Source organism: Rhodopirellula baltica SH 1 (assembly GCF_000196115.1).
Lineage (GTDB): Bacteria > Planctomycetota > Planctomycetia > Pirellulales > Pirellulaceae > Rhodopirellula > Rhodopirellula baltica.
This window is the reverse complement of sequence record NC_005027.1, coordinates 3,229,604-3,287,274: the sequence shown is the minus strand read 5'-3', so window position 1 is coordinate 3,287,274 and position 57,671 is coordinate 3,229,604. Positions and strand designations below refer to the sequence as shown.

Below are 57,671 nucleotides of genomic sequence, written 5' to 3'. Positions count from 1 at the left end.
CCCGCAAGTTTGCACATCGAGATGGCTCGTGGGAACTCGCTTTTTTGGGATCGGCACCATGGCTACGGGCTTGCTCAATTAAAGGGCGAGGACGCTACCGGCCAATTGGAAGCGTGCGCGCCGTGTCACAGTCGCAGGAGTGTGATGGATGCGGACTACCAGGCGGGCGATCCGTTCTGCAGTCACTTCAACTTGGAATTGCTTCGCGGTGATACTTACCACGATGACGGGCAGATCAAAGACGAAGTTTATGTCTATGGATCGTTTGTGCAGAGCAAGATGTTTCACAAGGGAATCCGATGCACGGACTGTCATGACCCGCACTCGTTGGAATTGAAGCATCCTGGCAATGAAACTTGTACGTCTTGCCACCAGCACGCCGCAGGAAAGTATGACGTTCCATCTCATCATCATCACGCGGTTGGTTCCGAGGGTGCGAAGTGCGTCAATTGCCACATGCCTCACACGACGTACATGGAAGTTGATCCACGCCGCGACCATAGCTTGCGAGTTCCCCGGCCGGATCTATCCGTTTCCATCGGGACGCCGAACGCATGCAGCAGTTGCCATGTAAAGGATCAGCTCGAAAGCATCTCCGCAGACAAACGAGAATCGCTGACGCTGTACCAGGATTGGCTATTGGCTGCTTCGGAAGGCGATGAAGAAGTCGCCGACGCAATCTCGAAAACCGATCAGTGGTGCGATGAAGCTTGTGAGAAGTGGTATGGCGACAACCGCCAGACTCCGGCACACTATGGCGAGATCCTGGCGGGACTGCGAACGGGCGATTCAGGCATCGTTTCAAAAGCACTGCGGTACGTGACACAACCTCCTGAGATCGCTCCTGTGCTGGCACGTGCGACAACGCTGGATGAGCTTCTGCAGAACGGTCGAGGCCGAGAAGCGATCTCCGCCGCGAAAACAGTTTTGAAGGATCCGAGTGAGCATCCGATTCTTCGGGCGACGGCGGCGCGAGTGATGGGAGCAAGCAGTCCATCGGACGCCGTGAAAATTTTGATGCCACTGTTGAAGGATTCTTCTCAGTTGGTTCGCAGCGAAGCGACGAAGGCGTTGGTGTCGTCAGGTGGCTATCAGACGCTTTCTGGTACGCGGCAAAAGCAAGCCGACTTGGCGATCGATGCGATCGAAGATGAGTTGATGTTGGCGTCGGACCGAGCCGGCGCTCACATGGCATGGGCATCGCTTAGCGAGCAACGCGGCGATTACTTGGAAGCTGCAAAAGCCTACGAGAATGCCATTCGCGTCCAGCCAAGCATGTCCGGGCCGCGGACCAACTACGCCGCGATGCTAGATCAATTGGTCTCCGCCGCGGCTCAATCTCGTGAGGCGCAGTCAGCGATCGTTCAGTTGTTCGGCGGCAGCGGGGCACTGAACGAATTGATGAAGCAAACTTCCGAAAAAGCGGTGCAGCTTCGACGTGATGAGCTGCCGCTGTTGGGACGCGACGCAAAGTTGGCATCCAACAACGCCGACGTTCAATACCGGTATGGATTGGCGTTGTATTTGTCCGGTGATTTGCCAGCAGCGGAAAAGCAATTACAACGGGCGGCAGAACTCGCTCCCGACGTTGAGATCTTCTCCACCGCATTGCAATTGTTGCGTGAGCGGATCAATCAATCGGAAAAGTAGCCGCAGAATTATCTTCTCCATTCGACTCGACTTTCAACACGGACTCGATTCATGCTTCACGCAATCATCATGGCAGGTGGCAGCGGAACTCGCTTTTGGCCCGCTTCTCGGAAAGCCAAGCCCAAACAATTGCTGTCGCTGGCGGGCGATCGCACGATGATTCAGGCCACGCGAGATCGGCTTAGTTCGGTGATTCCGGCTGAGCGAACACACGTGTTGACTTCGGTCGCGTTGGTGGAGCCAATTGCGGAACAACTGCCCGAACTTCGCCGCGAAACGATCGTGGGCGAACCATGCCGTCGCGACACCGCTCCCTGCGTGGGATTAGCAGCCGCCTTGGTGGCTCACGAAGATCCCGATGCGGTGATGTTGGTTTGCCCTTCCGATCACGTGATTTTGCAGCACGACAAATTCGCCGAAGGCGTTCGGCGTGGTGAAGCGATCTTGGCCGAACACCCTGATGCGATTGTGACCTTTGGGATCAAGCCTTCTTATCCCGCGGAATCGTTTGGCTACATCCAACGTGGTGATGTGATCGAAGGGCACGAGGCGTACAAAGTCAAAACGTTCCGCGAAAAACCAGATTCGGCGACCGCGAAGAAGTATTTGGACGAGGGAACGTTTTCGTGGAACAGCGGCATTTTCCTTTGGAAGGCTCAAACGATTTTGGACGCGCTTGAGCAACACGAGCCGGAAATGTATTCGCACATCCAGGCGATCTCGGATGCGATTGGCACCGACGATTACGACGAGGTGCTGCAAAAAGAATTCGCCGCTATTGAAGGCAAGTCGATCGACTACGCCGTGATGGAACGACATTCACCCGTCGTCGTCATTGAGGCTCCATTCGACTGGGATGATGTCGGAAGCTGGCAGGCCGTTTCTCGTCTGCACCCGGCTGATGAATTCGGAAACGCTGTTGTTGGATCGCATGTCAGCGTTGATTCGACGGGTTGCATCATCCATGGGACTCCTGGACACACGATCGCGACGATTGATGTTCACGATCTGATTGTCGTGCAAACCGCGGACGCGACTTTGGTGGCGCCGAAAACTTCCGAGGAACGGGTTCGCGAAGTTGTTGCCGCCCTGCAGGCGAGCGGATCGGAAGACCGGATCTGATGAGGTTTCCAGGACGCGCACGCCGAAGCTCGATTCTTTCCGTCACGCGTGAGTCGCGTTGGTTAGTGGACTGAGTGATAGGGCGAGCCTAGGGAATTGGTACGAGCGTTTGAAATTGACCGCTCGGCGGCGTTCCGCGAGCGATTGATCTTGCCGCGGACGGCGGAATCTAGCTATCGATCGGTGTGATGCCCTGTTTTGATGTGCATCGCCGTCTCGTCAGGCTGGTCTGGAGGCGGCACCTTCCGGTTTTCCGCGCCATACGCAGTGTTTTGATGAACGAACACACCGCCACCCCTTCGCTGCATGCGGGGATGCTTTCATCCTTCGCTCTGAAATTCGTTTTGGGCGGTCTAGCCTTCGTCGCGACCGTCACTGGTTCCGCGAATGGCCAGGACAATGCCGCCAACACGGTTAGCCAGCCCTACCTGGTGTTTGTATCCGATGAAGGAGCCCATCTGCGTTGTGGGCCTTCAGGCGAATATTACAAGACCGAATCGGTGCGACACGGACAAGAGCTTGAGGTCTATGTCGAAACAGGTGATGGATGGCTGGGTGTGCGTCCGGTCGAGCAAAGTTTTTGCTGGGTGGCTGCCGACGCCGTCAAGCTCGGTCAGCAAGCCCAGCCAAAGCGACAAAGCGGTGGTGATGTTCTGGGAACCGCGACCGTGACGGAAGACAAAACCGTTGCGTGGATCGGTACCAATCTTGGTCGTGCTCGCCGCTACCGCTGGCAAGTTCAACTGGCAAAAGGTGAAGAAGTCACAATCGTTGGAAGCAGCGAACGGGAAGGGCCCGATGGGCCACAAACCTGGTACCGAGTGGTACCACCGTCCGGCGAGTTTCGCTGGATTCATCGCGATCAAACCGCAGCAACCGCGGAAGCTTTGGTTGCGAGTTTGAAGCGACCCGAGCCGGCTCAGCATATGTTCTTGCCGGACGGAAACACTGAGCCCACCCCTGCTGCCCCGCAACCTCGCGTGGCGATGTCGCAGTTCGAAGCTGACGTGGCGGACGAAGATTGGGACTTGGACACCGACACGCATCTTGGAGAGACAGATGCCGAACGATCGCACCCACGCCGCGAATTGGCCGAACGTGTTGCTCGTTTGAGTCGCAACGAAGAACAAGCTCATCCCGGAGCGGAGATCGAAGAAAAGAAAGACCACCACCCACGAAGTTTGTCTGATCGAATTGCTCGTGGGCTGGAGTCGTTGGTCGGTGGCGGTTCCAAAGAGGCTGCTGATCTCGAACCTGTCACACGATCAAGTCGTCGCATTCCAGATTTGGTGCCGATTGAAGAACATCGAATCGCTCGTACTGAAACGATCGCCAACGACGTTGCCACAGTAGCGCACGAAGAGACGATGTCTGCTTCACCGAGCGTTGCCGTTCCTGCCAGTGAACCCGTTGTTGGCAGCGGTGTGTTACCAATCGGTACAAGTGTGGCATCGACGACTGCTTCCGCCGCTGCGTTTTCGCCGGTGCAGCCACAGCAAGATTCGACCATGACGATCACGTCGCGTCCACGGATGGTGGACGGGAACGGGATCGTCACGACGGCGGGTGGCTCGATCAATCCGAGTCAGCCTTCGGGCATCCAGCAGGTCTCGGCAGTCTTTCCGCCCGCTACGCCTAAGTTGCGAACCATCGCAGCGGCTCAAATGGAACAAGTGCAACGCGATGTTGCTCAATCCGATGTGGCGACCTTGCCAGTTTTGTTTTCAAAGCTGATGGCTCGTGGAGCATCGGCACCCGAAATCGGTTTGGTTGCGGAAGCCGCTGAACGCTTGCAACTGCACGCCTTGGCGACTCGTTGCCGGGAGTATCAGGTCGTTGCCCAACGAAGAGATGGGGAAACGGTTGTCCAGACGTTGGGATTGCCCACGCCAATCACGCCCGTTCCGACGATTCACTCAAATGTCGCGCCGATTTCGTCGGTTGCCACAACGGGCTCGCAGATCAACTATGGCTCTCAACCATCTTCTATGAATCAGGCTCCGGCGACCCTGCCAGTTCAAAACACCGCGACGGTTGCTCATGAAGTTCCGGCACCCGCACCAGCGGCCTTGCCCGTTCATGAAGGAACTTTGGTAGAGGTTTATTCAGCCGATCCGACACGCCCACCTTATGCGATCACCGATCGCGGCGGACGAACGCTTGCCTACATCACTCCCGCGCCCGGTGTTGATGTGCACTCGCATCTGGGAGCCACCATTCGGGTGACCGGCGAGAGCGGGTATTTGAAAGGTATCGATACGCCGCACGTGATGGCGACATCCGCGGCTCGAATTGTTCGCTGATTAGACAATTGGCTCAATCAGGTCGGCAGGAATGATCGGGTAGAACCTCACGTAGGCGAGTCTCTCTGAGACTCGCAAATGACAGCGTCTCGGAGAGACGCCGCGACGTGATCAAGCCCAATGACTCAGCTCACGTGCTTAGAAGCAGTGATGCGACGATACAATGTCGACTAAAAAGGCTCAGTTCAACAAAAAAGGCTCGGTGATCTCACCGAGCCTTTTTCATTTCTTGCTGTCATGTTTGCTGCGATCGGGCATCATCCGAAAAGGCATCTGACCTTTCGAAAGGCAACGCCTAGCTGAGCCAGCTTGGCAATTGGCCAGCACCGGGCATGTCGATGACTTGGCATTCCGTGATTGCATCAATGGCGAGCAAGTCATCGAGTGCCGCGGTCGGCACTTCGCCGTCCAGGCTGAGAACGCCTATGGCTGCACCGCCGGGAGCGTCGCCTTCTCGTCCGACCGCCATCTGAGCGATGTTGACGCCGTGGCTGCCGAATGTCGTTCCGACACGACCGATGATTCCAGGCACGTCCTTGTGGACAAAGACCAACAGTTTGCCATCCAAGAACGATTCCAGGCGATAGCCGTTGACCAAAATCAAGCGAGGCATTTCATGACCGAGGATTGCGGCACCGGCTTGAACGGTTTTGCCGTTGCCGCTGACCTCAGCGGTGATGCTGCTGGTGAAGGCACCTTTGTCGCCGACGCGTTCGCAGGTCAGTTCAATGCCGCGTTCGCGAAGCAGCATTTCCGAGTTGATCACGTTGGCGTCTTCGACCACACGTTCCAGCAGGCCAGCGCAGAACGCGTTGTTGAGAACTCGGGTGTCTTTGCCGGAGACTTCGCCGCGGAAGGTCAAGCGAGCGTGGTCGATGCCACCGCCGTGCAATTGACTGAGAAACAACCCCAAGCGGTGAGCCACGTTGAGGTGACCACGGAGTTCGGCCAGCGTTTTGGGGTCAAGCGACGCGACGTTGACACTGTGACGAATCTCGCCGGTTCGCAAGTAGTTCAACAGTAGGTGGATGCCTTCGACGGCGACTTGCGTTTGGGCTTCTTCGGTGCTGGCACCCAGGTGAGGTGTGCAGACAACGCCGGGCATGCCGAACAGCGGGCTGTCCGTGCAAGGTTCGTTTTCGTAGACGTCCAGAGCAACGCCGCCGAGTTTGCCTGACTTCAGGCCTTCGACCATCGCTTCGGAGTCGTAGATTCCACCACGAGCGACGTTGATGATTCGCAGGCCAGGTTTGACCTTCTCGAGTTGCTCCATGCCGATCAGACCGCGAGTTTCGGGGGTCAACGGCGTGTGGACGGTCAAGTAATCGATTTGCGGAAGCATGTCGTCGACCGTGGCGACTCGTCGGACCTTCAGCGATTCGGCTTGGTCATCGGTCAGGAACGGATCGAACGCGACCACGTCCATGTCGAAGGCTTGAGCACGTGAGGCAACTTCGCGACCGATTCGGCCCATCCCGACAATGCCCAGAGTCTTGCCGGCGACTTGGGTGCCCATGAATTTCTTCCGGTCCCAGCGGCCTTCGACCAAACTTTGGTTGGCGGCAGCGATGTTGCGGCTCATGGCGAGCAGCATTGCGAAAGTGTGTTCCGCGGTGCTGACGGTGTTGCCGGCGGGCGTGTTCATCACAACGATCCCGCGACGCGTGGCGGCGGGTTTGTCGATGTTGTCGGTTCCCACACCGGCGCGGACCAAAGCTCGCAGACGAGTGTTGCCTTCGAGCGATTCTGGGGTGATGGTCACGCCACTGCGAAGGATCGCCGCGTCGAATTCGTTGAGTGATTGGCGAAGTTCTTCGCCTTTGAGTTTGGTGCGAACTTCGTATTCGATTCCTTCGGAGGCTTCGAGTAGGTCGATGCCTTCTTGGGCGATGTCATCCAGAACGAGAATGCGATGCATGTTGGGGACTGAGATTGGAGGGGGGATGGATGGTTTGTGGGATGCCGTCTAGCTGTTCTTGCTGGCGAAGTTGTTCATGAACGACGCCAATGCGTTGACACCTTCACGAGGCATCGCGTTGTAGATGCTCGCTCGGATACCGCCGACGCTGCGGTGACCCTTGAGTGCGGCAAGTTTGTGCTCAGCAGCTTCCGCAATGAATTTCGCGGTCAGTTCGTCGCTGGGCAGATTGAACGTCACGTTCATCAGGCTTCGGCAATCCGTTTGCGCGTGGCCACGATAGAAACCGTTGCTGGAATCGATCACGGAATACAACTGCTGCGATTTTTCGTGGTTGATGGATTCCATCTTTTCCAGTCCGCCCATGTCATCGCGAAGCCAACGAGCGACTTTGCCGAGCACGTAGATGGCGAACGTCGGTGGAGTGTTCCATTCCGAGTCGTTGTCGTGATGGTTCTTGAAGTGCAAGTAGCCGGGGATGTTCGGATCGGCTTTGTCGAGCAAATCCTTTCGCATGATCACCACTGACACGCCGGCAGGTCCCGCGTTCTTTTGAGCACAGGCGTAGAGCAAGCCGTACTTCTCGATCGGCAAAGGACGGCAGAGGAAATCGCTGGACGCGTCGCTGACCAACGGTACCGAGTCCGGGCAGTTTGGTTCGGTTGGGAACTGAACGCCTTGGATGGTTTCGTTGCTGCAGTAGTACATGTAGGCAGCGTCGTCGGGGCAAGCCAAATCGGACGCTGACGGAATGTGGTCATAGTTCGACTCTGCGGCGTCGAAGAGGACATCGACGTCACCCTCTTTCTTGGCTTCCTTGACCGCTTTTTTGCCCCATGATCCCGTCAGTACGTATTGGGCTCGTTTACCGCTGCCGCGAAGCAGGTTGGCTGGAATCGCGGAGAATTGCAGTGTCGCTCCGCCTTGCATGAACATCACCGAGTAATCGTCGCTGACATTCAGCAATTCGCGAATCGTGGATTCAGCGTCATGAAGCACGTCGACGAACAACTTGTCACGGTGGCTGATTTCCATGATCGACGCGCCCGCGCCGGGGTAACACAGCATCTCATCTTGGACTTCCCGCAGCACCGATTCGGGCATGGTGGCTGGTCCCGCCGAAAAATTGAACACCCGCTCGGGGTGGCTCGCGGAAGATTGGGCGGAAGTGGATTGCACACCTTGGGCTGATGCAGTCATTCGAGGCGGCTCGGTTGCATAGGGGTGATGGGGAGGAGGTTCCGGGGGTGAAAGGCCTGATGCCGGAACAAGTTTTGGCGAATTCTAAACGTCCATGCCCAGATGCGGAAGGCAACCCGAACGCCGGCGGGAGGCCGATTTGACGCAGGTCGATTGCTGAACCGATTGCACGGTTTAGGGCGAGAGTCCATTGAGAACGGAAGTTTTGGAATCACCAAGGACCACGCCTTGTCTTCCCCGTTCGGTAGCCGCGTGCGCGGTCTGGTCCGAAAATCGGGCGGAATTGGCGAGAAAACAGTCCCACCATCGCTCGGAATCAAAACACGCCTTCGAAAAAGTGGCGGGCCAATTAAGCTGGGGGGACGATTGCTGTCTGATCTCCGCTAGCTTTTTCTGAGTCGATTCCACTTCGCCATGCTGCATCTCGCCCAGCAATTTCGAACGGCATGGAAGGAATCCTCGTTGCTGGCGGCCACGACCTGGTGTTTGGTCGCTCTATCGACATTCTTTGGACCGCTGGATATCTCGTCGGATGCCGAAACCATGACGGTTGGGCTGGACGGGCAAGTCGCGTGCAAGTTGCTGATTGCAGGGATGGCTTTCGTCGTCGGCGCATACGGCGCACTAACATCTGCGAGCGTTCGCCAGACGATGACGACTCTTCCGCCGGTCATGTTGCTGACGATCCTGTTTCTGGTGTTGCTGGCCACACCGATTGCGATTAGCGGAGCCTCGCTGGCAGTGGCAATGATCAACGTTGCCTATGTTGCTTTCATCATCGTTGCGTTATTCACGTTGGGTTTGCGGGGCATGGTCAGCGCGATCTTGGTGGGGGTCACCGCAACGATGACGTTGGCATTGTTCTTTTACGTGTTCGTGCCCAAATACGGTTTGTTCCCAGAGTTGTTGGCCGATGGTTTGGTGGTCAACCGGATGTCCGGAACGGCTCACCCCAACGCGGTCGGACGCGCCATGGTTTTGGGAGGGCTTGCAACGTTGTACTTGGTTCGAAAAGGCACATTGCAACTGAACGTCGCGATTCCACTGGCGGCGTGTTTTGCACTGTCGGCATACCTCGCTTGGAGTCGTACCGCTCTGGTCGCGGGTGCGTTTGGAATGTGCATTTTGTTCCTGGACCGATTGACCAGTCGGCTTGGTGTTTCCGCGATCGCGTTGGTGGCGTTGCTGGGTGTGGTTGGCGTCACGTCGATTTACGTCACCGGTCAAGAAGATCATTTCGTCGGTAAAATTCTTGCGAAGGTATCCAAGTCGGGAGACGCGGAAGAAATCACCAGCGGAACGGGGCGATCAGAAATTTGGGCCAAGGGAATCAGCTTGATCGCGAACCGGCCCATCATTGGTCACGGTTTCAACGCGGCACCGATTTTGATGTTGGAGTTTTCGCAAGCGACTCATAACGCGGTTCTTCACGCGACGCTTGCTGGTGGAGTGATCGCAGGTGCGTTGATGGCATGTTTGCTGCTTTGGAACGTGTTTTTGATTTTTGGTAGCGAGCACCTGTTGCTTCGCGCCCTTTCAGCATTCACGGTGCTGTCGTGCATGACCGAAGACACTGTTTTAGAAACGTTTCCCGGACCATGCACGATTGTGTGGTTGATGTGCATCTTCTATCCCGTTTTGGTTGATGCAACGCAAATTGACATGATCGAAGCGGAACGTTCACAACGCGATCAGGAAGAGGCCGCCGAGCCAGGGACGGGCTTTTTCGGTCGACCAGGGATATCGGGCACAACGTGAAACGAGCTTCGTCGGCCACCGTCGTTTATCTGCTGAATTTCTTTGCACCGGATGTGATCGCGATTGCTCAAGCGTGGAATCAGCGTGTTAACAAACTGATCGTCTTGCTGTCCGTTGCAATGGAAGGCAATCGATCATGGAAGGCTGAGGATGGTGGTCTGGATGTCCGTCAGCAAAGAACATGGACTCGCACGCGAACCGACCATCATCCGAGCGGCTACACCGATGTGAACTATGTGCACTTTCCCATCGATACGTTGAAACAGCTCCGGCGGGCTCGCGCCGATGTGGTGGTCTCGGCTGAACTTGGTGCTCGGTCGATGCTGGCGGCGTTGCATTGCGCTCGGTCAGGCTGGTTTGGTCTTCGCCAGCGTCGATGCCAATTGATCATCGCCGTCAGCACTTCGCCTTGGATCGAAGCCAGTCGATCGGGATGGTTGCGAAGAAAACAGCGGTCGTTGTTACTCGCCCGAGCTGATCGGGTGACGTACCACGGTCCCGAGTGCAAGCAATGGTTGCTTGAGCTCGGTGTTCCGAAAAAACGCCTGGCTCCGTTTCATTACTCGGCGGACCCGACCAAGATCTACATGGGCGAACTGAAAACCCAATCAGCCGATCGTGTTCGCGTCTTGACCGTCGGCCAATTGATCGATCGCAAAGGTGTTCGCGAAGGCCTGGCGAACATGATTGATGTGGCGCATCAATCCCCGGAATCGCTCATCGATTGGACACTGATCGGCGGTGGCCCATTGTTGGCTGAACTAGAAACGGTGCCGACGCCGGAGAACTTGAAGATCGATTGGCGAGGCAATTGTGACGCCGAACAAATTCGTGACGCTTATCACGAACATGAGATCATGTTCTTCCCGACCCGTGGTGACGAATGGGGGTTGGTCGTCGACGAGGCTCTTCACAGCGGCTTGGTCGTGATTGGGAATGATCGGGCTCAGGCCGTGACGACCTTGATTCGCGACGGATACAACGGTTGGATCGTCGAGATAGATCAACCGGCCTCGTTGGCGTGTGCTGTCAATGCCTACGCCAAACTGGATGTGCAGAAACGAATGGAAATGCGTCAGCAGGCGCGGCAATCAGTTGTCGATCGAACGCCTGACAACTCAGCTGATCAGATCACAACTCTGATTGACGAGATGTTGGCGGAGCGTCAAAGCGACGATTCCAGCCACCATTGATGTTGATGTTTTGCCCGGTGACAAAGCAGTTTGTTGGAGCGACCAAGTACGCGACCGCTTCGGCGATGTCTTCGGGACGCCCCCATCGGTTCATCAGCGATTGGTGTTTTGCTCGGTCGTCCCAGTAGCCTGACGTCGTTTTACCCCAGGCGGTTTGCGTCCAACCCGGTGAGACCGTGTTGACTCGCACGTGCGGTGCTAGCGTTTGAGCAAGCGAAGCCGAAAATGCCATCACGGCGGCTTTGACGGGGCCAAACATCATCCCCGCATCGCCTTCCATTCCCAGCGGAGCTTGGTCCCAGCCAATGAAGGTCATCGACGGTACGATCGAATCGTTCCGTTTCTGCGAGAAGACTTGTCGCTTCAACTGTTCGCCGACCAATCGCGAAAGGGCGATGGTGCCTTGGACGTCCACGGCCAGCAGTCTCTGAAGTTTTTCGTCGAAGGACCAATCTGCCGCGGCACCGGTCAACACATCCAAGCCAGCATTGTTGACCCAGGTTTGGATGTCGCCGAGAAGTTCGAATGCGTCTTCAGCCAACCGCCGCACATCGTTTGAATCAGCTAGATCAGCGGCGATGATTTCGGCCTCTTGGTTTTGTTCTCGGATCGCGGCGGCGGTCGATTCAGCACCGTCCTGATTTTGACGGTAGTGGATCAGGAATCGAGAACGCCTGCCTGCGGAACGTTCAGATTCCGCCAGTCGAATCGCGATCGCCTGGCCGATGCCGCTGGAGGCGCCCGTGACGACGATGCCGGATGGGATCGGTTGGACAGACATGACAAAGCTCGAGCGGCGAGGAGCGGTTGGCTGGATGCGATTGGTGATTGAACGTTGGGGACGACCTTGTGAAGCTTAGCGATCCCGGCGGAGGGAGGAACCGGTCGCGGCCAAATCGATGGACGCCAGCGTCCGCCCGGTGTGATTTCGATAAAATTAGTGGGCGGTTACACGACTTGCGTGTGCTGTATGATGGCGACGCCCGAGCTCCGGTTCCTTCTCACTGAATTCGACTTACATGCTTCTGCTAGTTTATCTCGTCGCGGCCATCGGCTTCTCTTTTTACTGCAGTGTTGCCGAAGCGGTGTTGCTGTCGATCACACCCTCGTTCGTTGCAACGCTGGAAAAGACCAAGCCGATCGCGGCGAAACGTTTGAGCCGGTTGAAGGCCAACATCGATCGTCCGTTGGCAGCGATTTTGAGTTTGAACACGATTGCCCACACGATTGGTGCGGCGGGAGTGGGGGCCGAGGCATCCAAGTTGTATGGCGACACGGCCTACGGTGGTCATGCGGTGGGGATTGCCAGTGCGTTGATGACGCTTTTGGTATTGGTCTTCAGTGAGATCATTCCGAAGACCATTGGTGCGTTGCACTGGCGAACGCTTGGTCCAATGGTGGCAGCTTCGGTGGGCTATTTGATTGTCTTGTTGTATCCGTTGGTTTGGATGAGCGAGCAGCTGACCAAAGTTTTGTCAGGCGGAAAAAGTCACCACACGCTGACCCGAGATGAGCTTTCCGCGATGGCCGAAATCGGAGCTCAGCAGGGTGTGTTGGATGATCACGAATCGCGCGTGTTTCAATCGTTGATGCGGCTGCCCGATTTGACCGCGCAGGACATCATGACTCCGCGGGTCGTCATCATCGCCTATCCCGAAACGATGACCGTGGGAGAATTGCTTGAAAAAGCATCGCCTGACCAGTCCGGCGACAGCGATTCCAATCGCGATGGCTCGACCGATGCAGAGTCGTCGACGCTCAGCGGCGAGGTGGTGGATCTGCCGGTTTCTCGGATTCCGATTTACGATCAGCAACTCGATCGTATCACCGGATTTGTGCTGAAAGTCGACTTGCTGCTCGCTCACACTCGCGGCCAATCGGACCGTCAGCTAAAAGAATTCCTGCGTCCCGTCGCCGTGGTTCGGCACAATCGCCCGCTGCCCAAGTTGTTGGAAATCCTTCTCGAGGGACGGCACCATTTGGCGATGGTCAGCGACGCCTATGGCAGCATCGTCGGATTGGTAACGCTGGAAGACTTGGTTGAAACATTGCTCGGCCTGGAGATTGTCGACGAATCGGACAAGCAAGTCGATTTGCAACAGTACGCTCGAAAACGTTGGGAAGAACGAGCGGCTCGAATTGGCATTCAACCGCTCGACGAGCCGTCGGTTGAAGACGAAGAAGTCGTTGAAACCGACGACGAACCGCAACACTGAACCAACCAAGGTCGAATCTCGGCGGCGAGAAAGAACGAGCCGCAGATGACCAGGACGTCTCCGGTGTTAAGAGAGTTGACGGCGTTTTGAACTGCCGCAATGGGGTGTTCGAATGAGGTGATGCGATCGGGAGACAGGCCTGCTTGCAGTGCCGTTCGGTTCAAATCGTCGACCGGTACGAATCGCGGGTTGCCTTCGTATCGAGTGAGCGTCCATTGGTCGAAGTGCGGCTGCATTCTTTGCAGCATCGCCAGCACATTCTTGTCGGCGCTGGTGCCGAACAAGCACAATCGCCGCCGCCCCGCCATACGCTGATTCAATACGTTTAGCATCGCTTCGATCGAGTCGGCATTGTGAGCCGTGTCTAGCAACACCACCCGGTCGTCCGATAAATCGAAACGTTCCAGTCGAGCTTCCATTTGCAGTGACGATAGACACTGATGGATGCATTGTTCGGGACGAAGTTTTCGCGTGACGTCGGGCAAGGCATCGACCAACGCCAGCGCGATCGCGGCGTTGCGAATCTGGTGTGCTCCTTCGAGCTTTAGATCGACGACCGTGTCCCCGGGCATCCAATCGCCAAGTCCGCTGATTTGGAAGCTGCTGCCCCAGCATTTCTGGGACTCTGTGTTCGGAGTGATCTGGATCTCGTCACCAAGGTGCATCAGCGGAGCGCCGATTTGGTTGGCGATTCGCACGATTACGTCACGCACTGGACCTGCGGGGACGCCGTTGATGGCTGGCGTGTCTCGTTTGAAAATTCCCGCTTTTTCGGCTGCGATCAGCTCTGCCGTATCACCCAAAACGTGTTGGTGATCCAGCCCAATGCTGGTGATCGCGGTGGCGTGACTTTGAAAAACATTGGTGCTGTCGAGCCGTCCGCCCAAACCGGTTTCCAAAACCCAGATGTCGCACTGTCGTCGGTGAAAGTGTTCAATCGCCATCGCTGTGGTCAGTTCAAAGAACGACGGGCCACCGATGGGAGCGGCCGTCATCGCTTCGACGATCGGTCTCATGGAGTCGATCAGTCCGATCATCTCCTCCGGAGTCGCGATCTCACCATCGACTCGGAAGCGTTCTTCCAGATTCACTAGGTGCGGCGAAGTGTAAAGACCAACACGGTATCCGGCGGAGTGGAGCAGTGCGGCGACCATGGTGGCGGCGCTGCCTTTTCCTTTGGTGCCCGCCAGGTGGACGATTTGAACGCCGGTTGATTTGCTTGGCTGAACGATCGAATCCGGCCTCGCCAATTCAACCACGGAGGATTGATTCTCGCTGGATGGGGGGCTTTGGCCGAGTTCAGTTGAATCGACCGTGAGATGCTGACCATGGCCCAGACGCTGGATCAAATCCCGCATTCGATCCAGTGTAAAACGGTAACGCGAACCGGAGGATGCCAGCTTTTCGTAGTCAATTCGGTCGACCAACCAACCCAGTGCGGCTTGATAGGCATCACTTTTTCGCGAGATCACGGTCGATCTGCTTTCGATCTCTGAATCATCGTGATCGGGGTGAAATGGTCGGTGACGCCGGGACATGGATCGCCCGCGCGGCGTTAGCATGCGGGAATCGAACAGTCGCAGTGATAAAAATAGAAACCATGGCTGACAACCCCGAACCGTCTGGGAGAATGCCTCGTAGCGTAGGGGACTTCTCCGTAGGCTCGGATTTTTGATGAGTCTCCTTCATCCATTTTATTCGTCTTTTCTCTTTGAGTCGGGATCCTTCATCCGTGAGTACCGAACCCAATGCGGCTGTGGCTGACGCGCCGCAAACCGCGACACCGGATTCTGCCGACGCCTCCAGCTCGGTCGTCATCGAGACCCGCAACCTGAGCAAGATTTACCGTGACTTTTGGGGCCGGAAAAAGGTTCACGCGTTGAAGTCCTTGGACATCGAAGTCCGCCCTGGAGAAATCTTCGGCTTGCTGGGGCCCAACGGAAGCGGCAAATCCACCACCATCAAACTGATCCTCGGGCTGTTGTTTCCAACCAGTGGACGTGTTTTGGTGTTCGACCAAGACGCCAGCGAAACCAGCAAGAACGAGCGGATCGGGTATTTGCCCGAAGAATCGTACCTGTACAAATTTCTGACCGCGGACGAAACACTCGACTTCTATGGCCGACTGTTTGACCTGTCCGCCTCCGAGCGACGTGACCGCGTGTCGCAGTTGATCGAAATGGTGGGGCTTCAGGGTGCCAAGCACCGCCAGTTGAAGGAATACAGTAAGGGGATGACCCGCCGAGTCGGTTTGGCTCAGGCATTGATCAACGACCCCGACCTCATCCTGTTGGACGAACCGACCACCGGTTTGGACCCAATCGGTACTCGCGAAATGAAGGACTTGATCCTTGGCCTTCGAGACCAAGGCAAAACCGTCCTGCTGTGCAGCCACCAGCTTGCCGACGTTCAAGACGTTTGCGATCGCGTCGCGATTCTGCACCAGGGTGAGCTGAAAGAGCTCGGCCGAGTCAGTGACCTGTTGAAGGTTCAAGATGTGACCGAAGTCCATGCGACGGGATTGTCCGACGCGGCCAAGACCGAAATCGCAGACGTTATCGCACGACACGGTGGAACGGTTCAATCGATCGACAACCCAACGGCGACGATGGAAGACTTGTTCCTCAACATCGTTCGTGAGAGCGAGGCTCGACCAGGGGCTCGCCGAGTTTCCCAAGGTTCCGACGCGGCTTCCGCCAATGATGGCAGCAGCGACAGCGACGGAGGACAGGCATGAACCTACAACCGGAAGATTTCTGGTCGTATTCAGAATGGTTCTTTCGAGACGGTGCGTTTCTAGAAAGTGCCGCGTTGAAGGGGATCGTGTTGTTGGTCCTGGCCATCGTGCTGGGATTGATCGCGGGATACGTGATCTCGTCGTCCCGATACGGTTCTGGAGAAGGCTTCTTTGCCGTCGCCCGTGCTGTTCGAGACTTCTTTCGATTCGACCTGCCCGGCACCAGCCTGCGACGCATCTTTGCTCTCGCGAGGCTCTCGTTTAAAGAAGCACTTCGACGAAAGGTGCTCTACATCGTCGGATTGTTTGTTGTGTTGTTGTTACTTGCAGGTTGGTATCTCAACCCGCAAAGCGACGACCCGGCCCGACTTTATGTCAGCTTTGTGCTGACGATGACCAACTACTTGGTCTTGGCATTGGCATTGTTCATCAGTGCATTCTCGCTGCCTGAAGACATCAAGAACAAAACGATCTACACGATCGTCACCAAACCCGTTCGAGCGACTGAAATCATCGCCGGTCGAATGCTTGGGTTTGTTGGCGTCGGCACGATGATCCTCGTCCCAATGGGTTTGCTCAGTTGGGTATTTGTGGTTCGCGGTTTGGATCACACCCATCAAGAAGTCGTCGAAGTTCGTGAATTGCCTGGTGGCGGATACGAAGGTGAGACCGACTACGTCCAGTTCCACTCCCACACGTTCAAGTTGGACGAAACCGGCGAAGGGCTCACGAATATTGTTCGTGGTCACCGTCACGTCGTCCGTCGCAGCGAAGATGGAACGTTTCAGATCGGGCCACCCCAGGGTGCTTTGCGAGCTCGGATCCCATCCTATGGTTCGATCCGTTTCCGTGACCGATCGGGCAATTTGCAAGAGGAAGGCATCGACGTTGGAAACGAACGTTTGGCCGGTGGCTACAGCAGCACGGGCATCGCTCGTCTGATTGGTGTCGCCAAGGGTAACCGCAAGATCGAGCACGGCTACGTCGAAGGCGGGTCGCTCGGTACCGCCGAGTTCACGTTTGATAACGTGACGCAAGAACGCTATCCCGATGGCATTCCGGTTGATCTCTCGTTGCGAGCCTACCGTTCATACAAGGGTGACATCGAAACCGGCATTCGCGGTTCGGTCACCATGAAGCACCCCGACAAAGCGATCGAAAGCAATCCGGTTGCTTTCATCGTGGATGAGTATGAAGTCGACGAAAAGATTTTGCCGCTCGAGATTGAGGGCACTGACGGCAGCGAAACTCGCATGCTCAGCGTGTTTGAAGATTTGGTTAACGAAGAAGGCCAAATCATGATCATCGTTCGCTGCCTCGACCGCGCTCAGTATTTGGGTGTGACGAAGAGCGGCGTGTATCTGCACCCCGCCGACAACTCGTTTGGTTGGAACCTCACCAAAGCCTACGGGTCGATTTGGTTGCAGATGACGATGGTGATCGCCTTCGGCGTGATGTTCAGTACGTTTTTGACTGGACCCGTCGCGATGATTTCGACTTTCGTCTGCGTGCTCCTCGGTTTCTCTGCGGAACAAGTGTTCGATACGCGTCACTACATCGACAGCGGTATCGAGCGTGGAGGCGGGCCAATCGAATCGATGGTTCGTTTGCTTCGCCAAGACGCCATGACGACTCAGTTGGATGTCGACACGGTCGCGGCAAAGGTGATCAAAACGGTCGACGCGGCCATTGTTTACGGCCTTGATGCGATCGCCACGGCACTGCCCAACCTTCCCAAAATGGTCGAGACGGCGGAGTACGCCGCATCGGGCTTCGATATTTTCGGTGCGTTGCTCGCGCGGCACGCCACGGCAACGTTCGGGTACGTCCTGCTTGCCTTCATTGTCAGTTATTTTATCCTGAAATCGCGTGAGATCGCGGCATGAATCGCACTACTGTTCTGCGACGTAAATTGGTCTATCTGATGATCCTCGTGGTCATGCTGATTCCCTTGTACCTGTTGGGGCAACCCAGCGGAGGTGGCGGGGAAGGCGGCGGCCGCTTGGCTCAGTTGCGAGGCAAGTATGACATTGCCGAGAGCGATCTCGGTGAAATCAGTCCTGCTAGTGAAACGATGAAGCTCGCTTCATTGGGACTTCGTGGGGTGGCGGCATCGCTGCTCTGGAAGAAGTCGCACGATTATCGTGTTTTGCATGAATGGGACCGCTTGAAAGCAACGCTCAACAACATCGCATTGTTGCAGCCTCACTTTGACAAGGTCTGGGAATTCCAGGCTCACAACTTGGCGTACAACGTTTCGACTGAGTTCGACGATTATCGTCAACGATACGAAATGGTCCGCGAAGGAACCGAGTTTCTTACCAAAGGCGTGAACCAAAACCGCAAGGCACCACGATTGGTTTGGTACACCGGTTGGTTCTATGGCCAAAAGATGGGCATGTCAGATGAGAAGGAACAGTTTCGCCGGCTCTTCTCCGAAGACGACAAGCTTCACGAGGATCTTCTTGAAGAAGACATCGCCGTCGACAGCCCGGAAGCTCGTGGTCCAACAAACAAACCTGACAACTGGTTGGTCGGTCGTTTGTGGCTGAACCGAGGTTATGACTTGGTCGAATCCGGTGTTCAAATTCGTCGTCAGACACCATTGAACTTCTATGAAACCGGGCCGAAGTGGCGTCTGAAACACGCCGAAGCGATCGAGTCAGAAGGCATCTTGGACGAGCGTGCTCAGAACGCGTGGCAGTTGGCCTCAACTGATTGGAAAGCCTTCGGCAATCGATCGGTTCCAACTACCGCCGCTTTCACAATCAAGCTTGGCCAGTTGGATGAATTGATCCGGCAAAGAGAAGACAAGATCAATCTGTTGGAAGAAGTCGCTGGTGATGCTTACCTCGACGCCCGAGCAAAGGCGATTGAGAAGCTTCCCCCGATTCAACAAGATGCCTTGTCGACTCCCGAAGAGGAGCGAACGAAGTCTCAACAGTCGATTGCAAACGCCGCTCAGGAATCCGTCAAAGTTGACTACGATGCCGTTGCTCGCGCAACTCAGCAGTCCAAACAGCTTCAGGCTCTTCAGTTGGTCGAAGACATCAAGGATCTCGATGAACGGATTCTGAAGACCGAAGGCTATCGTAAACAGATCAACTATCCTTATTGGGATACGTTGGCACTGGCGGAACAAGAGGAGCGAACCGTTCGAGCTCGTCGATTGATTTACGAAGCCGAAAAGGCGAACGCGGACGCTGAGCTCGAAAAAGCAATCGGTCTGTATGAGGAAGCCTTCGAGGTTTGGGCTAAAATCTTCGACGATTATCCGATCCTCGTGATCGACGACACGGCCCAGGATTTGTATGAGTCGTTGCGTCGTTATCGTATCGCGATCGATTCCGATGAAATGCCGGACGACTTCCCGTTGAAAGCATTCGTTGAATTGATGGGTGAGTACGGACAGGTCGATCAAGACATGTACGAACAAGTTCGCCAAACTCAGAAGGACTTGGCAGAGAAACGGCAGGCTGAATTGGAAGCTGAAGAGCGTCGTTTGGAAGAAGAAGCCGCCAAAGAGGAAGCGGAGAAGAAGGCCGCCGCTGAGGAAGAAGCCGAAACAGGCGAAGAGACCCCAGCGGAGTCAGAAGGCGAAATGAAAGCTGATCAGGCGGACGAGGAAGAAGTTGCCGAGACAGAGCCGACTGAAACAGAAGCCGAAGAAGCTGACGCAGAAAATGTCGATGATGCGGAGATGAAAGAATCCGGCGAAGCGGACTCCACCGAGGCCGATTCGACAGGCGACGGTGAAAGTGAAGCATCCGACGCAGAGACTACGGTCGAGGAAGAGACACCAGCCGATGATGTCGTGGAAGAAGCTTCCCCTGAAACGGAAGACTGATCACAGCGGCTTCACAGAAACGAAATTTGACGAAGCCCGTCGTGTCTGAATGGACGCGGCGGGCTTCTCAATTTGAGCGAAAGGTTCTATGTCGGTGAAATGCAAATCTAGCTAAACTGCGGGCCTGCTTGCCGGTTTTGGCAGACTCACGTCTCGGCCCTTCGCTCGCTAGTTGCCATGATCGACACCATCGGAACCCTTTTGTTAGGTGCTGCTGACGCAGGCGCCGTCGCGAGTGAATCGCACTCAAGTTCCGTCGAGATGGTGCACATCGCGACCACCTTGGGGATGCTTTTGACCGCCAGTTTGTTGGCGGGGCTCGCCAGCGAATTCTTGCGATTGCCAAAGGTTACCGCGTACCTGATCGCGGGCCTGCTGCTTGGTCCCAGCTTTGGCGATGTGATTCCGCACGAGCATCATTTGGTACTGGAACCGCTAACAAAACTCGCGATGGCCTTGGTGTTGTTTTACCTCGGCACCTTGTTTCCATTTGATCAGATCCGGCGAATTTCGCGTCGAGCAATTCCGCTGTCGTTTGGCGAATTGGTATTCACTGTCATCCTGGTGACAGTTGGTACCTATGTGTTGGGCATGTCGGCGGCACAAGCTGCATTGCTTGGAACTTTGGCCATTGCGACCGCTCCGGCCACGACGATGTTTGTGCTGCGGGAAACCAATGCGGAAGGTCCCGTCACCAGTCTCACTGGGACTTTGGTGACATTGAACAATCTGGTCGCGGTGATCGCCTTTGAGTTGGTTTGGTTGGCGATTGAGGTAGCTGGTGGCGACGCGTCGGGCTCAATCAGCCAAACGGTGTTGTTGTTGGTGCGGTCACTCGGCGGAGCTTTCCTGCTTGGGTTGGTCGGCGGGTTGGTAATTAGTTACGCCTGCGAAATCATGCACACGCGGCGGTGGCTGGTGCTGCTGGTTGGTGCTTCGGCATTGATGCTCGGCCTCAGCGAATCGTGGGAGCTGCCGTACATGTTGGTATTCCTGGTCGTCGGTTTGGTCGTGGTGAACTCTTCCAGTGGAACGCAAAAGATCACCGCCCAAATGGACTCGATCGGTGGTCTTCTCACGGTCGTTTTCTTTTCGGTCCACGGAAGCGAGTTGGATCTGAATCTGCTGATGGATGTCGGCATGATCGGGGCTGGCTATGTGGTGCTGCGAAGTGTCGGCAAAGTCGCGGGCATTTGGTTCATGGCTTCGCGAACAGGTGCACCGGTGGAAGTTCGAACCTGGTTGGGTCCCGCGATGTTGGCCCAGGCGGGCGTCGCCATCTCGTTGGCAGCGACTGCAACCTCGCGAAATCCTGAGATGGCTGGCGAAGTGCAGACAATCATCCTCGGAACCGTGGTTGTCTTCGAGATTTTGGGGCCATTGCTGACTCGGGCGGCCGTACTGAAAAGCGGTGAGATGCCGATTGCGAACTCCATTCACCACACATTCGGGACGCCTCTTGGTGCACTGCGGAACGTGTTCACTCGTTTAGCCGGTTCGGCCGGTTTGCTGAGCAAGAAACAAGCGTTGTCAGAACGGATGCGAGTTGAACAAGTGATGCGTCGCAGTGTCGTGGGCATTGCCGAGAGCGCGGACTTCAACGAAGTCGTTCACTTCGTCGAGCATTCGCACGACAACACTTTCCCAGTTCTGGATGAAGACCGATGCGTTGTGGGCTTGATTCGATTTGATTTGCTCAATCAAGCTTTTTTTGATCCGCATTCAGATCACTTGGTTCGCGCAGGTGATCTCGCGACTCCTCCCGAGGTTTTGTTGCATCCGGCTCAGCCCGTACGAGATGCGGTGGAGTTGTTCCGGCATACGACGGATGACTGCGTGCCAGTTGTGACCGATGAGCCACCACATCGTTTGGTTGCTACCGTTCGTCGAAGCGATCTGACGTCGCTTCTTATTCGTGATCGAAAAGCCGGTTTGTCGTGAACGATTTGGTTGAGCAGATCCGCGAGACTGCTCTGTCAGAAGGTTTCGCAGCAATGGGAATCGCGCCAGCGGTCACCAGCGAAGGGTTCCATCAACTGGTCGATTGGATTGAAGCTGGTTACGCCGGTTCAATGGACTACTTGGAACGTCGACTGGATGCTTACCGTCATCCCACCGGAGTGCTCGAAGGCACCAAGTCGATCATCGTCTTGGCGATGAACTACGACGCATCGAACCGCGGGCCGGCACCGTCAGTTGAAGGCTCGGCCTACGGAAAAACCGCTCGCTACACATGGTCGGGTGTCGACTATCACGATGTGATTCATCCCAAGCTGAAACGGATCGTTCGACTGATTCGTGAGCAAGTTCCGGAAGCGAACGCTCGTGGGATCGTCGACACCGCGCCTCTGATGGAACGCGAAGTTGCGGTGCTCGCAGGCTTGGGATGGAGAGGGAAAAATACTTTGCTGCTGAACAAGCAATTGGGCAGCTACTTTTTCCTCGCTTGCGTTTTGGTCGACATCGATTTGCCGATCGATCAACCACATGATTCTAGCCACTGCGGGACCTGTTCCGCTTGTTTGGATGCCTGTCCGACGGATGCGTTTCCCAGTGCCGGGGTGCTGGATGCGTCCAAGTGCATTAGCTATCTGACAATCGAAAACCCTGGTTTGCCCGAATTATCGCTCCGCAGCGGCATTGATGAGTGGGCGTTTGGTTGCGATGTTTGCCAAGAAGTCTGTCCTTGGAACCGGCGCCCTTCGCGGCAGCAAAACGCGGCAAATGGTTTGCGAGGACATCGCGAGCCGGCGGACGACTCTCAAGGCCATGATGGTTGGTTGGAGCTGACTTCGCTTTTCTCGATGACGGAAGATCAGTTTCGAAGTCAGTTCCGTCGGACGCCGTATTGGAGAACGAAGCGGCGTGGCATGTTGCGAAATGCGATCATTGTTTTGGGGAACCAAAAGCGTCGCGACGCGATCGAACTTTTGTTCACAACCTTGAATGATCCCGATCCCGAATTGCGAGCCATTGCGGTTTGGGCGATTTGTCAGATGCAAGATTCTGAGTCGTTGGATCGGCTGCGGGGATACCGACAATCGGAAAATGACCCGATCGTTTTGGCTGAATTCCCAGGATAATTCCTGCGAGGGGCCGCTATCGGGTGGCTGTTTCTAATGGCGTCGCAATTTCACTTATTGGTCGCTGTGTGGTCGCGAACTCAGCTCAGCGAGCGTTTGTATCAATTGGTCCGGCGAATTGTTTGGTTTGAGCCGACTTTATCGGATAAAACAGTGAAGAGACAATGAACGAAACCCGCCGAGACTGCTTATTTTAACGTAGTCTTGACTCTCCCTCCCTTTTTCGAACGAACCATTGGAAGCATTGGGTATGAATCGAATCTGCCGTGTCGTGGCCACGATTGCCGCCGTAGCGGTGACAACTGTTGGAAGCGCGTTGACCAGTTCCGCCGCCGACTTGCCACCATTCTCGAAAATTTCTGAAGGCTACAAGCAGCTTCCAGTTTCTGATCAGCAAGCCAAAAAAGGCTTGTTCAACGTTTGGCAACACGAAAAAGAAGCCTCGGTGATTGCCGAGTTGCCCAAGAATTTCGCGGGCAAAAAGTTCTTTGTTGCTTTGACGCTCAGCAGCGGTGACCGCTATGCCGGATTGCAATCCGGTGACTGGGTCGTTCAGTGGCGTCGCTACAACGATCGCCTTGCGTTGATCGCTCCAAACTTGGATATCCGCGCCACCGGTGATGCAGAATCCAAGGCCTCGGTCAAACGATTGTTCACCGACCGTGTTTTGCTTGACGTGCCAATTTTGGCGATGGGCCCCAACGGTGGTCCTGTCGTTGACATGGATAGCTTGTTGATTGGCAATGCAACCACCTTTTTCGGTTCGTCGGTTCGATTGGCCAACAGCCGATTGTTCACCGTCGAAGCAGCCAAGGTATTTCCCGAAAATGTCGAGCTTGCATTTGAAGTCGTCGGCCGTGGCGGTCGCTTGCAAACGCTCCACTATTCATTCAGTGAGGTGCCGAGCAGTTCGAGTGGATTCAAACCGCGGGAAGCGGATGAACGAGTGGGGTTCTTTGTGACCTCGTTCTCGGATTTGAGCCAATACCAAGACGATGAAACGAAGGTTCGCTACATCAATCGATGGCAGCTGGAGAAACGTGATCCAAAGCTGAAGTTGAGCCCACCCAAAGAGCCAATTCGCTTTTATGTGGAGCACACCGCTCCCGTTCGTTACCGTCGTTGGATCAAACAGGGCGTCGACTATTGGAACAAAGCGTTCGAGAAAGTTGGAATCGTTGACGCAATCGTGATCGAGTATCAAGACGCGGTCAGCAAGATCCACATGGAAAAAGATCCTGAAGACGTTCGATACAACTTCATCCGATGGTTGAACAACGACGTTGGAACCGCGATCGGTCCAAGTCGAGTGCACCCCGAAACCGGGCAAATTCTGGATGCTGACATCATTCTGACCGATGGTTGGATTCGTCACTTCAATTTCAACTACAACGATTTGATGCCTCAGTTGGCAATGGAAGGCGTCAGTGCCGAGACTTTGGCATGGCTCGGAAGTCATCCCAACTGGGACCCTCGCGTCCGCATGGGAGCCAAGGAATCAGCCAACTCGCTGCGAGCAAAGTATGCCATGGAAGCACAGCAACCGATGGCAGGTTTCGCGATGGCACAGGCTGATCCGGCGTTGTTGGGCGACGATGAATACGACGGACTGATGGGACAAGTCAGTCAGAAGAACGGTCTGTGCATGGCTGCTTCTGGACGCAGCATGGATCTGGCGTTCGCTCGTATGAACTGGGGTCTGGCTCTGATGGCCGACGAAGAAGCTGAAAAGAAGAAAGATGAAGACGCCAAAGAGAAGGCGGAAGCCGACAAGGCTGACAAAGATGAGAAGAAGGACGACTCGGAGTCCAAGGACGGGGACAAAGAAGAGAAGGATGAAGAGGCCAAAGACGACGAGAAGTCTGACGATGACAAGAAAGAAGTCGCCAAGAAGGACGATGAAAAAGAGAAGGATGAATTGCTGGACGGAATTCCAGAATGGTTCGTCGGTCCATTGCTGGCAGATTTGGTCGCACACGAAGTCGGCCACACTCTTGGGTTGCGTCACAACTTCAAAGCTTCGGCGCTTTACACAATCGACGAGATCAATAGCGATGAATTGAAAGGCAAGAAAACCTTCACCGCATCGGTGATGGACTACTGCCCAATCAACTACCGCTACGAAGCCGGCGATGTCCAAGGCGACTACGGAATGATCGACATCGGTCCTTATGATTTTTGGGCTATCGAATATGGTTACACGTTCGAAGACTCGAAGTTGAAGGAAATCCTGAAACGATGCTCCGAGCCTGAACTGCAGTTTGCCACTGATGAAGACACGAGTGGTCCAGACCCATACGCTCGTCGTTACGACTTTGGCAAAGATCCTCTGACCTACGCCGAAGAGCAAATGCGTTTGGCTCAGCTTTATCGAGATCGTTTGCTTGAGAAGTTTGTCAAAGACGGTGACAGCTGGGCAAAAGCCCGACGCGGATACGAATTGACTTTGGCGATTCAAACCAAAGCGGTCAGCATGATGTCCAATTGGATTGGCGGCGCGTTCGTCAATCGAGACAAGAAAGGCGATCCAGGAAATCGTGTTCCGGTCGAAGTGGTTCCTGCTAAAGACCAGCGTGCTGCGTTGCAGTTTGTGATCGATACCAGTTTCCGAGACAAGTCCTACGGTTTGACCACCGAAATCTTAGAACGACTCGGCATCGACAAATGGCTCGACAACGGCCGTGGCGGAATGTCAAACGAAGCGACCTGGCCGATTCACGATCGAGTGTTGGGGATGCAAGCCAGCACGTTGACGCTGATCATGAACCCAACCACATTGCGTCGGGTTTATGACAACGAACTTCGTCTTCCTGCCGAAACGGATGCTCTAACTCTGCCCGAGTTGTTGAACACGGTTAGCGATGCAGTTTGGGAAGAGTTGGATCAACCTTGTCCGGACGACCGAAACGACCGCAAGCCAATGATCACTTCTCTGCGTCGAAATTTGCAACGCGAACACATCCAGCGTTTGGTGGATTTGGTCCTGGAAGAAGGTCAGGACACTGCCGCATACCATCCGATCAGCAACTTGGCTCGCATGCAATTGCGTACCTTGTCCAGTCGCATGGGGTCGACCATCGAGAAATGTGGCAACAAGATGGACGCCTACAGCCTGGCACACCTAACCGAGTGTAAAGAACGCGTCGAACGTGCATTGGAAGCTGGTTACACCTACGGAGGTGGAAACCCTGGTGCTCCTATGTTGATGATGCTGATGGGTAACGAAGCCAAATCGCCTTCGAACGAAGACTGATCTTCTTCAGCTATCAAAAAATCAAACAGCCTTCTCGCTATTGTGAGAAGGCTGTTTTCGTTGGATAGCGACGGTTTCTCCGTTGCTCACTTCCCGAGATAATGCACATCCAATCGAGCAGCGATTTCTCGATCGAATGAACCCAGACTTGGTGAATGGGTGATGGTGGTCATCAGAGCCGTGAAACGTTCGACAATCGGCAGCAGATGCTCTTTCAAGATAGGAGAAATGGACTGGTTCAGTTGGCTAGCGGGACTGCCGGAATAAATTGACGGCTCCGGGATATGGTCAATTTCGGCGAAGACTTCTTCCATCCAGGCATCAATCGCGATCGCTGAAACCCCCAGCGACACAAGTTTGATGCAGTCATCAACGGTTGCCACGCGTTGCTGGGCCCATCGAGGTGGAGAAAGCCAGAGTGGTGGAACATCCGGCTGGCGGATCAACTGGTTCAGCAGTTCGGCGAACTGAAGTCCCGACACGGAAATTTGACCGGACCGGATCAGCAACGCATCCGCCGGAGTCGCAGCGAGTGTCTCCCGATTTTCCCAGAGCCATTCTGGGGTGACGCTCACCAAAACCACTGCTTGAGGTGATAGGCGTCTCAGCTGGTGAATCTTGTTTGGCAGGTATTCTAGATCCGCGATGTCCGGCGGGAGCGTGAATGCGGACACCCAACCACCGCCCGATAATGGTTGTTCTTTCGGCGTGGCTTCCCAGCGACGAATTTGCTCGGCGCTGTAAGCGAAACGTCCCGATGCATCTCGGAGCGGTGACAAACGAATGTCAATCGCGGTGGCGGTATCAAAGTCGTCCGCATTCAAACCATATCGCTCACTCCGGTAAGGGAGCATCTGGAGCGGATGGTTGGCGGCGTTCGATTCGGTTTGTTCCTGTTCCCCATCAGAGTCGTCTCGGACTCCAAGTTCGCTATGCAAGTACGACGTCAGAATTCCGTGCTTCTGTAGTTGTTCCGCGAGAGCTTGTGCAACCTTTGGCGACCAGCGATGCCAAGGCGCATCGTCGAGGAACAGCCGCGTGGGAAGTTCGACCGTGGTTCCGCCGGATCGCTGGACCTGAAATGAAGGCGGCGTCGGTGGGACACCTCGCCGTCCAGAACCAAATCGAGGTGGCAACAAGCACAACGCATCAAGCGAACTGTCAAACATGTCGGCCTAGGGGACGATGGATCGGGAACCGAGTCACGATCACGCGAATTCTAGGGCGTCGGTAGTTTCGCTCGGCTGAATCGCAATGGATTCGGGGCAAGAGAAAAGCGAACGACTGACGCATTGAATCGACGTGACGCGCATACTTCGTGACCGATTGTATCCGCTGGAGCCCACGAGAGCGGGGGCTCCTCAATTTGATCAGCGTTCTTCCATCTCTTGGATGTAGAGCCGCAGACGCGAAAGCTCATCGGTCGTGCCTTTGAGCTTCAGCATGTTTTCAACCCGCTTGGTCAACTCAATTCGGTTGACGGGTTTGCTCAAGAAATCATCCGTTCCAGCTTGCACACCACGCTCGATGTCACCCAGTTCACTCAGAGCGGTGACCATCAGAATCATGATGTTGCTGGTTGCGGAGTCCGCTTTCAGTTTTTCGCAAACTTCGAATCCGCTTAGCTTCGGCATCATCACATCCAACAGGATCAAATCCGGTTGGAACGATTCGACTTTGGCAAGCGTGTCTTCCCCGTCCACCGCGGTTTCCAATTCGCAATCGATGTTGACCAAATAGGCCTCCAGCAGTTCGCGGTTGGCAGTGTTGTCGTCAGCAATCAGGATCCGATGCATCCGAGGCGGCTTTCAAGGAAGAAGGACAGGAAGTTTTCGAAGGAGACCAGACCAGCGGAGCCGGATCAGGCAACGGTGGCGGGAGATTCAGCGGCGGCAGGGACAGGGAATGCCTGCACCATTTCGCGAATTTCGGTGCGGATGGATTCGTGAAGCGCCGCGTTGTCGGAATCGGACAACGCATTGTAAATCCATTGGCCGATTCGTTTCATCTCGTCGCCACCCATTCCACGGGTGGTCAGTGCCGGCGTCCCGATTCGGATACCAGATGGATCCATCGGTTTACGTTGGTCAAATGGGATCATATTCATGTTCACCGTGATGCCGCAAGCATCGAGGACCGCTTCGGCTTTCTTGCCACCCAGATCCACAGCGGTGACATCGACCAGCATCAGGTGGTTGTCGGTTCCGCCGCTGACCAGTCGCAGTCCACAGCTCAGCAAGGTGTCGGCCAACGTTTTCGCGTTGTCGACCACAGCTTGCCCGTAATGGGCGTATTCCTCGGTCATCGCCTCGGCGAAGCAGATCGCCTTGCCCGCAACGACGTGCATCAACGGGCCACCCTGAGTGCCGGGGAACACGTTGCGGTTGACGAGTTTCAGGTGCTCTTCTTTGCACATGATCAGGCCACTGCGAGGCCCACGAAGCGTTTTGTGGGTCGTCGTGGTTACGTAGTCCGCATACGGCACTGGGCTGTTGTGAATTTTTGCGGCGACCAAACCGGCGTAGTGGGCCATGTCGACCATCAGCTTCGCGCCGACCTCATCCGCGATTTCTTTGAATCGATCGTGAGGAATTTCGCGAGGGTAAGCACTTGCACCAGCGACGATCAGCTTGGGTTTGTGCTCACGAGCCAATTTGACGATTTGGTCGAAGTCCAAGCGATGATTGACTTTGTCCACGCCGTAGTTGACGAAGTTGTAGAGTCGGCCGCTCATGTTCAGCTTCATGCCGTGAGTCAGGTGGCCGCCTTGGGCCAAATCCAATCCCAGCACGGTGTCACCGACTTCGAGGCAGCTCAGATACACCGCCGCGTTGGCTTGCGAACCACTGTGAGGCTGGACGTTGGCGGCTTCGGCACCGAACAACTCCTTGGCTCGATCAATCGCAATCGTCTCCACGACGTCGACGTGCTCGCAACCGCCGTAGTAACGACGGCCGGGATAACCCTCCGCGTATTTGTTGGTCAGGATGCTCCCAACGGCTTCCATGATCGCTGGGCTGGTGTAGTTTTCGCTGGCGATCATTTCCAAACCGTCTTGCTGACGAGTCGTTTCGGCTTGGATCGCGTCCCAAATGGCGGGGTCTTGTGACTGAATGAAGCTCATGGCAGGTCAATTCGAAGCGTATGGGGAAGAGGGCTCGTCGAAGCATTGTCGATTCCGATTAAAAAACCGTCAATGACTGAAAAAAGTCACCGGACGCGGTGAATTGACCGGTTTTCGCATCTCGGCGTCAGATCGCGAAACAATCCCCTGCAGTCCGATGATTTACAATCGTCATCGGTGATTCACCACGCAAAGGTCTGCTGTCCAGTCGTATGCCCCCGTCAGCTCACTTTCGTGTTTCAACGCAAATCGATTCGTACTAGGACTATCTTGCAATCAATGCCGGCTTATCGGACGACCCTGCTTTGCGGGCTGATGCTCGGCCTTGCGTCGGCCGGATGCACGGGAAAATCGCCCCCGGCCGAAATCGCTGCTCCCGCGGAACAAGCGTCTGATCCATCGGAAACGATCCAGCAAAATTCCGATTCGGTGGTTTCAGCGGCGGAAGCTGGATCCGCAGAAGAAGAAACGGAGACTGTTGAGAAGTCTCTGTCGGCGATGGCACCGATGGATGATCGCGGCACCCCGATGTTGCAGGATGCGGTCGGGTCGCAGTCCTGTGTCGCTTGTCATCCCAATCGCGCCGAATCATTTTTCGAAACCACTCACGCGGATTCCTTGCGGTTGGTCGACGCGAAGGACGAGCTTGAGTTGGAGTCATTTTTTCATCAGCCAAGTTCCCAGCGGATGAAGATTGTTCGTGAGGGAGAACTGATTCGTCATCAATCGTGGCAAGAATTGCCGCAAACCGACTATGCAATGCCACTGGGTGATTATCCAGTCGAACTGGTGATGGGAAGCGGCACGTTTGCAAAGTCCTATCTGATTCATGATGGCGATGCTCTCTTGCAGGCTCCACTGTCTCACTACACCGAGCAGGGTGAATACGACATGTCACCGGGCTATGACACTCCCACGCACTTCGGGTTCTCGCGTCAAGTCACTGACGATTGCCTGTTCTGCCATGCCGGTTCGTTGTCGCGGGTGGACGGCAATCGAAACGTCACCGTTCTGCATGAATTGGCGATTGGCTGCGAGCGTTGTCATGGAGGCGGCCAACAACATGTTGATCTTGCCAACCATTTGTCAGCCAATTCAACCGACGCGACTGATTTGGATGTGGCCCATGATTGGGCGATCGTTCATCCAGATGAACTGGGGCGTGACGCGATGGAGTCGCTCTGTGCTCAATGTCACTTGCAGGGCGACATTCAGATGTTTGTTCGCGATGCCGACTCATGGTCGTTCCAACCAGGACAGGATTTGGCGGCAACGCGATTGGTTTACAACGTGGGGCCGCCTGAAAAGGAAACGGGGGCGACCAAGTTTGTGGGCCACTTTGGCCAAATGCACGCCAGCGAGTGCTACCTGGGATCCGATCGTCTCACCTGTGTCACCTGCCATGACCCGCACCAGCGAGTCGATGATGCAAACCGCGAATCGGTGCACCGCGAGCATTGTTTGTCTTGCCATGCAAACGAAGATTGCGGTGAGGATTTGGGCATTCGAATGGACACGAACGAGAACTCGTGTCACCAATGTCACATGCCTCGATCTGAGACCGAAGTGCCTCATGTATCAATCACCGATCACCGGATCGCAATACCGAGCGAACTCACGGATACCGAAGCGGCGACTGAGAAGGTGACCGAAGCACAGATCACTCAGTTGCCGGACGCGATCGCGTTGCTCGACCGAGCCCCCGTTGGCAGTTGGCAACGAGAACTGAATGAAGCGACCGCGATTGCCCAGTGGCTTTGGATGGGATCCGATCCAAATTATGACAACGAGACCGTCTTTGATTTGGCTGCCCAACGATTGCGTTCGGCGATTCAGGTTGCAGAAGAGTCCAGCTCGGATGTCAGTGTCGCGCACGTGTCTCTGGTTGAAGCGAAGACTCGGCTGGCAGGTTTGCTGGATCAAATCTTGTTGTATCCAGTGAAGACTCGTTCCGAATCCGATGCAACACGGCTACGCAAAGAAAGCCAATCGCTGATGCAATGGGTTCTCGAAGCGGACAAACGGCCCACGCCGGAACATCAGGTGGCATTGGATAGTTTGGCAAACGCGGCGGCCGCTGAGGGACAGCATCTCAAGGCATATCAGCTTTACCAGCGTTTGGTGAAGCTGCGCCGCAATCCAGCGGACCATTACAATTTGGGGCTCGCGTGCGGGAAGTTGCGGCGGTTTGGAGAAGCCGAGCAGGCATTCATAGAATCCATTCGCATTCAACCCACCTATCCCCTGCCCTACGCTTCGCTGGCCCGTCTGTACCAAACCATTGATCCGCGAACGGCATCGAATTACATGCAACTGTCACAACGTTTGCGGTTGGTGCAACAAGGGCGTGCGAGCGACGAAAGTGGCAAGCCGTAGCGAGGACAAGCGTTGGGACATTCACGACGTTGCTTGAACCGGTAACTGCTCCACACGCAGCTTTCTTTCCAGCGAAGCCAAGACCTCACAAGCTGGATCCACGACCCCATTCGCGATCCATGCTCGCAGATCATCGTTGGGTGAAACGGTGCAGGATTTTAGCAACACCACTTCATCTGCATCGCACAACAACCCAATCCACATGGCAATCGAGTCTGTTGTGGTGGACCAATTTTCGGGCAGTGGGGCAATCGACGCTGAATGGTAAACCACTTCGGGATTCAAAAATTTGATCGATGTGGGGGCTGACGCGTTTGAGTCCGTTAGCGACGCAGAGTAACGCAGCCAGGCGGCTTCTGAATCAAGGGTTTCAACGGGAGAGAGCCTGTCGTCCGCGTGAAAGGCTGCCGCGAGATGTCGCATCGAATGTTCCAGCATCGCGACGCATTGCCAATGCACGGTTCGCGGATCGCCGGGACGCAATCGATCCCACTGGCGGACTGCATCGATCATTTGTCCGCCGCCAACGATCAAGCAATCATCAGCGGAAGGTTGGCGACTGTGCCAATGATAAAAGTCATCCAGCAGATGGGGACGAGTCAGCAAACTGCCGCCCAGCTTGATCACACGGCGTTTCATCGGACCTCTCGGGCGGTGTCCAGCCACAAACGAGCGACGGCAAATGCGGGCGCTGATCGGGAAACTTCAGGCGTCAAACGATCACGTAGATCGATTGTTTTGCAGGTGCTTGTTCGTGTGATCAAATCCTGCCCGTGCCCGCTGAGCAACAACGTCATGCCTTCGTTCGCCTGCTCACCGAGTCGTTTCATCCAACGTTGCAGGCTCTGATCGATTTGTGTCTGGGCTGAGCCGATGATTTGCTGAGAAACCGAATCGGCTTGCGCACTGGAAAGCTCGTTCGCGTCCCAGCCAACCATTTTTGCTATTCGTCGGTGAGCCGATGCTCTGTCGCGAGGTCTCCCGTCGGCGGAGTCCAGGTCTTCAGGCAACTCAGGTTGCTGTTGCAGAATCAAACGAGCGTCATCGATCGTTGCGAAAAATTCGTTCATGATCGGAACCTCCATGCCATCGATCAGGAGTCGATCGACCAGAGAACACACCGGCGTTCTTCGGCACCCAATGTAGACCAGAGAACCATCGCGAAGTCTTTGGTGATCAGTCTTGGCATTGGTTGCAACGCGTCCATTCTGAAGCGGAATGATATCGGTTGTCGTTGATCCCACGTCGATCAAAATCCCATCGTTGGTCACGTGGGTTGCTGCCCACGATGCCAACGCGTGCCAGTTGGAAGCCGCCAACGCATCGACTTCGGTGGGCACTGAGTGCATGCCGATGAATTTTCCAGCAGTGGAGTAGAAAGCGATCTCGGCACGGCGACTCAACTGCTTCGCAGCCGACTGAACGTGTTGGGCAATGTGCGTCACACCGTGCTGTCGGTCGGTGAAGCAATCGGCTAACTCGCCGGTCATGGTGACTGCAATGCCGTCAGTCGAATCCGCATCGGTTCGCGAATCGGCCAGCAACGATGCCCAGTCCGAACGCAGTTGTTCGGCGAGCGATTCCGGACGCTTCCACATCGGGAAAAACGATTCCCAAGCGGTCGCTTCTTGCGTTTGTTGATTGATCAAAACCGACTTCAAGTTGGCACCGCCGACATCGACGCCCAGCACAAAACTGGAGGACGGGGCTGGTGCCAATGAAGTCGGGTTCGTCGTCAAGGATTCTTCCATCGGTAGGAGGTCAGAGATTTCAAAGCGCGGATCAAAATCAGCGGCTGATCGTCGGCACCAGAAACGGCCAAATGAGCCCAACTGTCGTCGGCGACCTCTTGGGTATCCAGCACGGTGAACTCACCCGGGTTTGCATCGATCAACCGCAGTTTGCCATCAGCACTGAGCGACAGGATACGGTTTCCGTTGCGGACCATCGACCAGTACTTGCCAACCGGCGGTGAGGTCCACTGAATCGAACCGTCCGCGACCGACAAACACGTGAAGCGTTCGTTCTTGAGGTGCAGGTAAACATGATCTTCGACCACGACGGGAGATGACATGTAACCTTGTGTCTTTTGGTTCCAACGTTCGTTGACCATCCACGCTTTTGTCGAATCATCACGCTGGATTTCAAACAGTTGACTCTTTCCGCTGTGGGCCGCCGTGAATACCGAGTCGCCAATCGCGAGCGGTGTCAAAATGTTCATGCCGCGAAAGGCCTCGATCTTTTCTCGCCAGAAAACATCGCCCGTGTCGAGAGAAACGCCGCACAGTTCTTCGCGAGTTTGAACCAGCAGTTGTTCTTGGCCGGCGAGCGTTGCAATCGAAGGGCTGCTGAACGCGCCGCGGGACATCATGTCTTCGCCGCCCGAGAGAACCGTCCACAGCACTTCGCCGGATTCCAACGACAGCTTCGTCAGTCCCGCGCCGACTTGAACGTAGATCGCTCCATTGTGAATCAGCGGCGAGCAGGCCGCGCCAAATGGCTGCAAGGACGATCCGGTTTGAGCGGGGAAATCGATCTTCCAGCGTTCCTCGCCGGTTTCCGTGTCCAGACAAACCAAAACGTCACGCATTCCCAGCACAACCAAGTACCCCGGCACGCACGCGGGTGTGGCCCGAATCCAATCGCCGTTGGCAGCCGCAAAGAACGGCACCGACATCGATCCTTCCCACTGACGCTCCCAACGCATCTCGCCGGTTGCAATGTCGTAGGCAGTCACGCGTTCAAATTGTTTGTTCACCGTTTCGGTGGTGAACACCATCCCGTCCACCATCACGGGGCCGCTGTAACTGGGGCCCAGAGGAACCGACCAGGTCTTCTCAAGGTTTCCGGAAAGACGATCTGGCCACGGCGCGGATTGAGCAAGCGTGCCGTCTCGATTGGGGCCGCGCCATTGATTCCAGCTATCCGAATCCAAGCGATCCGGTTCGGCAGAGTGAGCTGGCGTCAGCGTCCCAGTAGGAGCAAAACTGAAACAAAAAACGGCCAGCAACAGCCGAGAAGCTCGAAGACGCATGAGAGAGTCCAATCAGGAAAGCGAAGGGGTCAACCAATCCATAATGCAGCGCGGGCAAGTTGCAGCCACGCTTTGCCGGCTGGATCGGACATGTCGTAGTCCTTGATCGGAATGTAAGCCTTTTCGTGATCGACGATGCGAATTGGGATCGAAGAATTTTTCGCCAGTTGATTCATCCGCGAACGATTGGAGTACTGGAGCACGATGAAGCGATCGTTGGTGGTCAGAGAAACCAATCCCCATGAGGCGGCGTCGAGCCGCAGTTCGCAGAGCTCGAGCATGCGAATCGCGGGTGGCGGCGGCGAACCGAATCGGTCTTCCAACTCTTCGCGAATGGCCTTCACATCAGCCGCTTTCTCGATCCGAGTCATCCGGCGATACAGATCGATCTTGTGCCGCAAATTGGGCACGTAGTCCTCCGGCAGGTAAGCTTCGATCGGCAAATCGATGTCCACATCGGCCGACAACTTCGGCGGCAACTTCTGAGCTTGTCGGACCGCGTCTTCCAGCAGTTGGCAATACATTTCGTAGCCCACCGCGGCGATGTGGCCGGATTGTTGGCTGCCCAGCAAATTGCCTGCCCCGCGAATTTCCAAATCTCGCATCGAAATTGCAAAGCCCGCACCCATCTGGGAATACTCTTCGATCGCACGCAAGCGTTTGCTGGCTTCTGGCGTGAGTCGCTTGTTCGGTGATACGAGCAGGTAGCAGTACGCTTGGTGCTTGTACCGGCCAACGCGACCACGCAATTGGTGCAGGTCGCTCAAGCCGTAGCGATTGCCATCGTCGATGAACATGGTATTGGCGTTTGGAATGTCCAGTCCGCTTTCAATGATGGTCGTGGCCAGCAACATGTCGAACTTGTGATCGATGAAGTCGACCATGACTTGTTCGAGTGCCCCTTCCTCCATTTGCCCATGGCCGATGCCAATCCGTAACTCAGGGACGATGGCTTTGATCCGAGCGGCCAAGTCGTCCATGTCTCCGATGCGGTTGTGGACAAAGTACATCTGGCCGCCGCGGTTGAGTTCACGCACGATGGCGGATCGCAACATCTTGTCGTCCCAACGCGTCACCTTGGTCTCGACCGCCATCCGTTCCGCCGGCGGTGTTTCTAGATTGCTGATGTCGCGAACGCCGACCAATGCCATGTGCAGCGTTCGCGGAATGGGCGTCGCAGAAAGTGTCAGGACATCGACGTTGCTGTGCTGGGTCTTCAGGCGTTCTTTCACCGCCACGCCGAACCGTTGTTCTTCGTCGATGACCACCAATCCGAGGTTGTTGAATTCGACGTCTTTGCTGGCAACGCGGTGCGTTCCAATCACGATGTCCGCTTTGCCACGCCGGATTTCCTTCACCGTTTCACGTTGTTCCGCCGGGGTGCAGAATCGGCTGAGCTTGCGGATTTCGACGGGGAATTCCGCCATCCGCTCCCGGAAGGATTGGTAATGTTGTTCGGCCAGCACGGTCGTCGGGACCAGCACCGCGACTTGGTAGCCCGACGAGACCGCTTTGAAAGCAGCTCGCATGGCGACTTCCGTTTTACCGAACCCAACGTCGCCGCAAATCAACCGGTCCATCGGACGCGGCGCTTCCATGTCGATCTTCAATGCTTCAATTGCTGAAAGCTGATCGGGTGTTTCGAGGTACGGGAAACTGGCATCGAACTGACGTTGCCACTCGTTGTCCGGTGACATCGGGATGCCAAGCCGTGTGGCACGTTTGGCTTGCAGTTCCAGCAACTCGTCGGCCATGTCGGTGACCGCGGCTTCGGCTGCCTTCTTCTGGTTCGTCCAACTAATGCCTCCGATCTTGGCCAATTTAGGGCGATTCTTGGTTCCACCGACGTAACGCTGAACCAACTGAATTCGCGAGGCCGGAACGTGAATCTTGGTTCCGCCGTCGAACTCGATGGTCAAGTGTTCTTGGTGTTGGCCATTTTTTTCGATCGAGTTCAAACCTCGGTACAACCCGATGCCATGCGACAGGTGAATCACCAAGTCGCCGGGAGTGAGCTGCGTGAACGAATCGATCGGTTTGCCGCGAGTCCGTGTCTTCGCTCGACGTACCGGGCTGCGGTGGAATAGCTCCGCGCCGGTGAGCACCAAAATCTCAGCGTCGGTCAAACGGAAACCGCCACTGAGGTCAGCGACCGTCATGTGCAAGCGACCTTGTTTGGCCGCGTCGGTGTCCTCGAGCAACTCGGTCAGCCGCTGTCCATCGGCGGGAGTGTCACCGACCACGATGACTTCGTGCCCGGCCGCCACGGAATCGACCTTCGATTTGGTTTCGTCGAGTGATGTTGCAAAGCTGTCTGCACTCGCGGTGTGCAAGTCGACGACATCGCTTGGGGCTCCTTCGGCCAATGACGTGCCCGTGACGACTTTGTGACTTTTCAGTTCCGAAAGCAGTTCCCTCATCGAAACGAAGCGTTCGGTCTTGGCAACTCGCGCGAGCAGAGCGTTGGACGATTGATGGCAATCCGATGGATCGATCACCAACACCACGGTGTCTTCGGGCAAGTAGTCGACAATCGTGGCTTCGGCACCCACGGTGTCATCGACGACGAGGTCCAAGGGTTCGTCGTTGTTTTCCTCTTCCGCAAACGGACTTTTGACCGGCTGGGTTCCGATTGCGGCGAGCTCAACCTTGCTGAGCGTTTCGCTGCTCCGCTGCGTGGCGGCGTCGAATCGGCGGATGGATTCGATTTCGTCATCGAACCATTCGATTCGAATCGGTTGAGGTTGGTCCGGCGAATAGACGTCGAGCAATCCACCGCGACTGGCAAATTCGCCCGGCACCTGGACCGCTGTCACCGCCGCGAAACCGGCCTCGGCGAGCCAGCGCCGGATCACTTCCGGATCAACGATGTCACCAACCGCCAATTCGCGGGTGGCCTTTTCGAGACTCGTGACCGACGGCACCCGCTGGATGGCGGCTCCGATGTAAGAGGTCACGACCAGCGGTTTGGGCGAGTGCTGATCGCGGGCCCGAAGTCGCTGCAACACTTGCAGCCGAGCCGCGTAATCGGCGTCGCGAATGGAGCTGCCGGTTCCGTCGCCAGCCGACAACGGCAACGCGACCACGTCTTCGATCCCGAACGAGGAAACATCGCCCGCCACGATGTCCGCATCGACGGCTTGCGGGAGCAACACCAACACATGCGGGTGATGGCGGGTCAAGGCGGCCGCCAGCAAACCGCGGATCCCGCCCCAAACACCAGAAAACGCGAGCGAAACCGAATCGTCGGACTTTTTCGTCTTCCGTTTTGCACTGCCCTTTGGCTTGCGGCTCAATACCTCGCCCAGCCCAACCTTTTCGTCCAGGATGGCCGGGACGTCGCGAAGGGAGCGCAGCTTCATCGGGGCGGCGTTTTTCGAAGCGGTGGGCACGGCGATGGAACCTGGATGAAATCGGGGTGCAAAACAGCCTCCGGTGACGAAAGCTGCCATGAAAACGTATCTTGATCGTAGTTTTTCGCCTACCTCAGCGATCCCCACCCTGTTTCCTCGCACAAAAAAGACAAACAACATGAGCATCGGTATTGGCATCGTCGGCGCCGGAATGATCTCCAATTTTCATGCCAAAGCCATCGCGGATTCCACCAACGGGCACTTGGTGGGGTGTTACAACCGCAACACCGAACGAGCCGAAGAGTTCGTGGCAAAGCATGGTGGTCGCGTGTTCAAAACACTCGAGGAAATGCTCGCCGATCCCGAAATCGGTGCCGTTTCCGTTTGCACACCCAGTGGTGCTCACGCCGAACCAGCGATCCAGGCCGCGGAAGCCGGCAAACACGTGATGATCGAAAAACCGCTCGAAGTCACCCAAGAACGTTGTGACCAAATCATCGCTGCCTGTGAAAAAGCCGGTGTGCAATTGGGCGTGACCTTTCAAAGCCGTTTCCACGAATCTTCCCGGCTGATGAAGAAAGCCGTCGAGGAAGGCCGGTTCGGCAAAATCACGATGGGCGATGCCTACGTGAAGTGGTATCGCAGCCAAGAGTATTACGACAGCGGCGCGTGGCGAGGAACTTGGAAACTCGATGGCGGTGGAGCCTTGATGAACCAAGCCATCCACTCGGTCGATCTGCTGCTGTGGTTGATGGGTGACGTCAGCGAAGTCTCCGCGATGGCGTCGACCATGACACACGAACGCATCGAAGTCGAAGACATCGTGGTCGCGACGCTGAAATTCAAAAACGGTGCTCTGGGAGTCATTGAAGCCACCACGACAACCTATCCAGGGGCACTCAAGCGAATCGAGATCGGCGGCAGCGAAGGCAGCGCGATCTTGGAAGAAGAAGACCTCACGCAGTGGGAATTCGCAAACGAAACCGATGAGGACGAAGCCATCCGCAAACGCATGGCTGGCATGACCGAAACGGGCGGTGGAGCGAGCGACCCGTCCGCGATCGGGCACCACGGCCACACCGCCGTCTTCAACGATTTTCTCGATGCGATCACGGAGGGAACCAGCCCACAGATCAATGGCACCGAGGGCCGACGCAGTGTGGCGTTGATCAACGTGATTTACGAAAGTGCACGCACGGGCAAGACAGTGCAGCTATAACGGTAGGGGACCGTACGACGGACTTCCGAGTCCGTCGGTGCCAATGACTTTCGACGGACTTGGAAGTCCGTCGTACCCAAGCCGTCATACCCAAGGTCGATGGCAGAATGATGCACTGGAACACGTTCCGCTTCTCCCCACCCACATCCCACCCTGCCCCACCCCAGCCAAATGAACAAGTTTCTTGTTTGGAGCGTCGTCCTTGCGGCGACGCTATTCGTTTCCGAGTCCTTTGCACAGGATTCATCCAGTCGTCCGAACGTCTTGATGATTTGCATCGACGATTTGAACGATTGGGTCGAACCGCTTGGTGGGCATCCTCAAGTTCAAACGCCAGCGATGAAGGCGTTGGCTGAACGTGGCATGACGTTTGCCAACGCACATTGCCAATCGCCGCTGTGCAATTCTTCGCGAACCAGTTTGATGCTCTCGCTGCGTCCTTCGACGACGGGCATTTACGGCTTGGCACCATGGTTTCGCGATTTGCCGGAACTGAAGGACCGCGTCGCGCTGCCACAGCACTTCAAAGCTCATGGTTATCGAACGTATTCGGCAGGCAAAGTTTATCACGGTCGCTATGGCCGAGACAAAACGGAATTTGATGAGATCGGACCGCCGGGCGTCGCCGGTGTGAAGCCGCCCCAGAAGTTGATCCCGTCGACACCGGTCGGTGATCACCCGCTGATGGACTGGGGAGTGTTCGATCACCGCGATGAAGACAAAGGCGATTACAAGGTCGCTGACTGGGTGACCGAGAAACTGGAGGCCATGCCCGAGGACGAACCGTTCTTCATGAGTTGCGGTTTCTTCTTGCCTCACGTCCCTTGCCATGTCACGCCGAAGTGGTGGGAACTGTATGACGATGAGACATTGCAGTTGCCACCCTACCGAAGCGACGATCGACTCGATTGTTCTCCGTTCAGTTGGTACCTGCACTGGGAGTTGCCCGAGCCAAGGATGAGTTGGTTGGAAGCTCACAACCAACAAAGGAATCTGGTGCACTCGTATTTGGCCTGCATCAGTTTTGTTGACAGCCAAGTCGGTCGCGTTCTGGCCGCACTTGAAGGGACGCCTCATCGAGACAACACGATCATTTGTTTATGGAGCGATCACGGATGGCACTTGGGTGAAAAGAATGTCACCGGAAAGAACACGTTGTGGGAACGTTCCACCCACGTGCCGTTGATTTTTGCGGGACCCGGAATCGTTCACGGAAGAACCCAGTCACCGGCGGAGCTGTTGGATATCTATCCCACACTTTCGGATCTGGTCGGATTGCCCGCTCCGAAGGATGTCGAAGGCCTGAGTTTGGTCCCGCAGATTCGGTCACCTGAACAAATTCGCGAAACACCTGCGATCACCGATCACAATCCAGGTAACCAAGGAATCAAGGGCGAGCGGTATCGCTTGATTCGCTACGCCGATGGCAGCGAAGAGCTCTACGACGTCATCCACGATCCGAACGAATTCGACAACCTGATCGGCCGCGACGAGCACGCTGACGCCGCGCAGCGACTGAGACAGTTCGTGCGATCGGATCCCGCACCATTGGCGAAGAACAGCCAGCACCGCGTGCTCGAGAAGAAGGCCGATGGTTGGTATTGGGAACACAAAAAGATCGATCCCAACAACCCACCCATGAGCATCGCTCCCAACCAACCGTCCGATTTGAGTCCCTGAGACAAGAGAGGGCGATCCATTCCGTTGATTGTCCAAGACACAAACTCTTTGGCCAAAGGCCATTGTCATCATAGCCATGGGCACCGCCCATGGAAGAAAGTCCCAAATCGAGTTGGCCAACGGCCAACATCAACCCCAGTCGAAACGCGTTGAATTTGGCCGTTGGCCAAATGAGTCAATGGTTTTTCCGGTTCCTGGGACGTTGTCCCAGGCTACGTTGAAAAAGGTCGTTGGCCATCAACCTCCCACCTCACCTCCCCCATTTCAATCTCATCATCGACACCGAGAGACCCCACCATGACACCCATGATTTTGCGAAGCATCGGATTGCTTGTCGCGTTTTCTGTCTTCTGCACCGCAAACGCATTCGCCCAAGACAATTCACTGCCGAAGTTCCCCGAGTCCGGACCGTATCAGTACGAGCCCAAACCGGATGACCCTGAGTTCGGCAAGTTCTTCCCGGCCAAGGCTCCTGAGATCGGCCCGTTGTTGCTGACCAAAGGCGATCGTCTGGTGATCATCGGAGATTCGATCACCGAGCAGAAAATGTATTCGCGGATGATCGAAACCTACCTGACCGCGTGCATGCCGCATCTGGAAATTGAAACGCGGCAACTTGGATGGAGCGGCGAAACCGCGGCCGGCTTCTTGCGCCGAATGGATTCGGATTGCTTGCGATTCGAACCTACCATCGCGACGCTTTGCTATGGGATGAACGACGCTCGCTATCGCGCCTACGACGTCAACAACGGACATTGGTACAAGGACAACTACCAACACATCGTTCGACGTTTGAAAGAAGCCGGTGTCAAGGTTGTTCTGGGGTCGCCAGGCTGCGCCGGAAAAATCGCCACCTGGGTGAAGGCTCCTGCGTGCACGTTGGATGAACACAACCTGAACCTATGCACGCTGCGAGACTTGGGAATCGAAATCGCGAAAGAAGAAAACGTCGCGTTCGCGGATCTTTTCTGGCCCATGTATGTGGCTCAGATCACGGCGGCCAAGAAGTACGGGACGGATGAAAAACCTTACCAGGTGACCGGCAACGACGGGATCCATCCGCCCTGGGCCGGCCAAGTCATCATGGCATACGGTTTCCTGAAATCGATGGGGATTCGTGAACCCATCGCGAATCTAGAGGTGGACTTAGCGGCGACTTCCGCAGCGGGCGGTGATCATCATTTGCTCGTCGAATTCGCGTCCGATGATTCTTCTCACAAAATCACTTTCGAAAGTCATCGCTATCCGTTTTGCGCGACCGGAAAAGACAACGACGAAAACAGCATTCGTTCCGGGATGACGTTGGTTCCGTTCAACGCTGATCTGAATCAGTTCTTGCTGACGGTCAGTGGTTTGGAAACCGACAAGACAAGTGTCCGTTGGGGAGACCACAGCGAAGAGTTCACGAAGGAGGAGCTGGCCGAAGGAGTGAACTTGGCCGAGCACTTCGAAGTCAATCCGTTCAGCAAAGCGTTTCAAGCGATCGATCAAGCGGTGGCCGCCAAACAGGCTTTTGAAACAGTTCAGATCAAGAAAATCTTCCATGGCGAAGAAGGCAAGAAGGATCTGGAGGCGGCAGTGAAAAGCACGGAAGCCAAACGGGCCGAGTTGGTGCAGGCGATTCAAGACGCAATCGTTCCGGTGACTCACACGGTTGTGATCACGCCGACGAAATAGAAGTGGTACGAATTAGGTCGGCAGCAATGATCGGGCCGAACGATGTGAGTCGTTTGGGCGTTAACCTGGACTGCGACACGTTTGGTGTTGGTGTTCTAATCGTTTCTTCCGGCTTATGTCTTTCTTCATCCCGGTAGGGATTTTCAGATGGTAGCCGGGGGTTGCTGCGTCGCAGCGTACCCCCGGAAAACGAGCTCCCATAAAACTCTCCATCCCGTCGTGGCCTTTGGCCACGGCGGGATGGAGAGTAGCGGCGTGGGTGGCATGTCCATCGGTGGCGCTATCGCTTACCGGTGGCTACCATCTGACATCCCTACCGGGATGCAAACTCTCGCAAACGTATGGCTGCCATAAGCTAAAACATGTCACAGCCCAGACGCTCGTTCAACACCTTGCATGTTACTGGATCTTTGCTTGCCTTCTTCGGTGATGGTTCTGTTGTTTGGAAGAGTAAGAATCCGACACTTTGATACCCCGACGAGTCGATCCATGCCGGTCAGCCAACAAATGAGAGCGAACCCAATGAGAAACCAGTGGTTGTTAGTCGTTGCTCTTTGGAGTGCTCTCGGTTGGGGATGGGCGAACGTCGCTGTGCCCCAGGACTCCCCGGCGGGCAATGAGGAAGTTGCCCGGGTGATGCGGGAGTTTGAAGGCCGCGGCGATCTCGGAGATGATTCCGACCCCGCCTCTCCCCCCGAAACGATTGCTCGCTTGAAGGTGCCGGACGACCTGCAAGTGGAGTTGGTCGCGGGGGAACCCGATGTGACTCAGCCCATTCATATTAGTTTCGATTTCAAAGGCCGAATGTGGGTGGTGCAGTATCGTCAGTACCCGTTTCCGGCGGGACTGAAAGTGGTTCGCTACGACCAACACTTGCGAGCTGTCTTTGATAGCGCGCCGATCGCTCCACCCAATCATGTTGCCGGGGCGGACTGCGTGACGGTTTGGGAGGATACCAATGGCGACGGTTCTTATGACACGCATCAAGATTTCATCGAAGGCCTCAACATTGCGACCAGCGTCGCGGTCAGCACGTCGGGGATCTGGGTGATGAACCCGCCGTATTTGTTGTTCTATCCCGATGCCGATCACGACGCGAAGGTCGATGGGGATCCCACGGTTCACCTGTCGGGATTCGGGTTGGAAGACACGCACGCGGTCGCCAACAGTTTGCGTCTGGGCCCCGATGGTTGGCTGTACGGTGCCAACGGAAGCACAACGACCGCTTCCATCCACGCTCCTTTGTCCGACCATCCCGATGATGCAACGTCATTCCAGGGGCAATGCATTTGGCGGTATCACCCTGAAACGCATCAGTTTGAAATCTTCGCCGAAGGGGGCGGCAACACGTTCGGATTGGAGATCGAGGAGAGCGGGCTCACGTTTTCTGGAACCAACCACGGCAACACCCGTGGCATGTTCTATCCGCAAGGCAGCTATGGCACGAAATCATGGGGCAAACACGGTCCACTGACCAATCCCCACGCCTATGGCTTTTTCAATCACATGCGATCCGAAGGCGATCGTCGCCGGTTCACGCAGGCGTTGGTGGTTTACCAAGACAACGTGTTGCCGCAGCGGTATCGCGATCAATCGATCGCGATCAACCCCTTGCAGCGATGTGTGATCAGCAGCGAGTTGATCGAGGACACGTCGACGTTCCGAACACGCGATTTCGAAACCACCATCCAGACCGATGATCGATGGTTTCGACCCGTGGCGATCGCGGTCGGGCCAGACGGAGCGGTCTATTTCGCGGATTGGTACGACACCCGTTTGACTCACGTCGACCCACGCGACAATTGGCACAAAACCAGCGGGCGGGTCTATCGGCTCACTGCCAAGAATCCTTCACGATCATCTAACGCGGAGGAGCTGCTTCCATCACGAACGCGATTTGACATGACGGCCATGTCCGACAATCAGTTGCTTCGGCTGTTGGCTCATCCCAGTCGCACCATTCGCTTTCTCGCGTTGGAGGTGATCGTGCCGCGAATCGAAGCTTCCGGCGATCTTCAGGCCTCTCTGGGGGAGATTCTCCGTGACTCAAAGGATGAACGGCGATTGCTGGCGTTGTGGGCGCTCCACCGCGGAAACGTTCTGAGCGATGATGCTTTGACAAAACACTTGACGGCCTCCGAACCGGACCCCGATTTGCGTCGCTGGGCGATTCGTCTGCTTGGCGACAACGCATCGATGACCAACGATCAACAGCAAGCACTCGTTGAGCTTGCCAAGCGTGAAGCTGACGTTCACGTTCGGTCGCAGTTGGCGTCCACCGCGGCTCGCTTGCATGCTGAACCAGCTTTGCCGATCCTTCGCGAGATGATGCTGCGTGAATCGGATCAGGGTGACTTGCATCTGCCGTTGTTGATTTGGTGGGGCTTGGAAGCTCATTGCAAACAGCACGCTGACGCCGTCGCCGATCTTTTCGCGGACGAACGGCTTTGGCGGAGCCGATTGGTTCGGCAGACGATCCTGGCTCGTTTGATGCAGAGGCTGGCTGCCGAAGGATCCAACAAAAGCTATTTAGTCGCTGCGAATTTGCTGGCGATGGCACCTGATGATGATGCCAAGGCGATTCTAATTCGAGGTTTTGAAGAGGCCTTTGTGGGACGCAAGGTCGAACTGTTGCCAGACGCTCTGCAGGAACAACTTGCAATCTTTCGAAAGGCTCGTCCAGGTTCGGATCTACCGCTGCGGTTGCGACAAGGTGATGTCGATGCGATCAAGCAGGCTCTGCAGCTCATCGAGCAAGCCGAGACACCGATCCGCACCAAGGTTGAGTTGATCGAAACACTGGGGGAGATTCAAACCGGTGACACCGTTGCGGTCTTGCGACGACGACTTCAGGCAGATCGATCCGATGCGGTCAAAGCGGCGGCCTTGCAAGCCCTGTCGCGATTCTCGGATGAACGAATTGGTTCATGGATCGCATCGGCGTATCAGTCGTCGATGGATGACGCGAGCAACTTGAGAGAGACCGCGATCCGAGTCCTGTCCAGCCGCGAGCAATGGGCGTCGGTGCTGATGGATGAGATTGATGCCGCCAAGATCAATGTGGAACGGGTGCCTGCGGATGTGGTTTTGCAGATGCAGGCCTTTGAAAACGCGGGGTTGCGCGAACGAGTAGCGAGCCGTTGGGGAACGGTTCGTGCGACTCCGGCGGAAAAGCAAATTCGGATCGCGGAGTTGCAATCCGTTGTTCGTTCGAGCTCGCAGTCGAATTTGGAAAACGGCAAAACGATGTTCACCAAACATTGCGGAACCTGTCACCGGCTGTTCGGCGAAGGAGGCAAGGTGGGCCCCGATTTGACGGGTTACGAAAGATCCAACTTGGACTTCTTGTCACTGGCGATCATCGACCCATCAGCGGCGATTCGTGAAGAGTTCACCAACTACCGATTGCTCACCGCGGATGGTCAAGTGCTGAGCGGGTTGCTGGAGAATCAAACGCCTGAAACGGTCACCATGCGTACGGCGGAAGGCAACGCGGTGCGAGTTGACCGCGATGACATTGAATCCCTGCAGGCGTCGCCGGTTTCGCTGATGCCAGAGAACATCCTCGATGCTTTGTCGACCGAGGATGTTCGTGACTTGCTGGCGTACTTGCAGCAACCGATGCAGATTCCATTGACGTCGGATTCAATCGACGCCAACTGAATTTGTCACTCGGGCGGAGTGAACTTGGGTGCCGAGGGTTCGTTCGGTTCATCCTCATCGTCGTCATACGACGTCGACTTCGCGGGCGGTGTGTCCATCGACATCGCCCGGCTTGCTTCGTCTTGAACCTGACGGAACTGCTGCTGGACATCCTGCAGGCTGCGCCGAAATTGGCTGTAAGTCGAGCCAAATTTCCTTGCCACTTCCGGCAGGTTGCCACCAAAGAGGACGACCGCGATCACTCCAATCACGGCCAGTTCAAATGGGCTGAGACCAAACATCTCAGGCCTTCTCGTCGGTGCGATCCGTTGCTTCGTCCTCATCGTCGCCTGATTCGGCCATGCCACGTTTGAATTCGTTGGCACTGCGTCCCAGGTTTCGCATCAGCGATGGCAGCTTGGCACCACCAAAGAGGACCAAGCAGATCACTAAAACGATCAACATTTCAGGCAGGCCGGGGAAACCAAACGCCAAGAACAATCCGGTCGCCATCGAACTCACAGTCATCAACATTCCATCTATCCCGCTAAACAAAGTGGTGTGCGATCCATGCCAACGTGACACGCATCGGGCCGACCATCTCATGACATTCGTCGCTGACGCCCCACTGTGAAACCAAATACTCGTCTCGTATTTGGCCCAGCGAATGCGACTTCACCGCCAAACGAATTGGGGGTAACAGCCGTCGAATGTGATGAAACGATCATTCGGCGTCGGCGAAAGCGGGTAGGTCATTCGCGGGTGTGTCAGCAAAATTCGCGTGGTGCACGCATTTTTTCGCTGAGCCCGTTCGAATACCTCCGGACCGAAGCAACGGACGTCGTTTCCAAGTCCGTCGCAATATTCTAGCCACCGGTGTCCGAATGTCAAAGCCGGATAGGTGCGTCGCTGTGCACCCAATTCAGCTCTGCAACCAAGCCGATCGTGCAGCTTCTAAATGCTGTGTTCAGAAGCGACGATCATCACCCTCCCCCTGGGATGGTCGAGCGAAGCGAAGGGAGCAACGATATATCACCCTCCCCCCTGGGAGGGTCGAGCGAAGCGAGGGGAGGGTTCAGCATTGGGGCCAGCGCGTAACCCTCACCGGCACGAAGCGAGCCGACATCCCAAAGGGAGGGTGAAGTAAAACGGCAGTTGCAACCCACGCCACATCCCAAGCTCAGTCTCGCACCACCAAATGATGCGTATGAAAAACACTCACCCTCACTCACGTACTATTCGCCTGGAATCTGTTGTCGATTCAGCAACAGATCTGGCCTTTGGAGACTGTCCGGCCATTCGTTGTTCCGAAAACAGGGCCGGATCGAGATGAATTCGCATTGTTTGTCACGCTCGACTCGCTGAACGTTTGCGAAACGTGTCTTCGCCTTATCTGCTGGAGCAGCTCATGTCTCGTCCGCAAGTTTCGGATCCGCTTTTCAGCAAGGACGCAGGAATGATTGAGCTGAATCCTATGAGCCGTTTGGGCGTTAGCCCAATGGCACTTACTTTTTACAAATTCACCCTCCCCCTGGGAGGGTCGAGCGAAGCGAGGGGAGGGCTACACACCGGGTTTTAGGTTCGCCCTCCCCGGCCCGAAGCGGGCCGACCCTCCCTCAGGGAGGGTGAAGTAAGTGCCATTCGGCCAACGCCATGCGGCTCACATACCCGATGCCACCTGCGGATCCGCTTTTACGCCGTCAGCACCATCAAAAACTATCGCTCCGCTTGGGTCTGCTTCTTTCGCTGGTACCGAGGACCGCTGGACCAGATCGACCAAGAAGACATTCGGGAGTACTTGGAACTGCTGGTCAATGGCGGCGCGTCGGCGTCGGAGGTCAGCGTCACGTTGTCGGCACTGCGAACCGGTCTAGACAAATTCTGTTTGTTGCGTTGCACGGTTGGACTGGTGTCCCCGCGAAAGTCAAAACAATTGCCTGTCGTGATGTCCAAGAAAGAGGTCCAGCGAATGATGGAGGCCGCTCGCACGTTGCGTGACAAACTGCTTCTCACCGTGTTGTATGCAACCGGTTTGCGAGTCGCGGAGGTCGCCCGTTTGCAGTGGTCGGATTTTGATTTCGATCGCCAACAAATCCGAGTTCAACTTGGCAAAGGCAAAAAAGATCGCTACGTCATGTTGGCCGACGATCTGTTGCCGCTGATGAGGCAGTTGTGGCGGCACACCAAAGGAGTTGGCTATCTGTTTCCTTCCGAAGGCAGGCGTGTCGACCGGCATCTTTCTCCGCGGACGATCCAACGTGCGGTCAAGCAGGCTCGGATTCTGTCGGGAATTGGCAAGGCGGTCACGCCGCACAGTTTCCGCCACAGCTTTGCGACGCATCTGATCGAATCCGGTACCGACATTCGGTTCATTCAAAAGCTGCTTGGGCACACCAATTTGGAAACCACCTCGCTGTACACCAAAGTCGCACGAATGAAAGCGACTGCGGTTGCCAGCCCACTGGATCAGTTGAGGGACGAACCAGGTTCATCGTCGGAGTCTTCCGGTCGGCAACCGAAGCCTCGGCCCTCCGTGGGCCGGATGCGGCTTGAGGTGGATCCGAATCCCGATTCAAACGGCGCGTATGCGGTGACGTTGGGCGTTTGGAAGGATGGTCAATTGCTTCCCCTGCCGGGAATGCGAGCGACGATGCCGCGCCAAGATTGGGTTTCCTTGCAAATCCCACTGCAAGACAGCTGGGAACCGACGCTGCGTTGTCTACCCACGGCACAACGAGAGCGATTGGAGTCGCCCGAGTTCTTCTCGCAGGTGCAGCGAGAGGTTGCCAAGCAAATCCTGCGAATCAGAGACGCAGAACCTTCTCAGGCGATCAAGACCTAGCTCATTCGCAACTGCGAGTTGAATTCAGCCCCGCAGGACGTTCGTCTTGTCTGCCAGCGGGGAAGGTGTGATTGCCACCTGATTTTAGTGTGAAAAACAACGCTTTTAACACTCGTGCCTCTGTAGCAGCGAACGCAACACCGCGTCCCCGCACACTCGCCCGGTCGCCCAAGTGCTGCAGACCGAGCCCCCTTCCGCTAAAATCAACCCCCGTTCTCCCCCATTTCCAAGCATGCACGACACCCTGTCGTCCAGAACCCCGTTGGCAGACACAGATCATGGAAAAGTCATTTCACCTGCCTGCCGATGCGATTCGTCCACTCGCCGTGAATCGTGGCGCGTGTATCGCTACGGACATGATCACCGTCGATGGGCTCAAAGTTGGCTACATGTACCGCGAGGACGCGATTAACGACGTGGACAGCGGCTGGCGATTCTTCTCCGGCACCGAAACGCAGGAATACGTGGATGACGCAACCAATTCCGCGTTCTATGACATCAACACGATTGCCAACTACGACCCTGATATCATTGACTGGCTGGGTGCTCCAATCGGTGCGGCATTTGAACGCCTTTCGGAAGGTGGCGATATCGTTCCTGTTGCCCCAGACTCGCCCAGCGCGTAGTGTCGGCCAACTATTTAGGATTTGGGGTCAGCGAGGTACGAGCCTGAACCCAAATCCTTGTTCAAGGCGAGTCGCTTTGCGGTGGGGACACTCCGGCGATGGTTCCCTAGTGGTTTTGTCCGCTGCGGCGTGCCCTGGCGAAGGGCTTTGTGCGAGGTTCGGTTCGGCGCGGTGGTTTGGGCAGCCGCTCTGGAAACGCAGAACGGTGTTTTGAATCGGGCAAGGGCGTTGATCGGCTGTTGGAATCGTGTGCCGGGATGCGTTTCGTGGCAGGTTTATGCGATGGGCGCGCAGGGGCAGCGGCGTCACCGATCAGATGACTTTGAAAGCGACGTGTTATTGGAGCGACGATCTGGATCATGGCGGCGCTCTGGCTGGTTGCGGCAAAGTTGTCGTGGCAGGGGTGTAGCCCAGGTTGATCATCGGGCCGCCGCAGTTGGGGCACTGCATCGCGACCGGTTCCGCCATCACGATCTGCTGGCTGCAAGCCAGTTCGTATTGACGCTCCAGTGAGACAGCGACCAACCAGCGAACCTCCTCGAGGGATCGCTTGCTGCGCGCGTTGGCGAATCCGTAGTGACGCACACGATGAAAGCCAGCCGGCAACACGTGCTGGAGCCAACGGCGAATGAACTCTTCCACACGCATCTGCATCGGCTTGTATTGACGCGTTCCGCTGCGTTTGACTTGCAGCGTCAAGCTGGCTTCTTCGAGCGAAGTCGATTCGTCGCACTGCGTGACGCGTCGATTGGCCACCGCACCTCGCATCACGTACGGGGCCAAGTACGCGACCGCGAATTCGCCGCTGCCGACCGCTTCGCTGTCGACGACGAAGCGTCCCTTCCAGACATCATCGGGGATCGAATCAAAGTACGATTCGGATCGCAGTTTGTCTTTCAGCTTTCCGCGAAACAACCTCTCCAGAATCTGCTCGGGCACGAACACACTGGCGCGACTGCTTTGCCAGACTCCGCCAGCGTCGATGCCGCCGGCGGGCACCACGACGTGAACGTGCGGGTGGTAACCCAGGTCACGTCCCCACGTGTGCAGCACGCTGGTGAATCCCGTTTCGCTCACGCCGACATGTCGCGGGTTGGTCGCTGCTTGCTGAAGTGCCTGAGCTGCCGCACTCATCATGGCGACGTAGAGGACCTTGGGGTGAGCCATCGCAAACTCGCGTAATCCGGCTGGCAACGTGAACGTGATTAGAAAGTACTGGCACGGCAACAGGTTTTCTTGAACACTGGCGAGCCACTGTTGCTGACGCTGGTGCTGGCACGCTGGGCAGTGCCGATTGCAGCACGAGCGAGGCACATGAGTGACCTCACCGCAACCGGAGCAGGCATACTGGATCGTGCCCAGAGAATCTTCCCGGCACGCCATCACGGCGCGGAGGACCTTCTTCTGTTGGGCGGTCATTCGTGTTCCATGCTTCGCGATGTACTGGTCGCCATAGCGTTTCAAGACCATTGAAACGCCTTTCATGAAAGGCCTTGCTCGGCGACGTCCCCGTTCATGATCTGAGCGACGATCTGCCTGGCTCTTTCGTCACCCAGGCGTGTCAGGTGGAGGTAAACCTCGGTTGCTTGCAAGTTCTTGTGTCCGAGGTAGCCTTGCAGAACCTTGAGGTTGACTCCGGCGTCCAGCATCGCGGTGGCGTAGGAATGCCTCAGTGTGTGCGGAGTCAATCCGGAGTCTTGCCAGCCCAGCGACTCGGTGACTTTCGTGAACCCACGCTGGATCGTCCTGGCACTGATGGGTTGGTCAGCCTTCGACGCCGGAGTGTTTCTCTGCGTCGCCGGAAACAACCAGTTTGGATTGCGATGGGTTGCCCAGTGGGCACGAAACGCATCGAGGGTAGCTTGAGGCAGTGGGACTTCGCGTTGCCGGTGTCCTTTGGTGGTGCAAACGCGGAGCATCATTCGATCGGCGTCCACGTCTTGGGGTCGCAAGTGGCGAACGTCGACGCCACGGAGTCCGCAGGAGTACATGGCTCGAAAGATGACTTGCAGATGGGACGCCACGGTGGCGTCAATGAGTTGCCAGCATCGCTCGGGTACCAAGACCATTGGGAGCGTGTTGGACTTGGGGAAACGGATTGCTTGCAGAGTGGGCCAGTCGCGAGGAACGGTCACGCGAAAGAAGAATTTCAATGCTCCGACGATCGGCCGCATCGAACCGAGCTGCAGTTGCTGTCTTCGCAGCAAGACATACTGCCGGACCTGTGCTTCGGAGAGTTTTTCCGGGGAGCAAGCGAAGTGCTCAGCCAAGTGGGCGATGGCATTGCGGTAGCAGGCGATGGTGCTGGGTTGCTTTCCGCTGAGCAGCAAGTCTTCTCGAAACCGCTTGGCGAGGTCAGAGTGAAAGCGAGCGAGCGTGGCCTTTTTTTGAAGTCATCGTCGAGTTCCTGACGAGGGAGTGAAGTGAAAGACAGGAGACACCATAGTCACCGAAGCAGTCTCCACCCCAACCCCGCCGCAAAGCGGCTCACTTGAACATGGTTTTTACGCTGAGGCCTTCGGCACACCTTGGCTCTTTGGCAACGGGCCATGGCATTGGTATGATCTCTTGTACTTCGGACATCGCTCGCTTCGTTTAGGGCGGTGTCGTAAAAACCTTCCGTTATACGCCCCTAGATTTCCAATGGGCATAGATTTCTGTGACACCGATGGCACACCTCTGGGTGATGGCAGCTGCACGGCTGGCTATTGGTCGCATGCGATGATTCTGCTCCCACAGCTCGCAGACTTTCTCTCCGAACTGTCCCATTTCTCCAATCTCCTGCCACGCGACACTGCGCCGTTTGACACCAATTCCCTGTTTGTGTTCGACGCCGCTTCGGACACGGTAAAAATTGCCGATCGCAACGAACTGACCCGTTTGTTGCGGTGCTGCTCTGACGTCTCGTCGCATGCCGACTATCCGTTTTTCGCCGTCTTGGTTGATGCATTGCGGGATTGGACTCGTTCGCAATCGTAGTGGGCCGGGGCGTATAACAGGATTTTTACGCTGAGGCCCTTCGGGCACACCTTGGCACCTTGGCTCTTTGGCAACGGGCCATGGGCTAGGTACAATTTCTCGTAGTTCAGGCATCGCTCGCTTCGTTAAGGGCGGTGTCGTAAAAACCTTCCGTTATGTGCCACCGATCATGCCTGATGCTGACCCGTTCCCCAAAGTGAAGCGTGCGATCATTCGCAGGCTCCTCGATGGTGTCGGCCCACATGGTTTCTCGCAACTTCGCACAACTACATACTTCGTCCGTGATCGCGGACCGATTCGCGACGTTTTCTTCTTCCAGAAAATGCGATCCAACACGATCACCATTTGTTACGGCGCGATGCCCGTTCCCGATGACGACTGGACGCCCTGCGTGCCCAATGCTCGTTGGTTGCGCGACCAAGAATCCTATCGCTGCAAATACGTCGATCATGTTGACGGCTCCATCGGCCGCGCGCTTGACGACCTCGAATCTGAGGCGATCCCATGGTGGGACGGATTTGTCACCGTTGACGATCTGCCTCCAGCGCTTGGTGGCACATAACATGGTTTTTACGCAGAGGCCCTTCGGGCACACCTTGGCTCTTTGGCAACGGGCCTTGGCCTTGGTACAATTTCCGTAGTTCAAACATCGTTCGCTTCGTTCAGGGCGGTGTCGTAAAAACTTTCCGTTATGTGCACCTAGATTTGCGGGGCGTCAACTTCGCCTCGAATGACGCGGACGATCTCCAAGAATCCTTCGACTTGCCGAAAGAATATCACGTAGCTGCCAATGTACGTGGAGCGAATGCCATCGCCGAATTCCGGACGCGTGTCGCCCACATCAGGATGCTTGGCCACCAAGCGACATTTCTCCCGGAGCTTCTGCACCCATTATCGAGCGGCGAACGGTTTGTCGCGTGCGATGTCTCGAGCGATTTGCTTGAGGTCTTCTTTCGATTCCGCAGAATACCGAAGTCTCGGCATGTTTTCAGCTTCCTTGCTGTTCGGCTTCTGCCTTATCAATCTCGGCTTCGACCTCATTGAACACGGTTTCTTCATCGTAGAATTCACCGGCATCCAATTGCCTGACACCCCTTTGAATCTCACCTCGCAATTGTTCGCGTCCCATCAACAGCTTTACGCCCTCGACAATGGCATCCTCCTCAGAGGTGAATCTTCCTTGGGCGACAAGACCTTTCACAAGATCGTCGACTTCGCTCGGCAGGTTGAGATTCATGGCTTCACTCCAATGGGCCGGGGCGCATCACATGGGTTTTACGCTGAGGCCCTTCGGTCACACCTTCGAAGTGATTCAGGACTCGATCTCATTGTACAATGAAATCTAAGTCAAACCACCTTCGCTTCGTTTAGGGCGGTGTCGTAAGAACCTTCCGTTGGCCGAGGCAGGCCTTCCCATTGGCTAACGAAATCCCGAACTCTCCACCGGAACGCGAGCCGGACGCTGAGCGTCACGCCAAGGCCGCCGGCACTGCCATTGCGTCGTTGCTCACTGCCTTCGCCCTGGTGTTCCTGATGCACCGTGGCGTTGCCCTCATGGGCCGCGACGCACGGCCGGCTGCATTTCTCGGCTTCGCTCTGCTCTACTTCCTTTGGCCGCTTTTTGCCTTGATGCCGCCCCGTCCGTATTTGTTCGGCATGGTGGTATTTCCCATCTTCGGTATTTGGCTGGGGATGGCGTACACTGGTGACATGGGGGCTGGGTCGTACATGTTTGCGGCCCAACCACCATGTTTCGGAGGGCTGATTGGCGTCGTTGGCACGGTTTGGGTCGCGATCCATCGGGCGTTCAAGGGCTGGTGACGATGCAAGTGTCCGATAACATGGTGTTTCCGTTAGGCCTGCAGCATGACCGCCACACTTGGCTGCGTGCGTCCGTCGTGGTGCAACTTGCTATCGGTCAAGCATCGCTCGCTTTCGGTTGCGACTGGCGTCCGTAAGAGTTTGCGTTTTGCGGGCCAGCAGTTGGTGTTCGCTTTTGATCTGTGTTCTTTGTGGTTCGCTTGATGTGAATGTTGGGAGGGCGTTGCGGTTCGTGCCGTAGCGTATCCATCAATCCGGAGGCACTTTGAATGCGAATTCCAACTATTCGAGGACTGATTGATCGACGTGTGTTGGTCAATTATCGCGTTGACCCGGACGTGTTGTCGCGCGTCTGTCCGGCTCCGTTCCGGCCTCAGACTGTCAATGGGTTTGGCATGGCGGGGCTCTGCCTGATTCGTCTCAAGCATATCCGACCGAAACGTTGGCCTTCGTTTCTCGGGATCTCCTCTGAGAACGCTGCTCACCGCATCGCCGTTGAATGGGAGATCGACGGGGTCAGGCGGACTGGCGTGTACATTCCCCGGCGGGATACCTCTTCGATGTTAAACGCGGTTGCAGGTGGTCGTGTTTTCCCTGGTGTCCACCATCGGGCACGTTTCATGGTCCGGGAAACGGATGAGGAATATCGCATCGCAATGGACAGTGTTGACGGGACTGCCCACGTCGCTGTGGAAGGTCGGACGGCGGACGAATTGCCAGCGAGTTCTGTCTTTGCCAACGTCGCGAAGTGTTCGCAGTTCTTCGAGGCTGGTTCCCTTGGGTACTCGCCCGCTAGTGAGGCCACGCAGTTCGACGGTTTGGAGCTTCGGACGGCCAATTGGCATGTGCAGCCGCTCGCCGTCACGAGCGTTCGGTCGTCGTTCTTCGATGACCGCGACGTCTTCCCTGAGGGGTCCGTTTCGTTTGACAATGCGCTACTGATGCGTGGGGTGGACCATGAATGGCATCACCGAGAATCGCTTTGCAATCACGTGCTTTCAAACGACCCGGATTGATGGACGACGCTCAAGCGGTTTGGCAGAAGCCTTTCGGCATTTGCACTGTTTTTGGGGAGCGTTGTTGATCTTTCGTGCAATCACAGGCTGGAAGCGTATGCCACTTGTGTTGATCAGTTCGGCAGGAGTCTTTCAGCATTTTGAATGTTTTGGGTAGCGTCGTTGCTCCCACGTGCAACCGGGGCTAACGCCCAAACGGCTCACATGGTTTTGCTCGATCATTCCTGCCGACCTGCTTAGTAGCTGAAGTTGACGTCTTGCCACCAGCGGGCTTTGTAGAACTTTGAGCCAGCGATGGTGTGTCGTTGGTTGGCGCCGGTTGGCTGCACGGGGATGACGGAGTCGCTTTGCCAGGAAGTGCCGATTTCGGGCCGTTGCGGGTCACTGACCCAGATCGATCCATCCGCGTGTTGGCTGGCGCTTTTGATCCAATGGAGGTCTGACAACGGTTTGAAGGCTTCGGTTTCGATGTCAAACGAATACAAAGCGTCGTTGTTGCTGACCAAGAGCTTGGGTTCGGTTCGCAACGGGAACAGGTCATGCCCGGTTGGCGACGTTGGCAAGTCAAATGATTGGTCGAGTGAAAGTCTCCGGTCTCGGTATAAGAACCGATAGAGTCGGTCGCCGAGAACCCACAGGCATTGGCGTTTCTTGTCCCAGGTCACTCCGTGGGCGTAGGGCAATTCAGTGTCGACATAATCGTCGGCTGAGTGATGCAGGCGGAGCATGCCATGGTTGCTGTTGACGGTTGCGATCGAGCCGTCTGGCAGGAGTTCAGCGGAGTGGCAACTGCTGTAGCTTGGGTAGTCTTTGATGAGTTTCGAATCTCGGAATCGCACCAGGCGGACGCGTCCATGGTACGCAGCGAGGACGAAAACCTCCCCATCCATTACGACTCGTTTGGCATCCGTCGGGATGTATTTGCTTGGCGGGGCCTCGGCCGCTGGGTAGGACCACAGGTCAGCAGCGTCAGCATCTTGCGTGAAGGGATCGACCAATCGGATGCGGTTGTCGGCTTGGTCGGCGCAGAGGATCGCAGGGGTTTGCGTTGAAACGCCGCCATGGACTTTGTCATTGGCTGGCTGTTGAGCGTGAGCAAGGTTGACCAGCAGAGCCAGGAAGACAATCGTCAGGGCTTTCATCGGTCGTCTCGTCGCAGTTGGTCACGCGGTTTGTTGTTTGGCAATTTTACGCAGTTCGTCGATGCAGGATTTCATGACCGGAAGGTCGATTTCATGCACGTTGATGGCTTCGCCGGGGTTCTTCAGCATGGTCACGGTCAGGCGACCGCCAAGGTGTTGCCGGAACTCTTCGAGTCCTCGCAGGACCTCGTCGGGTGTATCAAGTTGGTCGCACCAGAGCGGCGAGCCCAGGTTAGCAAGGGTTTGGCAGACCGCGTGAGCCAGCGGCGTTGGGAAGCCAAACTTTCGGGCTGAATACAATGTGTCGAGAGCCACGCCGATGCCAACTGCTTCGCCGTGACGAAGGGCGTAGTTGGACATCGGTTCCATGCGGTGGGCGGACCAGTGTCCAAAATCGAGCGGGCGAGCTTCGAGGGCTTCGAAGGGGTCGCCTCCCGCCGTGATGTGATCCAGGTGCAATTGGCATGAACGCGCGATCGCTTCCTTGGAAACATCGGCCACGCGTCGGCGAAGTTTGCCGGCGGATCTTCGCAGGAAGTCGAAGAAGGCGGCGTCTTTCAGCAGGGCGACTTTGACGGCTTCGGTTAAACCTGATCGGAAGTCGCGATCGGGAAGCGTTTTCAGGATGGCGGTGTCATTGAAGACGGCCCAGGGCACCGCGAAGCTGCCGATCCAGTTCTTCTTTTCAAAGTAGTTGATCGCGTTTTTCACGCCGACGCCCGAGTCGGCTTGGGCGAGCGTGGTCGACGGCAGCCGAATCAGACGGACGCCTCGGTGAGCGATGGCGGCAGCGAAGCCAACCGCGTCCAGGACGGCACCGCCGCCGGCAACGATGATGTAGCTGCGTCGATCCAGGTCGT

42 protein-coding genes and 1 pseudogene (2 of these 43 running past the window's edge) are annotated in these 57,671 nt (G+C 56.0%); 23 read left to right on the top strand and 20 right to left on the bottom strand.

Going from position 1 to position 57,671, the window contains the following annotated elements:
* The 3 genes from RB_RS12705 to RB_RS12695 form a co-directional block, all read left to right on the top strand.
* Nucleotides 1-1,650: the 3' portion of a HEAT repeat domain-containing protein gene (locus tag RB_RS12705; RefSeq protein ID WP_011120826.1), read on the top strand. It extends 687 nt beyond the left edge of the window; the window shows 1,650 of its 2,337 coding nt (coding positions 688-2,337); its start codon lies off the left edge, out of view; its stop codon occupies nt 1,648-1,650.
* A 51-nt stretch (nt 1,651-1,701) separates the two neighbouring features.
* Entirely contained in the window at nt 1,702-2,772 is a 1,071-nt protein-coding gene (locus tag RB_RS12700) for a mannose-1-phosphate guanylyltransferase (RefSeq protein WP_011120825.1), read from the top strand.
* A gap of 275 nt (nt 2,773-3,047) precedes the next feature.
* Complete coding sequence (locus RB_RS12695) at nt 3,048-5,075, top strand: hypothetical protein (RefSeq protein ID WP_164921952.1); 2,028 nt, start codon at nt 3,048-3,050, stop codon at nt 5,073-5,075.
* Nucleotides 5,076-5,370: 295 nt separating this feature from the next.
* On the opposite strand, the gene serA is transcribed toward RB_RS12695, so the two are convergent.
* Nucleotides 5,371-6,993 (bottom strand): phosphoglycerate dehydrogenase, encoded by a 1,623-nt coding sequence (serA, locus tag RB_RS12690; RefSeq protein WP_007326392.1) that lies wholly within the window; start codon nt 6,991-6,993, stop codon nt 5,371-5,373.
* 48 nt (nt 6,994-7,041) lie between these two features.
* On the bottom strand, nt 7,042-8,193 hold the full coding sequence (serC, locus tag RB_RS12685) for a 3-phosphoserine/phosphohydroxythreonine transaminase (RefSeq protein WP_011120822.1): 1,152 nt from the start codon (nt 8,191-8,193) through the stop codon (nt 7,042-7,044).
* Nucleotides 8,194-8,607: 414 nt separating this feature from the next.
* Here serC and RB_RS12675 point away from each other — a divergent pair, with 414 nt between their 5' ends.
* Together RB_RS12675 and RB_RS12670 are read left to right on the top strand one after the other, a co-directional pair.
* Nucleotides 8,608-9,951 (top strand): O-antigen ligase family protein, encoded by a 1,344-nt coding sequence (locus RB_RS12675; RefSeq protein WP_011120818.1) that lies wholly within the window; start codon nt 8,608-8,610, stop codon nt 9,949-9,951.
* Nucleotides 9,948-11,144: a glycosyltransferase family 4 protein gene (locus RB_RS12670; RefSeq protein ID WP_011120817.1), complete on the top strand. Its 1,197-nt coding sequence runs from the start codon at nt 9,948-9,950 to the stop codon at nt 11,142-11,144. The genes RB_RS12675 and RB_RS12670 overlap by 4 nt, the downstream gene beginning before the upstream one ends.
* Here the strand turns inward: RB_RS12670 and RB_RS12665 are convergent.
* Nucleotides 11,083-11,925: an SDR family NAD(P)-dependent oxidoreductase gene (locus tag RB_RS12665; RefSeq protein WP_011120816.1), complete on the bottom strand. Its 843-nt coding sequence runs from the start codon at nt 11,923-11,925 to the stop codon at nt 11,083-11,085. The genes RB_RS12670 and RB_RS12665 overlap by 62 nt on opposite strands.
* A gap of 238 nt (nt 11,926-12,163) precedes the next feature.
* Between RB_RS12665 and RB_RS12660 the strand changes: the two genes are divergently transcribed.
* Complete coding sequence (locus RB_RS12660; RefSeq protein ID WP_011120814.1) at nt 12,164-13,360, top strand: CNNM domain-containing protein; 1,197 nt, start codon at nt 12,164-12,166, stop codon at nt 13,358-13,360.
* On the opposite strand, the gene RB_RS12655 is transcribed toward RB_RS12660, so the two are convergent.
* On the bottom strand, nt 13,291-14,922 hold the full coding sequence (locus RB_RS12655) for a bifunctional folylpolyglutamate synthase/dihydrofolate synthase (protein ID WP_011120813.1): 1,632 nt from the start codon (nt 14,920-14,922) through the stop codon (nt 13,291-13,293). The genes RB_RS12660 and RB_RS12655 overlap by 70 nt on opposite strands.
* Nucleotides 14,923-15,092: 170 nt before the next feature.
* Between RB_RS12655 and RB_RS12650 the strand changes: the two genes are divergently transcribed.
* From RB_RS12650 to RB_RS12625, 6 genes are all read left to right on the top strand, one after another.
* On the top strand, nt 15,093-16,097 hold the full coding sequence (locus RB_RS12650; protein WP_007325468.1) for an ABC transporter ATP-binding protein: 1,005 nt from the start codon (nt 15,093-15,095) through the stop codon (nt 16,095-16,097).
* Entirely contained in the window at nt 16,094-17,983 is a 1,890-nt protein-coding gene (locus RB_RS12645; RefSeq protein WP_007325469.1) for an ABC transporter permease, read from the top strand. Before RB_RS12650 ends, RB_RS12645 begins: the two co-directional genes overlap by 4 nt.
* On the top strand, nt 17,980-19,944 hold the full coding sequence (locus RB_RS12640) for an IRE (iron responsive element) (RefSeq protein ID WP_011120811.1): 1,965 nt from the start codon (nt 17,980-17,982) through the stop codon (nt 19,942-19,944). The genes RB_RS12645 and RB_RS12640 overlap by 4 nt, the downstream gene beginning before the upstream one ends.
* A 177-nt stretch (nt 19,945-20,121) precedes the next feature.
* Nucleotides 20,122-21,885: a cation:proton antiporter domain-containing protein gene (locus RB_RS12635; protein ID WP_007325471.1), complete on the top strand. Its 1,764-nt coding sequence runs from the start codon at nt 20,122-20,124 to the stop codon at nt 21,883-21,885.
* Nucleotides 21,882-23,027 carry a tRNA epoxyqueuosine(34) reductase QueG gene (gene queG, locus RB_RS12630; RefSeq protein WP_011120810.1) on the top strand — a complete coding sequence of 382 codons (1,146 nt, stop codon included), beginning with the start codon at nt 21,882-21,884 and terminating at the stop codon, nt 23,025-23,027. Before RB_RS12635 ends, queG begins: the two co-directional genes overlap by 4 nt.
* A gap of 250 nt (nt 23,028-23,277) precedes the next feature.
* Nucleotides 23,278-26,280: a zinc-dependent metalloprotease gene (locus RB_RS12625; protein ID WP_164921950.1), complete on the top strand. Its 3,003-nt coding sequence runs from the start codon at nt 23,278-23,280 to the stop codon at nt 26,278-26,280.
* 86 nt (nt 26,281-26,366) lie between these two features.
* On the opposite strand, the gene RB_RS12620 is transcribed toward RB_RS12625, so the two are convergent.
* From RB_RS12620 to RB_RS12610, 3 genes are all read right to left on the bottom strand, one after another.
* The gene (locus RB_RS12620) at nt 26,367-27,449 is read right to left on the bottom strand and encodes a hypothetical protein (protein ID WP_011120808.1); all 1,083 of its coding nucleotides are present in this window, start codon (nt 27,447-27,449) and stop codon (nt 26,367-26,369) included.
* Nucleotides 27,450-27,650: 201 nt separating this feature from the next.
* On the bottom strand, nt 27,651-28,076 hold the full coding sequence (locus RB_RS12615) for a response regulator (RefSeq protein ID WP_007325476.1): 426 nt from the start codon (nt 28,074-28,076) through the stop codon (nt 27,651-27,653).
* 65 nt (nt 28,077-28,141) lie between these two features.
* Nucleotides 28,142-29,404, bottom strand: a complete 1,263-nt coding sequence (locus tag RB_RS12610; protein WP_011120806.1) for a serine hydroxymethyltransferase — start codon at nt 29,402-29,404, stop codon at nt 28,142-28,144.
* A gap of 279 nt (nt 29,405-29,683) precedes the next feature.
* Here RB_RS12610 and RB_RS12605 point away from each other — a divergent pair, with 279 nt between their 5' ends.
* A complete protein-coding gene (locus RB_RS12605; protein ID WP_231846455.1) occupies nt 29,684-31,780 on the top strand; it encodes a hypothetical protein in 2,097 nt (698 codons plus the stop codon).
* Nucleotides 31,781-31,801: 21 nt separating this feature from the next.
* Here the strand turns inward: RB_RS12605 and RB_RS12600 are convergent, their stop codons facing one another.
* The 4 genes from RB_RS12600 to mfd are packed head-to-tail and all read right to left on the bottom strand — an operon-like array spanning nt 31,802 to nt 38,266.
* Nucleotides 31,802-32,419 (bottom strand): amino acid kinase family protein, encoded by a 618-nt coding sequence (locus tag RB_RS12600; protein WP_164921949.1) that lies wholly within the window; start codon nt 32,417-32,419, stop codon nt 31,802-31,804.
* Nucleotides 32,416-33,531, bottom strand: coding sequence for a hydantoinase/oxoprolinase family protein (locus tag RB_RS12595; protein ID WP_164921948.1), 1,116 nt, complete (start codon nt 33,529-33,531; stop codon nt 32,416-32,418). Before RB_RS12595 ends, RB_RS12600 begins: the two co-directional genes overlap by 4 nt.
* On the bottom strand, nt 33,516-34,814 hold the full coding sequence (locus tag RB_RS12590; RefSeq protein WP_164921947.1) for a PQQ-binding-like beta-propeller repeat protein: 1,299 nt from the start codon (nt 34,812-34,814) through the stop codon (nt 33,516-33,518). Before RB_RS12590 ends, RB_RS12595 begins: the two co-directional genes overlap by 16 nt.
* Before the next feature lie 29 nt (nt 34,815-34,843).
* The gene (mfd, locus tag RB_RS12585; RefSeq protein ID WP_193427773.1) at nt 34,844-38,266 is read right to left on the bottom strand and encodes a transcription-repair coupling factor; all 3,423 of its coding nucleotides are present in this window, start codon (nt 38,264-38,266) and stop codon (nt 34,844-34,846) included.
* Nucleotides 38,267-38,345: 79 nt separating this feature from the next.
* Between mfd and RB_RS12580 the strand changes: the two genes are divergently transcribed.
* The 4 genes from RB_RS12580 to RB_RS12565 all read left to right on the top strand — a co-directional run bounded on the left by RB_RS12580 (nt 38,346) and on the right by RB_RS12565 (nt 46,406).
* Nucleotides 38,346-39,386 (top strand): Gfo/Idh/MocA family protein, encoded by a 1,041-nt coding sequence (locus tag RB_RS12580; RefSeq protein ID WP_164921945.1) that lies wholly within the window; start codon nt 38,346-38,348, stop codon nt 39,384-39,386.
* A gap of 171 nt (nt 39,387-39,557) precedes the next feature.
* Nucleotides 39,558-41,066, top strand: a complete 1,509-nt coding sequence (locus tag RB_RS12575) for a sulfatase (RefSeq protein WP_011120799.1) — start codon at nt 39,558-39,560, stop codon at nt 41,064-41,066.
* Nucleotides 41,067-41,363: 297 nt separating this feature from the next.
* Nucleotides 41,364-42,743: an SGNH/GDSL hydrolase family protein gene (locus tag RB_RS12570; protein ID WP_011120796.1), complete on the top strand. Its 1,380-nt coding sequence runs from the start codon at nt 41,364-41,366 to the stop codon at nt 42,741-42,743.
* A gap of 522 nt (nt 42,744-43,265) precedes the next feature.
* Complete coding sequence (locus tag RB_RS12565) at nt 43,266-46,406, top strand: DUF7133 domain-containing protein (RefSeq protein ID WP_231846453.1); 3,141 nt, start codon at nt 43,266-43,268, stop codon at nt 46,404-46,406.
* A 5-nt stretch (nt 46,407-46,411) separates the two neighbouring features.
* Here RB_RS12565 and RB_RS12560 read toward each other — a convergent pair whose 3' ends face one another.
* Together RB_RS12560 and tatA are read right to left on the bottom strand one after the other, a co-directional pair.
* Complete coding sequence (locus RB_RS12560) at nt 46,412-46,687, bottom strand: Sec-independent protein translocase subunit TatA/TatB (RefSeq protein ID WP_007328854.1); 276 nt, start codon at nt 46,685-46,687, stop codon at nt 46,412-46,414.
* A 1-nt stretch (nt 46,688) separates the two neighbouring features.
* Complete coding sequence (gene tatA / locus RB_RS12555; RefSeq protein ID WP_231846452.1) at nt 46,689-46,913, bottom strand: twin-arginine translocase TatA/TatE family subunit; 225 nt, start codon at nt 46,911-46,913, stop codon at nt 46,689-46,691.
* Between the two features lie 1,111 nt (nt 46,914-48,024).
* Between tatA and RB_RS12550 the strand changes: the two genes are divergently transcribed.
* A complete protein-coding gene (locus tag RB_RS12550) occupies nt 48,025-49,227 on the top strand; it encodes a tyrosine-type recombinase/integrase (protein ID WP_315851299.1) in 1,203 nt (400 codons plus the stop codon).
* A 278-nt stretch (nt 49,228-49,505) separates the two neighbouring features.
* Nucleotides 49,506-49,853 (top strand): DUF2185 domain-containing protein, encoded by a 348-nt coding sequence (locus tag RB_RS12545; RefSeq protein ID WP_164921943.1) that lies wholly within the window; start codon nt 49,506-49,508, stop codon nt 49,851-49,853.
* Nucleotides 49,854-50,210: 357 nt separating this feature from the next.
* Here RB_RS12545 and RB_RS12540 read toward each other — a convergent pair whose 3' ends face one another.
* The 3 genes and pseudogenes from RB_RS12540 to RB_RS28330 all read right to left on the bottom strand — a co-directional run.
* Nucleotides 50,211-51,338 carry an IS91 family transposase gene (locus RB_RS12540; protein WP_011118153.1) on the bottom strand — a complete coding sequence of 376 codons (1,128 nt, stop codon included), beginning with the start codon at nt 51,336-51,338 and terminating at the stop codon, nt 50,211-50,213.
* Entirely contained in the window at nt 51,335-51,988 is a 654-nt protein-coding gene (locus RB_RS12535) for a tyrosine-type recombinase/integrase (RefSeq protein WP_390175256.1), read from the bottom strand. Before RB_RS12535 ends, RB_RS12540 begins: the two co-directional genes overlap by 4 nt.
* Nucleotides 51,977-52,195 (bottom strand): annotated as a pseudogene (locus RB_RS28330) (phage integrase N-terminal SAM-like domain-containing protein); the annotation flags it as partial. The gene RB_RS12535 and the pseudogene RB_RS28330, both read right to left, overlap by 12 nt.
* 301 nt (nt 52,196-52,496) lie before the next feature.
* On the opposite strand from RB_RS28330, the gene RB_RS12530 reads away from it, so the two are divergent.
* Nucleotides 52,497-52,832, top strand: a complete 336-nt coding sequence (locus RB_RS12530; protein WP_164921253.1) for a hypothetical protein — start codon at nt 52,497-52,499, stop codon at nt 52,830-52,832.
* Nucleotides 52,833-53,001: 169 nt separating this feature from the next.
* On the top strand, nt 53,002-53,394 hold the full coding sequence (locus tag RB_RS12525; RefSeq protein ID WP_164921942.1) for a hypothetical protein: 393 nt from the start codon (nt 53,002-53,004) through the stop codon (nt 53,392-53,394).
* A gap of 137 nt (nt 53,395-53,531) precedes the next feature.
* Here the strand turns inward: RB_RS12525 and RB_RS12520 are convergent, their stop codons facing one another.
* Nucleotides 53,532-53,720 (bottom strand): type II toxin-antitoxin system RelE/ParE family toxin, encoded by a 189-nt coding sequence (locus tag RB_RS12520; RefSeq protein WP_231846451.1) that lies wholly within the window; start codon nt 53,718-53,720, stop codon nt 53,532-53,534.
* Between the two features lie 100 nt (nt 53,721-53,820).
* Nucleotides 53,821-54,069, bottom strand: coding sequence for a ribbon-helix-helix domain-containing protein (locus RB_RS12515; protein WP_007332811.1), 249 nt, complete (start codon nt 54,067-54,069; stop codon nt 53,821-53,823).
* Nucleotides 54,070-54,248: 179 nt separating this feature from the next.
* Between RB_RS12515 and RB_RS12505 the strand changes: the two genes are divergently transcribed.
* Both RB_RS12505 and RB_RS12500 read left to right on the top strand, forming a co-directional pair.
* Nucleotides 54,249-54,653 carry a hypothetical protein gene (locus RB_RS12505; RefSeq protein WP_011120781.1) on the top strand — a complete coding sequence of 135 codons (405 nt, stop codon included), beginning with the start codon at nt 54,249-54,251 and terminating at the stop codon, nt 54,651-54,653.
* Between the two features lie 269 nt (nt 54,654-54,922).
* Entirely contained in the window at nt 54,923-55,669 is a 747-nt protein-coding gene (locus tag RB_RS12500) for a DUF2071 domain-containing protein (RefSeq protein WP_011120779.1), read from the top strand.
* Nucleotides 55,670-55,905: 236 nt separating this feature from the next.
* On the opposite strand, the gene RB_RS12495 is transcribed toward RB_RS12500, so the two are convergent.
* Both RB_RS12495 and RB_RS12490 read right to left on the bottom strand, forming a co-directional pair.
* Nucleotides 55,906-56,811, bottom strand: coding sequence for a DUF6528 family protein (locus RB_RS12495; protein ID WP_007332817.1), 906 nt, complete (start codon nt 56,809-56,811; stop codon nt 55,906-55,908).
* 21 nt (nt 56,812-56,832) lie between these two features.
* Nucleotides 56,833-57,671, bottom strand: partial view of a 3-dehydroquinate synthase gene (locus RB_RS12490; protein WP_007332818.1) — the 3' portion only. 313 nt of this gene lie beyond the right edge of the window; the window shows 839 of its 1,152 coding nt (coding positions 314-1,152); its start codon lies beyond the right edge, outside the window — the gene reads right to left on this strand; it ends in the stop codon at nt 56,833-56,835.

What these genes read in the sequence shown, in the direction of transcription:
- RB_RS12530 (WP_164921253.1), top strand. Translation starts at nt 52,497, where the DNA reads ATGGGCATAGATTTCTGTGACACCGATGGCACACCTCTGGGTGATGGC.
- RB_RS12665 (WP_011120816.1), bottom strand. Translation starts at nt 11,925, where the DNA reads ATGTCTGTCCAACCGATCCCATCCGGCATCGTCGTCACGGGCGCCTCC.
- RB_RS12620 (WP_011120808.1), bottom strand. Translation starts at nt 27,449, where the DNA reads ATGTTTGACAGTTCGCTTGATGCGTTGTGCTTGTTGCCACCTCGATTT.
- RB_RS12625 (WP_164921950.1), top strand. Translation starts at nt 23,278, where the DNA reads ATGAATCGAATCTGCCGTGTCGTGGCCACGATTGCCGCCGTAGCGGTG.
- RB_RS12575 (WP_011120799.1), top strand. Translation starts at nt 39,558, where the DNA reads ATGAACAAGTTTCTTGTTTGGAGCGTCGTCCTTGCGGCGACGCTATTC.
- serA (WP_007326392.1), bottom strand. Translation starts at nt 6,993, where the DNA reads ATGCATCGCATTCTCGTTCTGGATGACATCGCCCAAGAAGGCATCGAC.
- RB_RS12545 (WP_164921943.1), top strand. Translation starts at nt 49,506, where the DNA reads ATGGAAAAGTCATTTCACCTGCCTGCCGATGCGATTCGTCCACTCGCC.
- RB_RS12640 (WP_011120811.1), top strand. Translation starts at nt 17,980, where the DNA reads ATGAATCGCACTACTGTTCTGCGACGTAAATTGGTCTATCTGATGATC.
- serC (WP_011120822.1), bottom strand. Translation starts at nt 8,193, where the DNA reads ATGACTGCATCAGCCCAAGGTGTGCAATCCACTTCCGCCCAATCTTCC.
- RB_RS12610 (WP_011120806.1), bottom strand. Translation starts at nt 29,404, where the DNA reads ATGAGCTTCATTCAGTCACAAGACCCCGCCATTTGGGACGCGATCCAA.
- RB_RS12540 (WP_011118153.1), bottom strand. Translation starts at nt 51,338, where the DNA reads ATGAAAGGCGTTTCAATGGTCTTGAAACGCTATGGCGACCAGTACATC.
- RB_RS12560 (WP_007328854.1), bottom strand. Translation starts at nt 46,687, where the DNA reads ATGTTTGGTCTCAGCCCATTTGAACTGGCCGTGATTGGAGTGATCGCG.
- RB_RS12590 (WP_164921947.1), bottom strand. Translation starts at nt 34,814, where the DNA reads ATGCGTCTTCGAGCTTCTCGGCTGTTGCTGGCCGTTTTTTGTTTCAGT.
- tatA (WP_231846452.1), bottom strand. Translation starts at nt 46,913, where the DNA reads ATGACTGTGAGTTCGATGGCGACCGGATTGTTCTTGGCGTTTGGTTTC.
- RB_RS12515 (WP_007332811.1), bottom strand. Translation starts at nt 54,069, where the DNA reads ATGAATCTCAACCTGCCGAGCGAAGTCGACGATCTTGTGAAAGGTCTT.
- RB_RS12695 (WP_164921952.1), top strand. Translation starts at nt 3,048, where the DNA reads ATGAACGAACACACCGCCACCCCTTCGCTGCATGCGGGGATGCTTTCA.
- RB_RS12605 (WP_231846455.1), top strand. Translation starts at nt 29,684, where the DNA reads ATGCCGGCTTATCGGACGACCCTGCTTTGCGGGCTGATGCTCGGCCTT.
- RB_RS12595 (WP_164921948.1), bottom strand. Translation starts at nt 33,531, where the DNA reads ATGGAAGAATCCTTGACGACGAACCCGACTTCATTGGCACCAGCCCCG.
- RB_RS12655 (WP_011120813.1), bottom strand. Translation starts at nt 14,922, where the DNA reads ATGCTAACGCCGCGCGGGCGATCCATGTCCCGGCGTCACCGACCATTT.
- RB_RS12615 (WP_007325476.1), bottom strand. Translation starts at nt 28,076, where the DNA reads ATGCATCGGATCCTGATTGCTGACGACAACACTGCCAACCGCGAACTG.
- RB_RS12660 (WP_011120814.1), top strand. Translation starts at nt 12,164, where the DNA reads ATGCTTCTGCTAGTTTATCTCGTCGCGGCCATCGGCTTCTCTTTTTAC.
- mfd (WP_193427773.1), bottom strand. Translation starts at nt 38,266, where the DNA reads ATGGCAGCTTTCGTCACCGGAGGCTGTTTTGCACCCCGATTTCATCCA.
- RB_RS12635 (WP_007325471.1), top strand. Translation starts at nt 20,122, where the DNA reads ATGATCGACACCATCGGAACCCTTTTGTTAGGTGCTGCTGACGCAGGC.
- RB_RS12645 (WP_007325469.1), top strand. Translation starts at nt 16,094, where the DNA reads ATGAACCTACAACCGGAAGATTTCTGGTCGTATTCAGAATGGTTCTTT.
- RB_RS12700 (WP_011120825.1), top strand. Translation starts at nt 1,702, where the DNA reads ATGCTTCACGCAATCATCATGGCAGGTGGCAGCGGAACTCGCTTTTGG.
- RB_RS12675 (WP_011120818.1), top strand. Translation starts at nt 8,608, where the DNA reads ATGCTGCATCTCGCCCAGCAATTTCGAACGGCATGGAAGGAATCCTCG.
- RB_RS12570 (WP_011120796.1), top strand. Translation starts at nt 41,364, where the DNA reads ATGACACCCATGATTTTGCGAAGCATCGGATTGCTTGTCGCGTTTTCT.
- RB_RS12525 (WP_164921942.1), top strand. Translation starts at nt 53,002, where the DNA reads ATGCCTGATGCTGACCCGTTCCCCAAAGTGAAGCGTGCGATCATTCGC.
- RB_RS12600 (WP_164921949.1), bottom strand. Translation starts at nt 32,419, where the DNA reads ATGAAACGCCGTGTGATCAAGCTGGGCGGCAGTTTGCTGACTCGTCCC.
- RB_RS12495 (WP_007332817.1), bottom strand. Translation starts at nt 56,811, where the DNA reads ATGAAAGCCCTGACGATTGTCTTCCTGGCTCTGCTGGTCAACCTTGCT.
- RB_RS12500 (WP_011120779.1), top strand. Translation starts at nt 54,923, where the DNA reads ATGCGAATTCCAACTATTCGAGGACTGATTGATCGACGTGTGTTGGTC.
- RB_RS12565 (WP_231846453.1), top strand. Translation starts at nt 43,266, where the DNA reads ATGAGAAACCAGTGGTTGTTAGTCGTTGCTCTTTGGAGTGCTCTCGGT.
- RB_RS12580 (WP_164921945.1), top strand. Translation starts at nt 38,346, where the DNA reads ATGAGCATCGGTATTGGCATCGTCGGCGCCGGAATGATCTCCAATTTT.